A 57,671-nucleotide genomic window follows, 5' to 3' on the forward strand; every position below is an offset into this window, starting at 1 on the left:
TCTTCCACGACTTGAAGCGTTTTCGCGCCGCCGCCACCCGTTACGACAAGACGGCGAGCAGCTACCTCGCCGTCCTGCATGTCGCCTCCATGCTTCTTTGGCTGCGCTAATCAGGGACAGCCCCTAGGCCTTGCCGTCCATCTCCGCCAGCTCCATGCGCCAGTGGCCGCGGTGCTCGTAGGCCTGCGCCAGCTGCTCATTGAGCGCGGTGAGCATCTTCACGTTCCCGTCCTGCTCGTAGCCCTTGAGGGACTCCGCGCAGGCGGGCACGCGTGAGAGGAACGTCTTCAGCGCGTCCAGGCTCAATTCCTTCACATACATCCCGTACCCCAGCCGCTCCAGATAGAGGGCGTTGAGCACCTGTTCGAACTGGCCTCCCACGGGGATGCTGAGCAGGGGTTTGTGCAGGTAGACGGCCTCGCTCATCAGCGTATAGCCGCCGCCCGCGACCACCGCGCGCGCGGTGCGCAGGTCGTCGATGAAGCCCGCCTCGCTGAAGGGCCGGTAGGTGAGGTTGCCCTCCACCACGTCCTCCTTCAGGTCGCGGCGCAGGCCATACACGCGGCACGGCACGCCGGACTGCTTGAGGATTTCGGGCAGGTGCGTGTTCGTCGTCGACGTCTGGTACACGAGCAGGTGCTCACCGGCCTCCGGCTTCGCCGCCAGGATTTCGGGCCGGAGGATGGACGGCGCCAGCGTGGTGCGGCGCTTGCGCACGGGCGGGTAGAAGAACGTCGTGGCCAGGTAGTGGAAGGCCCCGGGCAGCTTCGCCTTCACGATGGCGCGCGTGGCCTCGAAGCTCTCTTCATGGCCCGCGAGCAGCGCCGGGTCGTGCTGGCAGCGGTTGATGACCTGCATGTTGTCCACGCTGATGACGGGCAACCGGTGGTTCTTCGCGAACAGGTAGCTGAACGTCTCGAAGTCGCTCACCACCACGTCCGGCTTGAAGCCTTCCACCAGGTCGAAGTACTGGCGCACGTTCTGCGGCCAGCCCGTCACGGCGCCCTTCAGGTTCTGCAGCACCGTCTGCCACTTCTTCACCGAGTTGCCTTCGTAGGCGATGGTCAGCCCCCAGATGCCGTGCACGTTCTGGAAGCGCTGGGCCAGGTAGTTCTGCGCCCGCCCGGACACCACGATGTGGACCTCGTGTTCCTTCGTCAGCGCCTCCAGCAACACGCGCGAGCGCGTGGCGTGGCCCATCCCTTCGCCGACGACCCCATACAGGATTCGCATGGTCCGGAAGCATACGCCCGGGACACCCTCCCCTGTCCCTTCCGGCCCGGGACGGTGCTACGCCTCCCGGTCCATGACCTCCCTGCCCTCGCCCCGGGGTGCCTCCGTCCTGCGCGCCGCGGCGTTCGGCGGCATCGCCGGCCTCATGCTGGGCGGCGTGAGCCTGCTCGGGTTGGGCGTAAGGGCCGTCTTCGCCCCCGCCGACTGCGACAAGCTGTCCCCTCAGGAGTGCCAGCTCCTCCACGAGACGGACCGCGACCTGGGCCGAGTGCAGACGCTCTCCGGCGGGGCGCTCGTCGCCCTGGGCGCCGCCCTCTTCGCCCTCACCCGCCCGCGTCCGCCCGAGGACGGCCATGACTCCAACGTTTGAGAGCCCGAGGATTTCGCCGCGGCGCGCAAGCAGCCAGGCAGATTGTGCCTGTAGGTCATTTTCGCGCGCGGGGTAGGTCAACTAATTACTACTGGCCCGGCCATTAGGTTTGAGGGTAGGAGACGGCCCATGCAGCTCGAATCGTTGAAGATGTTCTGTGACGTGGTCGAGACGGGCTCGTTCTCGCGCGCGGCGCAGCTCAATCACGTGACCCAGTCGGCGGTGAGCCAGCAGATTCGCGCGCTGGAGAACCGCTACGAGCAGAAGCTGCTCTCGCGCAGCGCGCGGCAGGTGACGCCCACGCCCGCGGGCGAGCGCCTGTTCCGGGGCTGCAAGGAAATCCTGGCGCGCTTCGCGGAGGTAGAGCAGGAGATCCGCGAGCAGGCCACGGAGGTCCAGGGTGCGACCACCGTGTCCACCATCTACTCGGTGGGTCTGCACGAGCTGAACGTGGTGCAGAAGCAGCTCTTGAAGTCGCACCCCAAGGTCAACATGCGCCTGAACTACCGGCGCAATGATCAGGTCTACGACGATGTGATTCTTGGCGCCGCGGAGATTGGCATCGTGGCCTATCCGCAGCCGCGCGCGGGCGTGGACATCCTGCCGTTCCGCGACGACAAGCTGGCGGTGGTCTGCGCGCCCAACCACCCGTTCGCCAGCAAGACGAAGGTGAGCGTCACCGCGCTGTCGGGCGTGCCCTTCATCGCCTTCGACCGGGAAGCCCCCACGCGCAAGGCCCTGGACCGCCTGTTCCGCGAGAAGAACATCGACATCAATCCGGTGATGGAGATGGACAACGTGGAGACCATCAAGCGCGCGGTGGAGATGGGCCTGGGCGTGGCCATCCTCCCGCTCGCCACGGCCCACGCCGAAATCAAGAACAGCTCGCTGGTGGCGAAGCCCTTCGCGGAGGGGCCGGTGTCGCGCCCCATTGGCCTGCTCATCCGCAAGGGCAAGTACCTGGACCGCGCGTCCGCCGCGGTGCTGGAGGCCTTCAAGCAGGCCGCCCTGATTCCGCAGGACGACTGAAGCGTCCTCCCGCGGTCCGCGTGCCCGGCGCTCAGTAGAGCTTGCGCAGCCGGGCCGCGAAGAAGCCGTCGTAGCCCTCCGGCCCGGGCAGCGTGCGCAGCCAAGCCTGGGCGAGCGGCAGCTTGAGGCCGGGCAGCACGGGCGGCTCGGCCGTCCACTCCGGGTGGCTGCGCAGGAACATGTCCACCTGGTCCTGCCCCTCCTGCGGCTCCGGCGTGCAGACGGCGTAGACGAGCAGGCCGCCCGCCGGCACCGCTTCCTGGCAGTTCTCCAGGATGCGCCGCTGGAGCGTCGCCAGCCGGGCCACGTCCTCCTCCTTGCGGCGGTATCTCAGCTCCGGGTGCCGGCGCAGCGTGCCCAGTCCAGTGCAAGGCGCGTCCACCACCAGCGCGTGGAACTCGCCCCAGCTTTCGGGGAACGGCTCGGACGCGTCGTGCGCGTAGGCCTTCAGGCGGCTGGACAGCCCCAGGCGGTGGGCCTCCGCTTCAATCTTTCGCAGCTTGTTGGCGTGCAGGTCCACCGCGACGACGTCGTGCGTCTCCGCCTGATGGCAGGCCTTGCCGCCCGGCGCCGCGCAGGCGTCCAGCACACGCGCCGTCTCCGGGATGGCGCCATAGACGCCAACGAGCTGCGCGGCCTCGTCCTGCACCTGCCACAGCCCTTCCGAGTAGCCGTACACGTCCTCCACGCGGCCCACGGGCGGCAGGACGATGCCCACGGGCGAGGCCTCCGTGGCGCGCGCTTCCACGCCCACGTCCTTCAGCTGCGCGAGCAGCGCGTCGCGCGTCACCTTGGAGGTGTTGGCGCGGATGACGACGGCGGGCGGCTGGTTGTTGGCGACGAGCATCGCCTCCGCGCGCTCGCGGCCGAACTGGCGGATCCACCGCTCCACCAGCCAGCGCGGGTGGCTCTCGCGCACGGACAGGTACTCCACCGGGTCCTTCTGGGAGGGCAGCGGCGGCGAGGGCAGCTCGGACAGCTTGCGCAGGATGGCGTTGGTGAAGCCCGCCGCGCGCCCGAGCCCCACGTCCTTGAGGGCCTGGACCGTTTCGGCCACGGCGGCGCGCGCGGGCACGCGGGTGTGGAAGAGCTGGTAGGCGCCCACGCGCAGGGCGGCCAGGACCTTGTCCTCCAGCGCGTCCAGCTTGCGGTCCGCGAAGCGGGTGATGGCGTAGTCCAGCGCGAGCTGCCGGCGGGTGGCGCCGTAGGTCAATTCGGTGACGAGCGCCGCGTCGCGAGGGTCCTTCGGAGGCGACTCCGACAGGACCGTGTCCAGCACCACGTTGAGGTAGGCATCCGTGGCGCGCACGCGCGCGAGGATGTTGATGGCGAGGATACGGGCGCTCATCCTTCTTCCAGCCGGGTCATCAGGTCCACCAGTTGCGTGTCCGTCAGCCGCGTCGCGGGCAGATGGGACAGGGTGAGGCTCTGGAGGCTGTCCTCCAGGAGCTCGCGGTGGCCGCTCTCCGCCGGCTCACCACGTTGGACCTGCTGATACTTCGCGCGGGCCCAGGTGGCCAGCTCCGCTTCACTGAGCCGTCCGGCCAGCCGGTCCGCGATCTTCTGGCGCACGAGCGCCCGGGTGAGCAGGTCCGACGCGGGCGTGGAGCCGCCCTTCGCCGCGCGGCCCAGCGTCTTGCCCGGCTTGCCGTCCGTCTTCACCACCGTGGGCACGGACTTGCGGCCCAGCGTCTTCAGCGGCCCCCCGGCCTCCGCCGTGCGCCGCAGCGACCGCGCGGGCGTGGCCAGCGGAGTGGGCTCCGGCGCGTCGTCCTTCTTGAGCGGGTGCACGCGGCCCACCAGCTTGGGCTTCGGACGCGAGTCTTCGTCCTCGGGCCCGGCGGCCTTCTTGCGGCGGCCCAGCGACTTCAGCGGCCCGGGGATGGCGGGGTGGAAGATGCCGCTCGCGAAGGTCTCCAGGGCCTGGATGTACGGGTCGAAGCCGTGCAGCCCCAGCACCTGCATGGCGCACGCTTCGGCCACCACGGACTCGCGGGCGGGCGGCTTGAGCAGCACCTCGATGGCGGGCAGCCCCACCGCCTCCAGCGCCTCCTTCAGCGCGTAGGACGTGAAGCAGCCCGCCGGGTTGATGAGGATGCCCTCCACGTTCTTGCGCTCGGCGTGGATCGTGTCGATGAGGACGCCCTCGTGGTTGGACTGGACGATGGTCAGCGTCAGTCCCAGCTCCTTCGCCTTCGCGCGCAGGGCCGCGTCGAGGTCCGTCAGGCGGCCCCCCGCGACGTCCTCGCGCTCACCGAGGAGGTTGAGGTTCGGCCCGTGCAACACCAGCAGCTTCATGCCCATCCGTGCGACTCCATGACGCGAGAATTCCACATGGCGCTCGTCGGCGCGCTCAAGACGTGAACGGCTGACTGCCCGGCTGCAATCTGTTTCCAGAGAGGAAGTCCGCCGCGCGCATCACCCGCTTGCCCTCCGGCTGGACCTCCAGGAAGACGACCGAGCCCTCGCCACAAGCGACCTCGATGCCCTCCGGCCCCGCGGACAGCACCGTGCCGGGCGCGCCCTTCCCTTCCGCGGGCCGCATCCGGTGCACCTTGAAGACCTTGCCACCCAGCAGCGTGTACGCACCGGGCCACGGCGTGAAGGCGCGCAGGCGGCGGTCCAGCTCCACCGCGGGTTTCGCGAAGTCCAGCTTGCCGTTCTCCTTGTCGATGATGGGCGCCAGCACCATGCCCTCGGAGGGCTGGGGCTGAGGCGTCAGCTCGCCGCGGAGGTAGCGCGGCAGGGACTCGCGCAGGATGTCGCCGCCCAGCGCGGACAGCTTCGCGTGCAGCGTGGCGCTCGTCTCGTCCGGCGCGATGGGCAGCCGCTTCATCGCCAGCACGGGGCCGGTGTCCAGGCCTTCATCCATCACCATCAGCGACACGCCCGTCTCGCTGTCGCCATGCTCGATGGCCCACTGGATGGGCGCGGCGCCCCGGAAGCGCGGCAGCAGCGACGCGTGCACGTTCACGCAACCCTTCGCGGGCAGGGCCAGCAGGTCCTTGGGGAGGATCTTCCCGTACGCCGTCACCACGCAGACGTCGGGCGCGTACTGGCGCAGCTCCTCGGAGAACGGCGGCGTGCGCAGCTTCTGCGGCTGGAGCACGGGGATGCCCTTCTCCAGCGCGCGCTCCTTCACGGGCGGCGCGGTGACGGCGTTGCCCCGGCCCTTGGGCTTGTCCGGCTGGGTGACGACGGCCACGACCTCGCCCACGTCGAAGCAGGCCTCCAGCGAGGCCACGGCGAACTCGGGCGTACCCATGAAGACGATGCGGGGTCGGCTGCTCATGTGAGGGAAATCTCGTGTGGGGAAAGGAGTTGGGTCAGGCCACGGACTTGAAGGCGGCGGGCGGCGCGGAGGTGTCCACCGCCTGGCGCTTGCGCGCGCGCAGCGCTTCCAGCGTGGACAGGGCCTCGCGCGTTTCCGGGGTGGTGGCCACGTCCTTGAGCGCGTCCAGCGCCTTCTCCAGCGCCAGCGCTTCGTCCGCCTCGCGCTGGCGGATGCGGTCCACCGCTTCGCTGAAGCGCGCGAAGAAGGCGCGCAGCTCGTCCTTGCGCCGCAGGGGGCGCAGGCGCGGATAGCGGCCCGCCGCGAGCGCCGCGACGTAGAGGCTCATCACGTGGACGGGGCCCGCCACACGGTGCGTGAAAAGGAGCCCGAACAACCCGAGCGCGATGCCCAGGCCCACGGTGGCCACGCCGGTGAGCCACCAGAGCGTCTCCACGCTGGACAGGCCCCCTTCGGCGGACATGCGGTGCACCTGCTGGGCGAGCACGCCGAACAGCAACATGCTCCCGGCGCCCATGCCGGTGAGCAGCAGGATGTATTTGAGCTGGAACTCCCGGTCGAGCAGGTACGTCCGGCGGATGATGGTCGGACGCGACGCGTTACGACTGTCTTCGGCATGGGGCATGTCGTTGACCAGCGTACCCCAGGAGGTGGGGGAGGTTTGCGTCCTTCGTGTGGACAGGTCTACACCCGACGGAAGCCCAGACGTTCGGACGTAAAGGAGCCCCATGTCCCGCTCATTCGTCGCCCTGTCCCTGGCCGTGTCCTGCATTGCGCTGGGGGGTTGCAAGAAGGAGGACCCCAAGACGCCGGAGTACTGGCAGTCCAGTCTGGAGGGGGCGAAGCGCCCCGACGACAAGGTGCGAGTGATTGAGTCGCTGCGCACGTCGGGCAACGTCAACGAGCAGTTCCTGCCCTTCCTGCACGCGAGGCTGTCCTCGGAGCGCCGGCCGGAGGTGAAGGCGGCGGTGGCCCGGACGCTGGGGGATTTGCACCACCCGACGTCGCTGGAGCCGCTGACGGCGGCGCTGGACCCCGGGGCTTCGGACGTGCCGGCGCAGCAGGTGAACAAGGCGGTGGTGGGCGCGCTGGGGCGGATTGGGGATGAGCGCGCGGTGCCGTCGCTGGTGCCGCTCTTGCGCAGCAAGGACAACTACACGCGCATCGAGGCCATCCAGGTGCTGGGCTCGCTGAAGGCGAAGCCGGCGGTGGAGCCGCTCATCCAGTTGGCGACGGACGAGTCCGCGGAGCCGTTCCTCAACAAGAAGGCCATCGAGGCGCTGGGGCAGATTGGGGATCCGCGCGCGGTGCCGGCGCTGATGCGCACGCTGACCAAGGAGCGCCGGGGCATGTCGTTCTATGTGGAGAGCAGCTTCGCGCTGTTCCAGCTGGGCGCGCCCGCGGCGGACGCGCTGCTGCCGGTGCTGGAGGGCAAGGACGCGGAGCTGCTCACGTGGGCGAAGGCGCAGGGGGTCAACCCCGCCAGCTACCCGATGAAGGCCGCGCAGGTGCTGGGCGACCTCCGGGAGAAGCGCGCGGTGCCCACGCTGTTGAAGCAGCTGTCGTTCACGCATTCGGATCCGCAGATCCAGGCGCTGGTGCGGATGCAGGCGGCGGACGCGCTCGGGAGGATGCGTGCGCAGGAGGCGGTGAAGCCGCTCGCGGGGCTCGTGGGTGAGCCGGACCCGACGGTGCGGGATGCGTACGTGCGGGCGCTGACGCTGCTGGGCAACCGGGACGCGCTCCCCGCGCTGGAGAAGGCGGCGGGCACCGGCGACTGGTACTCGCGGGAGATCGCCGTGAAGGGCATCGCGCTGCTGGGGGATGCGCGGGAGCAGCCGGTGCTCGCGAAGCTGGCGGCGGCGGAGCCCGCGCGCACGGCGGCGGACTGCCAGGAGACGGGCGAGGACGGGTGCCAGGACGCGGCGGCGCTGGGCAAGAAGCGCGCGGATCAGGTCCAGGGCTATGGGGCCGTGCTCGAAGCGGCGCAGGCGTGCAGCGGCAACGCGGGCTGCTGGTCGCAGCGGCTGCCCAAGGCGGACGCGGTGCTGTTGCAGCGCGCGGCGATGGAGCTGGGGCGCTCCGGGGCGGCGGACCAGGGCCCGACGCTGGCGAGCCGGCTCACCGAGCGCGACACCGAGGCGCGCGCCACGGTCATCCAGGCGGTGGACTGGCTGGCGGACGCGCCCGGCGCGGCGAAGAAGCTGCGCGAGGCGTCCCTGCCCGCGCTGAAGAAGCAGCTGGAGGACGAGAAGGGCAACTCCAACTTCGTGCGCGTGAACGAGGACCTGCGCCGGCTGATGGTCAAGCTGGAGCGGGCGTAGCGCGCATCCTGGAAGTCCGCGGAGGGCACGAGCATGTGCCCCCGCGCCGGTCGTGCCCGACAAGGATGCGCGGACAGCATCCATTGCATGCCACGCTTCACGCGGGAACGGGCGTTGCGCCATCCTCCGAGGCACGCAGCGCGGGCGGCATCCGCTCCACCGCATGGTGGAGCACGCCCAACTGACGCACCAGCCGCGACAGCTGCGTGCGCGCCAGCGCGTCCGTGCCCTCCAGGCCCGGCGCCTCGCGCTTGAGCGCTGACGGCACGCGGCGCGCCACCAGCGCCGCGGACAGCTCCTCCAGCGCGTCCGACGCGTAGCGCACCACCGGCCCCAGGTCCGAGTCCTGATGCCACGTGCGGCTCGCCGCCAGCGCCGTCACGGCCGCGGTGAAGCGGCGCGCGTACGTAATCAACGCCATCCCCGGCTCCAGCTCCTTCGCCGGTCCCTTCCACTCACTCAGCAAGCGCTGGAACGACGCCTCCGCGGACAACAGCGCCACGCCCACCTTGCGCCGGGCCTCTCGCAGCGCCGCCTCCGTGGACACGGGCGTGCGCGACACCTCGCGCAGGTAGTGCTGGTCCGCCTTCAGCACGCAGGCCACCTGCTCGGCGAAGCGCGCGTGCTCGGGGCTTGGCCAGAGCAGCCGGATGCCCACCAGCGCCAGCACGCCCCCCATCAGCGTGTTGAGGATGCGCACCCCCGCGAGCTGCCAGTCCCCTGTTTGAATCTCCGCGAGCAGCACCAGCGCCGGCGCCAGCAGCACCTGGTACACCGTGAAGTTCAGCGGCCGCACGCTCACCGACACGCAGACCAGCAGCACGATGGCCGCGAGCATCATCCACGGCGCCGGCAGCACGTGCACCAGCCCCATGGCCAGCACGCTGCCCACGAACGTGCCCGCCACACGCTGCAGCCCCTTCTCCGTGGTGAGCCCCGAGTACGGCTGCAACACGACAATCACCGTGATGGTCACCCAGTACCAGTGATTGAGCCCCAGCCCCTCCGCCAGCGCCGTCGCCACCGTCGCGGTGAGCCCCAGCCGCAGCGCGTGCCGGAAGACCACCGACTCCGGCGTCAGGTGGTCGCGAAGCACCTTCCACCACGAACGCCTGCGCCCCGGCTCCAACCCCAGCGGCTTCGTGTCCCGCTCCGGCAGCGGCTCGCTGCTCTCCAGCCGGGACGCCACGTCCAGCGCCACCGCGCTGTACTCCCGCAGCCGCCCCAAAAGCCCCGCCACGTGCGAGTACTGCGAGCGCGCCGGCTCCGGCAGGCCCCCGTCCGCCTGGAGCACCCGCGTCACCCGCTCCGCGTCCCACGACGACGGCACCGGCACCGTGCCGCGCACCAGCGAGCCGACCACGCCCCGCAGGTCCACCGCCAACGCGCCCAGCGCGTGCTGCGCCTCGATGCGGGCCGTGCGGCACGCACCCTGGCGCGGCGCTTCGTCCAGCGCCTCCGACATCGCCGTGAGCAGGAGCGACAGCGCGTCCGCGTCCTCCAGCAACACCAGCAGGTGCTCGCCCCGGCCGCTCTCCTCCTGCCGTCCCTGGCGCGTGGCCCCCAGCATCGCGCGCGCCGTCTCCAGCGACTGCCGCATGCGCGCGGCCCGCTGCACCGCCTCCCATGTCCCCACCCGAGAGGGCCCCTCCATGGGCCAGCCCGCGACCGCGTCCGCGACGTCCGCCAGCTCGTCGTAACAGGCCGCGATGGCCAGCCGCGCGGGGCGGTACGGCCGGAGCGGCCACAGCACCAGCGCCAGGAACATGGACCACAGGCCGCCCGCGACGAAGTACGCCGCCTGCATCAGCGCCGCTTCCGGTCCTCGCTGCGGCAGGGCCAGCGACACCACGAACAGGTTCGCCAGCAGCATGCCCACGATGCCCGGCGTGTCCCCGAAGCTGCGCGCGAAGCCGCACGCCGTCACCCAGAAGAGCGTCAGCGCCACGTCCACCCAGAAGGGACTCGGCAGCACGATGACGAGCCCCACCAACGCGCCCAGCACCGTCATCGCCCCCATGGCCCGAGCGCGCGTGCGGTACGGCCCGCCCTTGTCCACCAGCGCGACGAAGAGCCCGGCCATGCCCGCCCACGCAGCCGCCGGCTGCGACAGAAGCGCGGAGATCAGCAGCGGAACGCCCAGCGCCAGCCCCGTGCGCAACCCCGCCGCCACCGCGGGACGGCCCGGCTGGAAGCGGAAGAGGCCCGCGACGTGGCGAGGCAGGTGTCCCCGGGCCGCACGCCCTCGGGGTGCCACCCAGCCTTCCGCCACCGTCTCGCCTCCGTCCCCGCGCATCCCCGCTCCTTCCCCGGGTGAACGTCTCCGGAGGAAGAAGATGGGGTGCGCGAGCGCCGGATTCCGCCCCTGCCCGCCCGCATGCACGGCGGACGGGCCAGAACGCCTGGCGTCCAGACACGGGGTGTGGGTGGACGGGCGTGCACAGGCAGGATGAAAATGAACGGAAATACACCCCCTCGCACCTGCCTACCTACCGGTCGGAATGTGTTTCCGGGGTCGATGTAGGCTGAAAACTTCACCTGTGAATTCATGAGCTTGGACCCACTCATGACTGTGTAAGCAGCCACCCACACGCAACAATGGGACGGCTGACACGAGAATCAATTTGTCCGGCTCACCTGTCCCCCGAAAGCACTCCCCCATGGCCCTGCGCACCGACCTCTCCAAGCCCGTTGTCGCCACCCAGAACCGCACCGACACGAAGCCGGTGAACACCGTGAAGCCGCAGGGCCCGGTGGGCATGAGCTCGCAGTCCAGCTTCAGCGCGGGCGCGCCCTCCAAGGCGAAGGCCACGGTGGCGCTGAACGGCGTGGGCCAGAAGCTGACGCCGGGCCCGGTGGACCTCACCAGCCCCCAGGCGCAGCAGGCCGTGCAGCAGACGGTGTCGTACGTGAACCAGAAGAACCCGCAGCTGACCGGCATCACGGGCGGCACGTCGTTCTCGCCGCGCACGGTGGAGCGCGACCAGCTGGGCATGACGCACGTGCGCATGGACCGCATGCACGAGGGCCTGAAGGTCGCCGGTGAGCAGATCATCGGCCACCTGGACGCGAAGGGTCAGTTCGACAGCCTGACGGGCGACGTGTCCAACGTCCCGGTGGGCATTGGCAAGGCGCCCACGAAGCTGACCGCGAAGGACGCGCTGGCCGTGGCGCAGAAGGACTTCAACGGCGAGACGTCCAAGGCGCCCACCGCGGAGAAGGTCATCGTCAAGGGCAAGGACGGCCAGTACCACGCCGCCTACCACGTGACGCTCACCGACACGAAGGTGTCCAGCGGCAAGGACCCGCGCTCGATGAACTACTTCATCGACGCGAACACCGGCGAGTCGCTCAAGCAGTACAACACGCTGAGCCACCTGGACCGCACGACCAACGCCAAGCGCGCTGGCGGCACCTCCGGCACGCCCGCGCAGACGCCCACCCCGCCGACGACGCCCACCCCGCCGGGCAGCGCGGGCCGCGTGGCGGACGACCAGACGATGTACAGCGGCAAGGTCGACATCCAGACCACGAAGAACAAGGACGGCACGTTCTCCCTGGATGACAAGACGCGCGGCAAGGGCATCGTGACGTACGACGCGAAGAACAAGGCCGAGGCGTCCGGCACCACGGGCTTCACGGACAACAACGACGTCTGGGGCGAGAAGACCGACCCGTCGCGCGCCGCCACCGCGGTGGACGCGCACTACGGCGCGGAGATGACCTACGACTTCTACAAGGAGATCCTCGGCCGCGACTCCATCGACGGCAAGGGTGAGAAGCTGGTCTCCTACGTGCACACCGACGTGAACCTGGTGAACGCGTTCTGGGACGGCGAGAAGATGCAGTACGGCGACGGCGACGGGAAGGACTCCGGCCCGCTCACCACGCTGGACATCGCCGGCCACGAAATCACCCACGGCCTCACGGAGCGCACCGCGGGCCTGGAGTACGAGGGTGAGTCCGGCGGCCTCAACGAGTCCTTCAGCGACATCATGGGCACCGGCGTGGAGTGGTTCGCCAGCCAGAAGAACAGCGCGGTGAAGTTCGACTGGGCGGTGGGCGAGGACGCGTGGACGCCCAAGAACGGCGACAACACGGACGCCCTCCGCTACATGAACGACCCGACGGCGGACGGCTACTCCATCGACAACTACAAGAACTTCCCGAAGATGACGGAGGTTCACGGCTCCAGCGGCATCGCGAACAACGCCTTCTTCCTGCTCACCGAGGGCGGCAAGAACAAGACGTCCGGCATCGAGGTGAAGGACGGCATCGGCATGGAGAAGAGCCTGAAGGTCTTCGGCCGCGCGCTCACCACGTACATGACGCCGCAGACGAACTTCTCCCAGGCCCGCGCCGCCACCATCAAGGCCGCCACGGACCTGTACGGCAAGGACTCCACCGAGGCGAAGAAGGTCGCCGAGGCCTGGACCGCCGTTGGCGTGACCAAGTAGTCCTCTGAGCTTTCAGGCCCGGATGGGAGCCCTTTTGCTCCCGTCCGGGCCTTTTTCGTTTCACTGCTTCGACAGGGCTTCCTTCTGTTCGGCCTGCAGGTCACGGACATGCTCCCCGGCGACGTCCACGGTCACCTGATGGAGCGTGCCGGTGAACTCGAAGGGCGCGGCGTAGCGCTTGCTCACGGATGACTGCTCGTCCCGGCCGCAGGTGAGCCCCTCCCCCAGGCTGATGGCCACCGGCATGGTGTCGTCGATGGTGCTCTGCGCCACCAGGTCCCCGTTGATGTAGAGCCGGCCGCGTCCGGGGGTGCCCCTCCCCACGGCGGGCTCCGCCTTGCCGGTGGGCTCGAACTCGAACCTCAGCTCCGAGCGCCCCTCCGGCACGTCCACCGCCGACTCGATGTGGAACTCCTGCTCGCCGAGGTAGTTGTAGGCGTAGTGCAGCTTCCGGCCCTGGATGAAGAACGTGTAGCCGCCGGTGAGGCCGCCGTGGCTGAGCAGCACGCCCTCCGTGTTGGGCTTCACCTCCGCGTCGGCGGTGATGGTGTGCGGCCGGTTGAGCACGTGCACCGCGGCGTTCTCCGGCGCGGGGGACGTGTGCGGCCGGTACACGTAGCGCGTGCGGTCCTTCGTGAGCTGCGGGCGCTCCGTGGCGAACACGGCGAAGCTGGGCGACGCCATCGGGAACACCTGGTAGCGCCCCGCTTCCGCGTACCAGAGAGCGATCATCTCGATGAGCTTGCCCCGGTGCTCCTCCGCCACGTTCCGCGTCTCGGAGCAGTCTTGCGCCACGTGGTACAGCTCCCAGCCGTGCGTATCCAGCTCGCGCAGCCGGTCCTCGTCGAGCAGCGACTGGCCGAACGCCTCTCCGGCCTCCGTGAAGGACGGGCCGGGGAACGGGCACACCGCGCGCCAGCCGTCGTGGTAGATGGCGCGCGAGCTGAACATCTCGAAGTACTGCGTGCGGTGGCGGCTCGGCGCGTCCCCGTCGTTGAACGTGTGCTTGAGGCTGACGCCCTCGAGGGGTGACTGGGTGACGCCGCGGATCTCCGCCAGCGGCTCCAGGCCCAGGCAGTCCAGCACCGTGGGCACCATGTCGATGGCGTGCGCGTACTGCGTGCGCACCTCGCCCTTCGCCTGGATGCCCTGGGGCCAGTGGACGAGGAACGGGTCGGTGGTGCCGCCTCGGTACGTCTCCCGCTTCCAGCGGCGGAACGGCGTGTCCCCCGCCCAGGCCCAGCCCCACGGGTAGTGGTTGAAGTGCTTCGGGCCGCCCAGTTCATCCAGCGCCGCCAGGTTCTGCTCCAGGGACTCCGGCGCGTTGTTGAAGAACTTCAGCTCGTTCACGGAGCCGTGTGGCCCGCCCTCCGCGCTGGCCCCGTTGTCGGACAGCACCATGATGAGCGTGTTGTCCAACTCGCCGGTGTCCTCCAGGAACTTCAGCAGCCGGCCGATGTGGTGGTCCGTGTGCTCCAGGAAGCCCGCGAACACCTCCATCATCCGCGCGTAGAGGCGCTTCTCCTCCGGGGGCAGCGAGCCCCACTCCTGCACGTCCGGGTCATGCCGGGACAGCTGCGTGCCCCGGGGAACCACGCCCAGCTCCAGCTGCCGCTGGAACACCTTCTGGCGGTAGGCGTCCCAGCCGTCGTCGAACTTGCCCGCGTAGGCGTCCGCCCACTCGCGGGGGACGTGGTGGGGCGCGTGCATGGCGCCCGTGGCGAAGTAGAGGAAGAAGGGCTTGTCGGGCGCGACCTGCTTGGTGTCCGCGATGCAGTCGATGGCGCGGTCCACCAGGTCCGGCGTGAGGTGGTAGCCCTCCTCGGGAGTGCCGGACGGGCGGATGGCGTGGTTGTCGTGGATGAGGTCCGGGTAGTACTGGTGCGTGTCTCCGCCCAGGAAGCCGTAGAAGCGCTCGAAGCCACGGCCCAGCGGCCAGCGCGAGTACGGCCCGGCGGCGCTCGTCTGCTCCGCGGGGGTCAGGTGCCACTTGCCAATGGCATACGTGTTGTAGCCGGCCTCCATCAGCATCTCGGAGAGGAAGCCATTCTCGAAGGGGATGGTGCCGTTGTAGCCGGGGTAGCCCAGCGACGTTTCGGTGATGGTGCCCATCCCGTTGGAGTGGTGGTTGCGGCCGGTGAGGACACACGAGCGCGTGGGCGAGCACAGCGCGGTGGTGTGCATGTTGTTGTAGAGCAGCCCGCCTTGCGCCAGCCGGTCCAGGTTTGGCGTGCGGATGGGCGAGCCGTAGCAGCCCAGGTGTCCGAAGCCCATGTCATCCAGGATGATGAACAGGACGTTGGGCGCGCCGGGCTTCGAGCGAAGGGGCGCTGGCCACGCGGGAGACGACTGCTCCCAGGTGCGTCCGATGACGCCGGGGAAGGGACTGCCGGGTTTGTATTCCTTGAGGGACATGAGCGAGCGCGCCTCCACGCGAACCGGAACGTTCTCGTGGGTGAGGTGCATCGCCCCCGGAGGCAGCGAATCTGCCCCCGGGACGGAGGCGGCCGGCCCCAGGCCCTGGCCGGCTCCTGCTTCACGCCCCGCTCACGTCACGGGGAACGGGTTGCGTTCGTGGAACTGCCGCTGGTGGAAGTACGGGTACGGCCAGGGCGTGGTGCTGGCGGCGTCCAGCGTGGCCACCTGCGCGGGCGTGAGGTTCCAGCCGATGGCGCCCAGGTTCTGGCGCAGCTGCTCCTCCGTGCGCGCGCCGATGATGACGTTGGACACGGTGGGCCGCTGGAGCACCCAGTTGAGCGCCACCTGCGGCACCGTCTTGCCCGTCTCCTGGGCCACGGCGTCGAGCGCGTCCACGACCTTGAAGAGGTACTCCTCCGGCACCTGCGGGCCGCCGGCCGCGGTGGCGGGGTTGTTCAGGCGGCTTGTCTCCGGCTTCGGCGCGCCCCGGCGCAGCTTGCCGGTGAGCCGGCCCCAGCCCAGCGGGCTCCACACCACCGCGCCCACCTTCTGGTCCTGCGCGAGCGGCATCAGCTCCCACTCGTAGTCGCGGCCCACGAGCGAGTAGTAGGCCTGGTGGGCCACGTAGCGCGCCAGGTTGTAGCGCTCCGACACGGCCAGCGACTTCATCAGGTGCCAGCCGGAGAAGTTGGAGCAGCCGAGGTAGCGGATCTTCCCCGCGCGCACGAAGCCGTCCAGCGTGTTGAGGACCTCCTCCACGGGAGTCACCGCGTCGAAGGCGTGGAGCTGGAACAGGTCGATGTAGTCCGTCTTCAGCCGGCGCAGCGCGGCCTCCACGGCGCGCGTGAGGTGGAAGCGCGAGGAGCCCACGTCGTTGGGCCCCGTGCCCGCGCGGAAGGTGGCCTTGGTGGAGATGATGGCCTTGTCGCGCCGGCCCTCCAGCGCCTTGCCCAGAATCTCCTCCGCGAGCCCCGCGGAGTAGCCGTCCGCGGAGTCGAACATGTTCACGCCCGCGTCCAGCGCGATGTCCACGAGCCGCGTGGCCTCCTTCACGTCGCTGGAGCCGAAGCCCTTGAAGAACTCACCCGAGCCACCGAACGTGCCCGTGCCCAGACTGAGGACGGGGACCTTGAAACCAGAACCACCCAGCTGCCGGTATTCCATGACGTTCACCTCGTGACGAAGCGGGACGAAAGGCGGCCCACGTAACGGGCCGTGGCGCGGCGCGCAACCGTCGTTTCGCGACACGCGTGATGCTTGAAGCGGCGCGTGGGGGCGCCCATCATGCGCGCGCCTTCCCGGGCGGGGAGGCAGGGGTCCAGGTCTCACGTGAGCACGTCCGCGCAACCCGCATCCGGCCGTCCGCCCATCCTGCGGGCATTGGGATATCTGCGCCGCTACCGCCTGGAGGCGTTGGGGGCGCTGCTGTCGCTGCTGCTCGTCTCCGTGGCGAACCTGGGCGCGCCTCAGATGATCCGCATCGCCATCGACCACGGGCTCGCGCGTGGGGAGATACAGCCCGTGTGGCTGGCGGTGGGAGGCCTGGTCGCCATCGCGCTGGGGCGCGGCCTGTTCAACTTCCTGCAGGGCTACCTGGCGGAGCGCGCGTCGCAGGGCGTGGCGTTCGACCTGCGCGACGCGCTCTTCGCGCGCATCCAGCGGCTGTCCTTCAGCTACTACGACCAGGCACAGACGGGGCAGCTGCTCACGCGGCTGACGAGCGACGTGGAGGCGGTGCGCACCTTCGTGGGCAGCGGCGTGGTGCAGTTCGCCGCGGCGGCGGCGATGCTGGTGGGCTGCGCGGGGCTGCTGCTGTACCTGGATCCGGTGCTGGCGCTGGCGGCGCTGAGCACCGTGCCGCCCATCCTGTGGGTGCTGCGCCGGTTCATGCAGCGGATGCGTCCGCTGTTCGGACAGTTGCAGGCGCTGCTGGGCTCGCTCAACAGCACGCTGCAGGAGGACCTGCGCGGGCTGCGTGTGGTGCGCGCCTTCTCCGGCGAGGCGCGGGAGCTGGAGCGCTACGGGAAGACCAACGCGGAGTTGAAGGACAAGAACCTGCGGGTGGTGGACGCGCTGGCGGCCAACTTCCCCTTCGTCACCTTCTTCGCCAACCTGGGCACGCTGATGGTGGTGGGCGTGGGCGGCTGGCGCATCCTCCATCAGGAGCTGACGCTGGGAGAGCTGGTGGCCTTCACCAGCTACCTGGCCTTCCTGCTGATGCCCCTGATGACGCTGGGCTTCTTCGCGGCCAGCATGTCGCGAGCGAGCGCGTCCGCGCAGCGCGTCTTCGAGCTGCTCGACACGGCGGTGGAGGTGACGGACCGTCCGGGCGCACTTCCGTTGCCTCCGTTGCAGGGCCGCATCGAGCTGCGAGACGTGCGCTTCCGCTACGCGGGCAGCGAGCGCGAAATCCTGTGCGGCGTGAGCGTGACGCTGGAGCCCGGGCAGCTGGTGGCGGTGCTGGGCACCACCGGCTCCGGCAAGAGCACTCTCATCAACCTGCTGCCCCGCTTCTACGACGTCACCGGGGGCGCGGTGCTGCTGGACGGGCACGACGTGCGGGACGTGACGCTCGCGAGCCTGCGCTCGCAGATGGGCGTGGTGCTCCAGGACGCGCTGCTGTTCTCCGGAACGGTGCGGGAGAACATCGCCTACGGGCGCCCGGAGGCGACGCAGGCCCAGGTGGAGGCCGCGGCGGAGGCGGCCCAGGCGGCGGAGTTCATCCGCGAGCTGCCCCAGGGCTACGACACGGTGGTGGGCGAGCGCGGCGTGGGGCTGTCCGGCGGGCAGCGGCAGCGGTTGGCCATCGCGCGGGCGCTGCTCACGGATCCGAGACTGCTCATCCTGGACGACAGCACGTCCGCGGTGGACGCGCGCACGGAGACCGCCATCCAGGGAGCGCTGGACGCGCTGATGCGGGACAAGCGCAGGACGGCCATCGTCATCGCCCAGCGCATCAGCACCGTGCGGGACGCGGACCTCATCCTGGTGTTGGACGAGGGGCGCATCGCCGCGAAGGGACGTCACGAGGAGCTGAAGGCCACCAGCGAGCTGTACAACGACATCCTCGGGTCGCAGCTGCTGCCGCCGCGCCAGGAGGAGGTGGCATGAGGCGGCCTGGAAGCATCGAGGCGATGGCGGAGCTGGAGACGGGCCGGGCGCAGCACCGCGGGAAGGTGCTGCGCCGGCTGCTGGGCGAGCTGCGTCCGCACGCGGGCACGCTCACCGTGGCGATGGCCTTCATCCTGGTGGGCGCGGCGTGCCAGGCGCTGGGGCCGTACCTGATGAGCCGGGCCATCGACCACGACATCGGCTCGGGAGACGGCTGGGGGCTGTTGCGGACGCTGGGGGTGCTGTTCGTCGTCTACGTCGTGGGCGTGCTGACGCAGCAGGCGCAGACGCGGCGGGTGGGCCACACGGGGCAGCACGTCCTGTCGGATTTGCGCCAGCGCCTCTTCGCGCGGCTCCAGCAACTGCCGCTGTCGTGGTTCGACCGGCGGCCGCTGGGCGACCTGATGAGCCGGCTGCTCAGCGACGTGGACACGCTCAACCAGCTCTTCGCGCAGGGGCTGACTCAGCTGTTGGGGTCGCTGCTGGGACTGGTGGGCGTGCTCGTCGCGATGTTCGCGCTCAACTGGCGCCTGGCGCTGGCGTGCTTCTCCCTCATCCCCGCCATCGTGCTCACCACGTGGTTCTTCGCGTCGCGGGCGCGCAATGCCTACCGCAAGACGCGGCAGACGGTGGGCGACGTGACGGCGAACCTCCAGGAGGAGATTGGCGGCGTGCGGCAGGCGCAGGCGTTCAACCGCACGGAGAAGAACATCGAGCGCTTCCGCGACCGCAACGCGGCCAACCGCGACGCGAACGTGGCGGCGGTGGGCATCACGTCCGCGTTCTCGCCGGCCATCGACCTGCTCTCCACGCTGTCCACGGCGCTCGTGATTGGATACGGCGGCGCGCTGGCGCTGAGTGGGCAGCTCACGGTGGGCGGCGTGGCGGCGTTCCTCATCTACGTGCAGCAGTTCTTCCGGCCGGTGCAGTTGGCCGCGTCCGTGGCCGCGCTGATGCAGTCCGCGCTGGCGGGGGCGGAGCGCATCTTCTCCATCCTCGACGAGGCAACGGAGCCGCCAGACGTGGCGGGCGCGGTGGAGCTGGGGTCGCTCCAGGGCCAGGTGGTGTTCGAGGGCGTGTCCTTCGGGTACGACGCGTCGAGGCCGGTGCTGCGCGACGTGTCCTTCCACCTGGAGCCCGGCCAGACGCTGGCGCTGGTGGGGCGCACGGGCGCGGGCAAGACGACGGTGGCCAGCCTGGTGCCGCGCTTCTACGACGTGACGGGGGGCGCGGTGCGCGTGGACGGCGAGGACGTGCGCCAGGTGACGCGCGGCAGCCTGCGCCGGCAGATGGCCATGGTGCTGCAGGAGCCCTTCCTCTTCAGCGGGAAGGTGGTGGACAACATCGCCTATGGGAAGCCGGGCGCCACCCGCGAGGACGTGGAGGCGGCGGCGAAGGCGGTGCACGCGCACGACTTCATCACCCAGTTGCCGCAGGGCTACGACACCGTGCTGGGCGAAGGCGGCGCGACGCTCAGTCAGGGGCAGCGGCAGCTGCTCGCGTTCGCTCGCGCGGTCATCGCCAATCCGAGGGTGCTCATCCTGGACGAGGCGACGGCGAACATCGACACGCGCACGGAAGCGCTCATCCAGTTGGCGCTGGGGCAACTGTTGTCCGGCCGCACGAGCATCGTCATCGCGCACCGGCTCAACACCATCCGCCACGCGGACCTCATCCTGGTGCTGGAGCACGGCACCGTGGCCGAGCGGGGCAACCACGAGGAGCTGCTCGCGAAGGGCGGGCTCTACGCGGAGCTGTATCACCAGCAGTTCCGCGACACGCCGGAGCCGACGGTCAAGGCGCTGGGCTGAAGGCGCGCCACCGGCCGCGGCTCCCCAAAACCTGTCCGACTGTCGGACAGGTTCGTGCGGCCCCGGGCGGAGCGCTGGCCCCCTGGCCACGGCGCTTCAAAACCTGTCCGACTGTCGGACAGGTTTCTTCGGTGCGTCGCGGCGGGGACTTCGCCCCTGCTTCGGGCGGAAACGTGCACCCACGGTGATCGACCGTTGCGCGCTGGACCGCCTCCGTCATTTTGACGCCCTCTGGGCCTGCATCCCGCTTGCACGGTCGAACGCCCCTCGTTACCCAGCGGCCGAGGGTGCGGCCCATCGGCATGCGCTTCGCGCCGGCAGTCCCCATCTCCAGCATTCATTGCGTCGAAGTAGGACGCGCCCCCTTCACCCCTTCAGGGAGCAGGCATGGCAGGCAGTCGAGGGACAGCATTGGTGACGGGTACGTCCGCGGGTATCGGCGCGGTGTATGCCCGAAGGCTGGCGGCGCTTGGGTATGACCTGGTCCTCGTCGCTCGGCGGGAGGAGCGGCTGAAGGCGCTGGCGGCGGAGCTGACGGCGGCGCATGGCATCCGCGCGGAGGTGCTGCGGGCGGACCTCACGGTGCACGCGGACCTCCAGCGGGTGGCCGGGCGCGCGGCGGGTGACGACCTCACCCTGCTCATCAATAACGCGGGCGTGGGTGGCTATGGCCCCTTCGCGCAGGTGGAGCCCGCGGCGCTGGAGGGCCTGGCGAACCTGCACATGATGGCGCCGATGCTGGCCACGCGCGCGGCGCTGCCCGGCATGCTGGCGCGGGGCAAGGGCGCGGTCATCAACGTCGCCTCCCTGCTCGCCTTCTCCGGCGCGATGCCACCGGGTCCCCTGCCCCACCGGGCCACCTACGCGGGCGCGAAGGCGTTCCTCGTCCACTTCACCCGCACGCTCGCGGGAGAGCTGCGCGGCACGCCCGTGGTGGCGCAGGTCGTCTGCCCGGGCATGACCTTCACGGAGTTCAACGGCGGCTATCCCGGCACCATGTCGCCGGAGGACGTCGTCACGGCGTCGCTCGTCGCGCTGGAGCGCGGTGAGACGGTCTGCGTTCCGGGACTGGAGGCCGCGGAGGCCCTCACGGCCCTGGAGAAGGCGGAGGCCGGATTGCTGCGTGGTGCGACCCACGCATTGGCCGGGCGGTACCGGACGGCCTGAAACGCATTTGCTGCACATGCATCCATTTTGGCGTTCATCTGCACGGAGGAAGCACTCATGAGCGGAACCTCGACGCGACCCGCGGAGAAGAGCGGCACCTTCAAGCTGGGCGGCGACCTGCCCGTCCACCGGCTGGGCTACGGCGCCATGCAGCTCACGGGCCCTGGCATCTGGGGCCCGCCCAAGGACCGGGCGGAGGCGGTGCGCGTGTTGCGCCGCGCGCTGGAGCTGGGCGTGGACTTCATCGACACGGCGGACTCCTACGGCCCCTACGTCAGCGAGGAGATCATCGCGGAGGCCCTGCACCCCTACGCCAAGGGCGTGGTGGTGGCGACGAAGGCGGGCCTGGTGCGCACGGGGCCCAACGAGTGGCATCCGGTGGGCGCGCCGAAGTACCTGCGCCAGGAGCTGGAGCTGTCGCTGCGCCGGCTGAAGCTGGAGCGCATCGACCTGTACCAGTTGCACCGCATCGACCCGAAGGTCCCGGTGGAGGAGTCGCTGGGTGAGCTGAAGGCGCTGCAGCAGGAAGGGAAGATCCGCCACATCGGCCTGTCGGAGGTGTCGGTGGAGGAGATTGAGCGGGCGCGCAAGGTGGTGGACATCGTGTCGGTGCAGAACCGGTACAACCTGACCGACCGCGTGCACGAGAAGGTGCTGGATTACTGCGAGAAGGAGAACCTGGGTTTCATCCCGTGGTTCCCGCTGGCGACGGGCGGTCTGGCGAAGCCGGGGAGCACGCTCGACTCCGTGGCGAAGAAGCACAACGCGACGCCCGCGCAGATTGCCCTCTCCTGGCTGCTGGAGCGCTCGCCGGTGATGCTGCCCATCCCGGGCACGTCCTCCGTGAAGCACCTGGAGGAGAACGTCGCGGGCGCGGAGGTGAAGCTCAGCAAGGACGAACTGGCCGCCGTGGACGCGCAGGCGTCGGGGCGCTGAAGCCCGGCGCTCACTTCCGCTTCACGTAGCGCAGGAGGAGCGTCACCAGCTCCTCCTGGAGCAGCCCCTGGGACAGGGACTCGGGGCGCTCCACCACGGCTCGGTGGATGACCGCGTGGGACACCGTGTCGATGAGCCATAGGGCCAGCTCCGGGTCCGGCACGTCCGTGCGGAATTTGCTCAGGGCCTCCAGCATGGGCGCGTCGTCCGGGTCCCATTTCCTTGCCGGACGCGCTGGCAGTTCCTCCGTCAACGCGTGGTGCAGCTTCGGATTCACCGCGTGCGCCGCGAAGCCCAGCGCCACCAGCGTCCGGATGAGGTCCTCCAGCGTGTTGAACTTTCGCGTCGCCAGCACCTCTCGCGCGGCGGCGCGCTGCTCCTTCACGTGCCGGCGTAACACCTCCGCCACCAGCGCCTCCTTGCTGGGGAAGAACTGGTAAAGCGATGCGACGTTCACGCCCGCCCGCTCCGCGATGCGGTTCGTCGTCAGCTTCGCGTAGCCGTCGCGCACCAGAATGTCAGCAGTCGCCTGCACCAACGCATCCACCGTCGCTCGCGAGCGCTCCTGCGTGGGTGTCTTCCGAGGGGAAAGCTTCGCGCGCGGCATGCCGGACTCCTGGGGCGGGAACGCAAGCTGACAACATAAGCATTCCCTTACATTCTTGTCTCCGTCGCCGCTGACTCGCGACAGGAGACCTTCCATGTCCCATGACATCCTGCCGGTGCTCGTCATCGGCGCAGGGCCCACAGGCCTGACGCTCGCTTGCGACCTCGCTCGCCGGGGCGTTCGCGTGCGCATCGTGGATGCGGCGCCGCGTCCCTTCGTCGGCTCTCGCGGCAAGGGGCTTTCGCCTCGCACGCTGGAGGTGCTGGACGACCTGGGCGTGCTCGATGCCGTGCTCGCCGCGGGCAATGCCTATCCCCGCCTCCGCATCCATTGGCGGCGCTTCGTCGTGGGGCGCTGGACCATGATGGCCCGCCGCGCCGTGCCCCCGGACGTGCCCCACCCCAATCCCTGGCTCGTGCCCCAGGCCCGCACCGAGGGCATCCTGCGCGACCGGCTGGCGTCGCTGGGTGTCTCGGTGGAGTTCGGCACCGCGCTCACCGGCTTCACCCAGGACGACAGCGGCGTCACCGCCACCCTCACACGCGACGGCGCGGAGGAGACCGTCCGCGCGGAATACCTGGTGGGCGCGGACGGCGGACACAGTCGCGTGCGCAAGGAGCTGGGCCTGACCTTCCACGGCGTCACCCATGAGGAGGAGCGCATGGTCGTGGGCGACGTGCGCGTGGACGGATTGGACCGCACGCACTGGCATGTGTGGCCCTTCGCCACGGGCGGCATGGTGGCGCTGTGCCCGCTGCCCGGCCCGGACCGCTTCCAGCTCGCCCTCCAGGTGAAGCCTGGCGGCACCGTGCCGGAGCTCACCGAGGCCGCGACCCACCAGCGCATCCAGGAAGGTGCCCGCCCTGGTTCCAAGCTGCGGCTGCATGACGCGAGCTGGCTGTCCGTGTACCGCCCCAACGTGCGCATGGTGGACCGCTACCGCGTGGACCGCGTGTTCGTCGCGGGCGACGCCGCGCACGTGCACCCTCCCGCCGGCGGCCAGGGCCTCAACACCGGCGTGCAGGACGCCTACAACCTGGGTTGGAAGCTGGGCCACGTGCTCCAGGGCGCGGACCCTGCCCTGCTCGACACCTACGAGGCGGAGCGGCTGCCCATCGCCGCGCGGGTGCTCGGACTGTCCTCGAAGCTGTTCGACGGCATGCGGCAGGGACGCATGAAGGCACTGAACCGCGGCGACGAGCTGCTGCAGCTGGGCTTGAGCTATCGCGGCGGTCCGCTCGCTCCGGAGGTCCCCGGCGACACGGCCCGGGTGCAGGCCGGAGACCGTGCCCCGGACGCCCCCTGCGTGGATGCTCGCGGCGAGCCTGTCCGACTGTCGGACAGGTTTCGCGGCCCCCACTGGACGCTGCTCGCCTTTGGCCCCGCGCACGCGGGTGTCGAGGCATGGGCTCGCGAATGCCCAGGCGACTCCGTGCGCGTCGTCCACATTCTCGGAAAGGGCGCGGCCCCCAGCTCCGAGGCCCTGTTCGACAGGGACGTCCACGCCCACCGTGCCTACGACGTGGTCCCGGGACGGAATGCACTCATCCTGGTGCGCCCGGATGGCTACGTGGGACACGCGTCCCGGCCCGGCGACCTCGCTGCGCTGACCGCATTCCTCACGCCGCTCCTGCCCGCGCACGCGGAGGTCGCGCTGGACGTAACCGCTGGAACGCCCGCCGCGTAGAGGGAGCAACCTCGCGGGGCTTCGCATTCTGGCGAGGCCCATGGAGACTCTCCCCATGTCCATCCGCTCCTTCCGTGGAAGCGCCGCCCGCGCAGCGCTCGGCCTCCTGACGCTGTCCGCCTGCGGCTCTGGCGACGACACCGACCCGTCCTCCCGGCGTTTCCGCGTGCGCATCGAGAACGTGGCGCCCTTCCAGAACCTCAAGTCCGGCCGGTTCGACACGAAGGTGAGCGGCACGTCCCCAGGTCCGCTGGCCCCGGGTGACACCTACGAATTCAGCTTCACCGCGGGCCGCAACCACCGTCTGTCCTTCGCCACCATGTTCGGCGCGTCCAACGACTGGTTCTTCGGCACCGAGCCCCAGGGCATCCCGCTCTACTCTTCCGACGGACAGCCGCTGATCGGCAACATCACCTCGCAGGTGGTCCTCTGGGACGCCGGCACGGAGGTGAACGAGGAGCCCGCCGTGGGCGCGCACACCGCGCCGAAGCAGGCCACCTCCACGGACGGCCCGGGCATCAACGACTTCAACTCCAACAACGTGCGGCGCGCGGGCACGCAGCCCGTGCTCAGCAGCGGCCTGACGTTCAATCTGCCCCCGCTCGCATCGATGATCCGCGTGCAGTTGGCCCACGACGCGGCCACCCAGCGCTTCACCGTGCGCATCGAGAACGTCTCCGACGACCGCAACACCCTCAGCACCTCCGAGGGCATCAAGCCCGTGCGCATCTCCCCGGGAGTCTGGGTGGTGGGCGCAGGCAATGAGCCCCTCTTCACCGAGGGTCAGCCGGACCGGGGCCAGGGCCTGGAGACGCTCGCGGAAGGCGGCGACGCCACCGCCCTGGACACCTGGCTCAAGCCGCTGAACGGCGTGGCCACGCCCCTGTCACCGGGCGTCTTCGCCGTGCACAACGCCGCCTCGCCGCTGTTCACGGAAGGCGCGCTGGACCGGGGCCTGGGACTGGAGGCGCTCGCGGAGACGGGCGATGCCTCGCGGCTGGCCAGTGCCCTCTCTTCGACTCCGCCCACGGGCGTGAGCAAGTCAGGCACCTTCAACACGCCCGTGGACGCGTCCGCCCCCGGTCCCCTCCTGCCGGGCCGCGCCTACGAATTCACCTTCAACGCCAGCCCCGGCGACCGGCTGACCTTCGCGACCATGTTCGGCCAGTCCAATGACTGGTTCTTCGGCCCCGACGAGCAGGGCATCACGCTCTTCGACAAGGCCAATGCCCCCGTGACGGGCGACATCACGTCCAAGGTGTACCTGTGGGACGTGGGCACGGAGCTGGACGAGGAGCCCGCCGCCGGCCCGCACCAGGGTGCTCCCGAGTGGACCGTGGACACCGACAAGACCGTGCGCCGGGTTCCTCCGTCGCGCTACGGCACGCCCCTGTCCCAGCACCTGCGCGTCACGCTCACGGCGGAGTAGTTCACGCCGCGCTTCACGCGGGACTTCAGACGGCCTCGCGCTCCAGGGTGTCCTCGTCGTCGGAGTCCACCGCGGGCCCGTCCTGGAAGGCGCTGGGCAGCAGGCTGAAGGGCAGCACCTTCGCCAGCGCCGCCAACAGCAGGATGCCTCCCGGCGCGGCGAAGATGGCCAGCGCGGGGATGGCCTTCGCCACGTCGATGAGCTGCGCGCGCATGCGCTGGCGCTCGTCGGCAGTGAGCTTCTGGCGCCTCGCCGCCTTGGTGAGCAGCACCGCCAGGTCGCCTGTCTCGCGCGCCTCCTGCATGAGCCGGTGGAAGTTCTTCTCCAGCGTCTCCTGCATGCCGCCCATGAGCTCCTCGCCCATGGCGCCCGCCGCGTCCGACACGGTGAAGACATCCACCAGCGAGCGGTGCCGCGCGTAGAACTCCGCCATCTCCAATTCCAGACGGCGCAGCTCCGCGTGGGGCACATGCAGCGCGCCCGCCAGCGTGTCGATGAAGGCCCGCTCCCGCCGCGTCCGCCGGCCGTCCACCAGCGCCGCCAGCAGCGCCTGCTCCAGCAACAGGTGGCGCATGTCCACGCTGCGCACGCGGCGCACCACGTCCCGCACGTCGCGCTTGCGCTCGAAGGACTGGCGCACCGCGGCCTTCACTTCTCCCTCCAGCGCGTGCGGCAGCTTCAGCCCCTCCACCTGCCGGAGGATGGCGCGGCGCGCGGGCGCGCTGGGCTCGCGGTCCACGCACGCGAGCGCCGTGAGCACGTCCACGAGCAGCGCCTTCTGCCGCGCCGCGAAGTCCCGCCGCCGCTCCACCACCGCGCGAGACAGCCGCCCGCGCGAGAACAAATCAATGGCCTGCCGGCAGAACAGCTGCGCGTCCGCGTACTGCGCGCCGTTGTGCAGCACCAGGCCGTACACCGGGTCACCGGCCAGCGACGGCGCCCGCTTGTCGAGCGCGTCCTCCACCCGGCCCACCATCCGCCGGGGCACCGGCAGTCCCGCCGCGAGCCTCGCGTCCAGCGCCATCGCCAGGTCCAGCTCACCCGCCAGCACCGCGAAGAGCACCAGCAGCTGCTCCACCCGGGGGCCCTCGGGCGCGTCCATCACCCGCGCCAGGTCCAGCGCCATGCGCGCCAGCGTGCGCACCACGGCGTGGAACAGCTCGTCCTCTACCGCTCGCGCCGGGGCGTCGAAGGGCTCACCGCCATCCACCGGCGAGGGCAGCGGCACGGGCGTGCCGTAGACGAGCCCGGAAGCGCGCAGCGTGCGGCGCAGGAAGGCGCGTCCCCGGGCCCGGCCGGAGGCGGTTTCCGGAAACGGAGGTGCCGGGACGGACACGGGGGAGCGTGCATGCGCGGCGACCACATCCGTCAGGAGCGTGGCCAGCCAGGTCCCCCTTCCAAAAACCAGCACCGCCACCGGTACACCCCTCGAAAGCGCGCGGCCGGACCCCGCCGGAAGCGCACGAGGCGGGGAATAACCCAGTCGCTTCCGCGATGCCACCCGACCCCAAGCCCACGGCGGCGTCTGGCAACAGATGCTGATGCCGGGTGGAAAAACAGCGCGCCCGTCCACCCAGGGCGGACGAGCGCGCGATGAGGCCCTCGCGACAGGAAGGCCTACAGCGGGGTGGCCTTGCCCGGCTCCAGGGCGAGCACCTTGGTGGTGGCCCGGGTCTTCTTCAGCTCGGTGGTGAGCGCGTCCGGGGTGCCGGCCAGGGCGGGGAAGGTGCCGTAGTGCATGGGCACCACGGTCTTCACCTTCAGCAGCTTCGCGGCGACGGAGGCCTGCGCGGGGTCCATGGTGAAGTGGCCGCCAATGGGGAGCAGGGCCACGGTGGGCTTGAACTGCTCGGCGATGAGGGCCATGGAGCTGAAGGCCCCGGTGTCACCCGCGTGGTACAGCGTGGGGCCGTTGGCGATTTCGATGACGAAGCCCAGGGGCGCGCCGGCGTACTGCGACGCGGCCTTGGGGTCGGCCTGGTAGCTGCTGGAGTGGACCGCCTCCACCAGGTGGATGGTGGCGTCCTTCACCGTGAACGTCCCGCCCGCGTTGGCGCCCACACCCTGCGCCTCCGGCAGACCCAGGAGGTTCACCAGTTCGAAGGAGCCGTAGACCTTGGCGCTCGTCTTCTGGGCCAGGGCCTTCGTCTCACCCACGTGGTCGAAGTGGCCGTGGGACACGAGGATGGCGTCCACCGCCTCCGGCCACGTGGCGCCCTGCGGCGCCTTGGGGTTGGTGAACCACGGGTCGATGGCGATGGTCGCGCCGCCCGGCGTCTTCACCACGAAGGCGGCGTGGCCCCACCACGTCACCTCCGTCTTGCCCGCCGTGGCCGCCGCCTTGCCCGCCGCCGCCTTGGCCGCCGCCTTCACGTCGGCCTTGCCCGCCGCCGGCGTCGTCGGCGTGCCCTGCGCGAAGGCCGCGCCCGCGACGCCCAGCACCGCGCCCACCACCACTGCCTTCAGCTTGTTGCCCATCGTTGTCCACTCCAGGAGGAAGGAAAGAGACGACATGTCGCCGTGCCGCCCGGGGGCGCCGCACGGCCGGGGCGCGACATACCACCCCGCCAGGGAGGCGGAAGGGGGCTGGCGCGTCCGGCTGCCTTGGGAAGGACACATGCCTTCATCCACCCACGGCGGGGGATTGTGGCCCCGGGGAGGATGCAGCGCGCTACGCTCGACGGTCGCGTGGACCATCGATTCCAAGTCAGCCTCCGCGGGGTCATCGACCTCCTGTCCCACCACCTGTACAGCTCGCCCGGGGTCTACGTGCGGGAGCTGCTCCAGAACGCCACGGACGCCATCCGCGCCCGCCAGCAACTGGAGCCCCAGGCCACCGGAGCCGTGGGGCTGGAGCTGCGGGAGAAGCAGGACGGCGGGCCGCCCACCCTGCTCTTCACGGATGAAGGTGTGGGGCTGACGGAGGAGGAGATCCACCGCTTCCTGGCCACCATCGGCGAGTCCTCCAAGCGCGAGCAGCTGGAAGCCCGCCGCAACGACTTCATCGGTCAGTTCGGTATTGGCCTCCTGTCGTGCTTCATGGTGTGCGACGAGCTGCTGGTGGTGACGCGCTCGGCGAAGGGGGACGGGCGGACGCTGGAGTGGCGGGGCCGGCACGACGGCACCTACGACGTGCGCGTCTCCGAGCACCCGCTGGACGCCCCCGGCACGCACGTCTACCTGGTGGCCCGCCCGGACATGGCGGAGTGGTTCACGCCGGAGCGGGTGCGCCAGCTGGCGAAGCACTATGGCGGCCTGTTGCCCTTCCCCGTGCGGCTCACGGTGGACGGGCAGACGGAGGCGCTCAACCCGGACGGTCCGCCCTGGCGCCGCTTCTACGAGACGCCAGCAGACCGGCGGCAGGCGCTGCTCGCGTACGGGCGCGAGGTGTTCGGCACGGACTTCCTGGATGTGATTCCGCTGCGCTCGGAGGCGGGGGACGTGGACGGCGTGGCGTATGTGCTGCCGGCGTCGCCGCACTTCAACGCGAAGCAGAAGCACCGCGTGTACCTGAAGCAGATGTTGCTGTCGGAGAGCGCGGAGAACCTGCTGCCGGAGTGGGCGTTCTTCGTGAAGTGCGTGGTGAACGCGAACGGCCTGAGGCCCACCGCGAGCCGCGAGTCCTTCTACGAGGACACGGTGCTGGCGAAGGCGCGCGAGGCGCTGGGCCAGTCCCTGCGCAAGTACCTGATGGACCTGGCGCACGAGGAGCCCCGGGCGTTGCAGCGGTTGATTGCGCTGCACGGGCTGTCGGTGAAGGGGCTGGCGCTGGACGATGACGACTTCTACCGGCTGGTCATCCACTGGCTGCCGTTCGAGACGTCGCTCGGGGTGATGACATTGGCGGACTACCGGAAGTCGTGGCCGGTGGTGCGCTACACGCCGACGCTGGACGGGTTCCGTCAGGTGGCGCGGGTGGCGGCGGCGCAGGGGCTGTGCGTGCTGAACGCGGCGTACACGCATGACACGGCGCTGCTGGAGAAGCTGCCGCACGTGGTGCCGGAGGCGCAGGTGGCGCCGTTCTCGTCGGCGGACCTGCCGCAGAGCTTCGAGGAGCTGACGCTGGACGAACGCGAGGCCGTCTACCCACTGCTGCGTCTGGCGGAACGGGTGCTGGCGCCATTCCGCTGCGGGGTGGAGGTGAAGAAGTTCTTCCCGGCGGAGGTGCCCACGCTCTACAGCTCGGACGCGGAAGGCGCGTTCAAGCGGGACGCGGAGCGGGCGCGGGAGGAGTCGGACGACCTGTACGCGGGCGTGCTGGACGGGGTGATGGCGGGCACGGGCGGACAGGAGCGCGCGCTGCTCTGCCTCAACCTTCACAACCCGGTGGTGCGCAGGCTGGCGGCGGTGGAGGGGCGGGAGCTGCTGAAGCTGTCGGTGGAGATGCTCTACGTGCAGGCGCTGCTGTTGGGTCAGCACCCGCTGAACGCGCAGGAGATGGCGCTGCTGAACCATGGACTGCTGGGGCTCATCTCGGCGCGGCTGGATGACAGTGGCGGAGGGGGCGGTTCGTCGGGTCCGGGCTCGCGGGGGATGCACTGATGGCGGACTGGCGCCAGCAGGTGGAGGCCCTGCGCGGGCAGGCGGAAGAGCTGCCGGAAGGCGACGCGAAGGTGCGCGCGCTGGAGGAGGCGGTGCGGCTGACGGACGCGCACGGCGATGTGCCGCTGGGGTACGAGCTGCGGGACTCGCTCATCGACGCGGCGACGTTCGGGGGGTATCCGGACAAGGCGCTGGTGGCGTTCGCATGGTGCCGGGGGCAGCAGAAGAAGGACCCGCAGCGGTTCGACCCGGAGGACATGCTCTGGAAGCAGAAGTGGGTGGTGGGCCGGCTGGACGAGTTCCCGCACATCAGCCGCAAGCAGATCTCCGACGCGCTGGATGACGTGGATCAGAGCTTCGCGAAGCTGGACGCGGGCAAGCGGGCGGCGCTGAAGCTGCGCTACCAGATGGCTCGGGACATGGGAGACACGGAGGAGGCGGAGCGCCTGTGGGAGGCGTGGCTCGTCACGCCCAGGGACCACCTGACGGACTGCCGTGTCTGCGAGCTGGACGATGAGCTGGACCACCACGTGGACAAGGGCGAGTGGGAGCAGGCCATCCAGAAGGCGAAGCCCATCCTGGACGGGCGCCAATCCTGCGCGGAGATTCCACACCTGACGCTGGGCACGCTGCTGTATCCGTTCTTCAAGCTGGAGCGGATGAAGGAAGCGCGGGACTGCCACATGCGCGGTTACGCGATGGTGGCGAAGAACCGCGAGTTCCTCTCCACGGTGGGAGAGCACCTGGAGTTCCTGGCGCTGACGGGCAACCTGTCGCGCGGACTCACGCTGCTGGAGAAGCACCTGGGCTGGGCTTTGGAGCACTCCAGCTACCGGGACCGGTTCAGCTTCTACACGGCGGCGTCGTTCCTGGTGGGACAGGTGGTGGCGGACGGCCGCGACGAAGTGAGCCTGCGATTGCCCCGCGCGTTCCCGATGCACGCGGTGGACGGGGGCTACGGGACGCGGGCGCTGAAGGACTGGCTGGAGTCACAGGCGCGCGACATCGCGGCACGGTTCGACGCGCGGAACGGGACGAAGCGGTTCACGGGATTGCTGGCGCGCAATGAGGTGCTGGCGAAGGAAGCGCGGCTGTTCCCTTTGGATTGAGCTGGACCGATGACCGTCCCTCCCAAATACAAAGTGCTCATCGCCCTGGCGGCAGGCATCGCGCTGGGGCGGTTTCTCCTGCCAATTCTTGAGGGCCGCGTCTACTACGGCATCCAAGTCCGCCAGGACAAGTCCAGGGGATGCGCCCTGTTTGTCTCCGACAACAAGGAGATCTTGGGGCGCCACGTTCAACAAGGAGAAGGGGCGGACTTCGTAGACTGCGGAAAGGCCAAGGAAGTAGCGCCTGGAGCCTGGATCGTGTGTGACTGCTCTGCATTTCCGGTCAACTGATCAAGGCAGTGCATGTCCTGAAGGGAAGACCATGGACCACAATGATGCCCAAGCCATGCTCGTCGCGATGAACTCCCTGGGCACGATTGCCCAGGCGCGGTCCGCCGATGAGCTTCTGACTCATTGGAACAGCTCCGCAGAGCTGTTCCAGGCTGCGAGACGTGCCCTCGCGGCTTGTGAGTCAATGTTCGCCAAGGCATCCCAGATGCGTGGCGCCACCGACCTCCCGGGTGCAAGAGAGGCATTGCTCGAACTCAGGAAGGCGATCGACGAGGAGTCTCCAGGGCACCTGAACTCCAGTGCCCGGAGATTCTTCACCTGTCTTGGAGCGTCGATTCCGAGCGCTTCAACTTCGAGAACGGATTGTTGAACGGCTCCGGCTTCTTCTGCGGCGGTGCTGCCCTTGGCACTGCAGCGTGTCTGCACACCGGGCAAGCAACCACTCGATATCCAAGACCGGGGCGCCTGGCCTTCCCAAAAGCCCTTGAAGAACTCCGTCCAGGTCGCGAACCCATGGGTCCTTCTCACGGCCCGCCATCTCGCCGCCTACCTGTGAATATCCTGGACCATCCACTCAAGCCCGCCGGCCTCTGCCCGGTTCTCCCAGACTGACGGCTCCTCCCAATGAACGCCCATCGGACATCCTCCGCGAGCCGCGCCCCCATCTTGCTGCTCGCAGGGGGCGCTCTGTTCCTCTCGTTCGTGATGTATGGCGTTTTCACGGCCCGCCACATCTTCAACAGCGAGGATGCGCTGATCCGGATCGCGGCCTGGCATCTCCCGGTCGCCGGGCTCGCCGCCGCGCTGAGCCTCCATGCCAGCGTGAAACACCGTTCCAACGCCGGCCTGGGACTGCTCGTCTGCTCCGTCCTCGCCGTTCTGTTCTTCCTCTTCTTCAGCACCTCCTGAAGAGGAGTCAGCGCTTCAACTTCGAGAACGGATTGTTGAACGGCTCCGGCTTCTTCTGCGGAGGAGCCTGCGTCGCGGGCTTCTGCGCGGGCCGCTGCTGCTGGGCCGGTGCATTCGCGGGCTTCGCCTGTGCCGGCCGTCCCGACGGCTGCGGCGCCCCACCCTCCAGCACCGCCCGCACGGACAAAGCCAGACGCTTGCGCGCCAGGTCCACCGTCAGGACCTTCACCGTCAGCCGGTCGCCCACCTTGGCGACCTCCGACGGGTCCTTGATGAAGCGCGCCGCCAACTGCGACACGTGCACCAGGCCGTCCTGATGCACGCCCACGTCCACGAACGCTCCAAACGCCGTCACGTTCGTCACCACGCCCTGCAACACCATCCCCTCCTTCACGTCCTCCAGCGTGCGCAGGTCATCCCGCGTCGCATGCGCCGTGAAGTCGCCGCGCGGGTCGCGGCTCGGCTTCTCCAGCTCCGACAGGATGTCCTTCAGCGTCAGCTCTCCCAGCTCCGGCCCCAGGTAGCGCTTCGCCTCAATCTGGCGCACCAGCGACGCGTTCCCCACCAGCGACGCCACGTCCACGCCCAGGTCCTTCGCCATGCGCTCCACGACCGTGTAGCGCTCCGGGTGCACCGCGCTCGAATCCAGCGGCTCCGGCCCTCGCACCCGCAGGAAGCCCGCCGCCTGCTCGAACGTCTTCGGCCCCAGGCCGCTCACCTTGAGCAGCTCCCGCCTCGTGGTGAAGCGCCCCTTCGCCGCCCGGTGCGCCACCAGCTTCTTCGCCAGCGACGGCCCCACGCCGGACACGTGCTCCAAGAGCTGCGGTGACGCCGTGTTCACGTCCACGCCCACCGCGTTCACGCACGAGTCCACCACCTCGCCCAGCTTCTTCTTCAGCAGGCCCTGGTCCACGTCGTGCTGGTACTGCCCCACGCCGATGCTCTTCGGGTCGATCTTCACCAGCTCCGCCAGCGGATCCTGCAAGCGCCGGCCAATGGACACCGCCCCGCGCAGCGACACGTCCAGCTCCGGGAACTCCTCCCGCGCCACCTCCGACGCCGAATAGATGGACGCACCCTGCTCGCTCACCGACACCACGGTGACCTGCACGCCCATCGCCTTCAGCGTGTCGCGCGTGAAGACCTCCGCCTCGCGGCTGCCCGTGCCGTTGCCCACGGCGATCAGCTCCGGCTTGTGCTTGCGCACCACCGCCTCCAGCAGCTTCGCCGCGCGCGCCCGCTCGTCCGCGCTCCGCTCCGAATAGAGCGTCGTCGTCTCCGCGACCGTCCCCGTCGCGTCCAGCATCACCAGCTTGATGCCCGTGCGCAGCCCCGGGTCCAACGCCAGCACCGCCCGAGCCCCGGCAGGCGCCGCCAGCAACAGATGCCGCAGGTTCTCTCCGAACACGCCGATGGCACCCTTGTCCGCGCGCTCCTTCAACTCCCCGCGCAGCTCCGACTCCAGCGACGGCCCCATCAGCCGGTCCCACCCGTCCTCCACCGCCGCGCGCAGCTCGCCCGCGAACAGCGACTGCGGCCGGGTCACCACGCGCCCGGTGAAGAGCCCCTTCACCTCATCGTCCGGCAGGCCCAGCTTCACCTTCAGCACGCCCTCCTCCTCACCACGCAAGAGCGCCAGCACGCGGTGGGACGGGGCCTGGGACAGCGGCTCCTCGTGGCCGTAGTAGTTCTCGAACTTGGTCGTCTCGCCCTTCTTCGCGGGCACCACGTCCGAGCGCAGCGAGCCCCGACGCGCGCAGATGTCGCGGGCCTCGCGGCGCAGCCTGGCGTCCTCCGCCACCCGCTCCGCGCAGATGTCCCGCGCGCCCGCCAGCGCCTGCGCCACGTCCGCCACGCCCTTGTCCGCGCTCACGTAGGGCTTCACCCGCGCGTCCAGGTTCTCCCCGCGCTGGCCCTCCTGCTTCCACACCAGGTCCGCCAGCGGCTCCAGACCCTTCTCCCGGGCGATGGCCGCGCGCGTGCGGCGCTTGGGCTTGTACGGCAGGTACAGGTCCTCCAGCTCCGCGCGCGTGCGCGCCGCCTGGAGCGCCTTCTTCAGCTCCGGCGTCAGCTTCCCCTGCTCCTCGATGCTGCGCAGGATGGTGTCGCGCCGCCCGTCCAGCTCCGCGCGCTCCGTGGCCTTGTCCAGGATGGACTGGATTTGAACCTCATCCAGCCCCCCCGTGGCCTCCTTGCGGTAGCGCGCGATGAAGGGGACCGTGCCTCCCTCTTCGTGCAGTGCGAGGGTCCGGTCCACCTGCTCCGGCTTGATGCCCAGCTCCTGGGCCAACGCGGCGGCATAGACGTGCATGGCGCCCGTCTATACCCCGGTCCGCCCGCGCCTCCCAGAGACGCGCCGCTCGCCTACTGCCGCACCAGACGGATGACGTCCAACGCCACGTTGTAGCCCGTGCTCGCCGCGTTCTTCCCAACAGTCGTGAACGTGAACGCCTGGGGCTCCAGGTCCGTGAACGTCACCGTCCCCAGCTCCACCTCCACGAACTGCGTGGTGGCGGAGTACTCGTCCCGCGTCCCGCCCACCGCCACCCCGTTCACGTCCAGCCGGTACTGCCCCCGCCCGTTGTTGCGCTTGGTCCGCACCCGCACCGCGAACGTGCCCACCGTGCGCGGATAGAGCGTGTACGTCACCTTCGCGCCCACCGCGTTCGTGTTGTGGTAGCGCACCCCGCCCAGCTCCGGCCCGGCCTCCACGCCGGTGGACGACGGGTCCGGGGTGCTCGTCGGCTTCAGGTTCTCCGCCTGGTACACCAGCACCCGCGCGTCGTGCTCCACCGCGCGCCCCAGGCGGCGCTGCACCTGGTCCACGTAGAGCGACTGCGGCACCAGCTCGTTCCCGGACTGCGCCACCTCCACCAGGTCCGCGGGGGCCGTCTTCGTCGTCACCACCGCGTTCACCTCCGTCGCGCTGCCGCGCATCCCGATCACGTACCCCTGCCCGTACTGCTGCGAGCGCACCACGCTGTTCCCCCCGTACGGCGGCGGCTTCGCCCCGTTGGTGTTCCAGAACACGCTCTCCGTCGTGGTGACGCCGTGGCTCGTGGTGCCGTAGGGCGAGCGGTCCGCCGCCTCGAAGCGCTCCTGGTACAGCGTGGTGTTGTCCACCAGGTTCGCCGCGCTCAGGTGCATGTGGAAGTCAGACACCTTCTCGCCGTTGGACACGCGGTTGTTGAACAGCACGTTGCCGGTGGTGTGCATGGAGCGGAAGTCGAAGTTGTGCCGCCCGCCGTACGACACGCTGTCCTTCACCAGGCTGTCGCTGCTCCTGATGGAATACAGGTACCCGTTTCCGCCACCGCCCTTGTACTGGGGCTTGTTGATTTCACACCCCTCCACCGTGACGTTGCGCGCGTAGTTCAGGTCGATGCCGTTGGACAGCACGTGCACGTCCTGCGTGTTGGACGGCGGCCGATAGGAACTGACGCCGCGCACCCAGCCGTCCACCACGTGGTTCATCAAGAGCGCCGTGGACTCGTGCACCTGGTACGCGCCCGTGCCCTGCACCGTGTAGTCCTCCTCGGCCAGGCCCGGCGTGGGGTTCTCCCGCATGCCGATGGCCAGGTGCTCCACGCCCACCTCCGACAGGTGCGCGGGCACGCGGTACACCCGCGCCGCGTCGCGCATCAGCAGCCCCTGTCGCAGCGGGATGTCCAGCGTCAGCATCCGCGTGGCCTCGTCCACCGCCACCACCTGCCGGTAGAAGGACGGGCCAGGCAGCGACGTCCACTCCGTGCCCATGTTCAGCTCCGCGCTGCGCGTCGCCGTCAGGTCCGCCCGCACCACCACCCAGGTGCCCACGGTGTAGCCGGACACGCTCGCCACCTGGATGCGCGTCGCCTGGTTGGGCGCGTCCTGCGTCAGCGCCACCGACGCCGTCGAAGCCGACGTCCAGGACACCGTCGTGTCGCGTGGGCCCACCTGCACCACACGCTTGCTGCGCATGTCCGTGGCGGAGTTGTAGAGGAACGTGGACGTCGCGCCCTGCCCGCGCAGCACCACGCTGCTGTACCGGATGAGCAGCGCGTACGGCTTGCCCGCGGGCGGCGCCACCCGGTACGTGCCCCGAGGCAGGTACACCACCCCACCGCCCGCCACCGCCCCCGCGTCATCGAGCGCCTGCTGCAACACCGCAGTCACGTCCGACGCCCCCGTGTTGTCCGCGAAGTACGGCGCCTGCGTCACGTCCAGCACCCGGTCCGTCCGCACCGGCGGCTCCACCTGCCGCATCCGGTAGCCCGCGTAGGAGAAGTCATGCAGGAACCGCGACGGGTTGCCCGGCTGCGAGTACCCGGGCGTCCACGTCGACGGATACAGCACGCTCCGCCACGGCGCCGCCTCCGCTACTCCCACCGCCACGATCAGCCCCGCTCCCAGCAGTCCCTGCCATCCCTTGCGCGCGCCCACGATGTGCTCCTTCCCGGTGTCGGGTCCGGCCTCCCCTCATGGGGAACCGCGCTCAAGGAAAACAGAATAAACAAGAAAAAACCAAAAGACCCGTCCCTGTCAGGATTGGGGGGTGGCTCTCCATGAGCGCCCGGGTCAGAATCCGCGCTCGTAGCTTTTCGTCCACGGCCCATCCCGCTGGCGGCAAAGACAGCCCTGCCCCGCCAACGCATCACCGCCTGTCATTGCTCTTCATGCGCCTCGCACGTTCCTCCTGGCTCTGCCTCCTTCTTGTCCTGACCGCGGCCTGCAACGGCTCCGGCGAATCCCCACTGCCGCCGCCCGACGCAGGACCGTCCGTGGGCCGGATCTCGGGGCAGGTCGCGCTCGACGACGCGGCCCCTCCGGAGGGAATCACGGTCACCGTGACGGACACCGAGCTCACGGCGACGACCGACACGGAGGGCCGGTTCACGCTGGAGGGCGTCTCGCCGGGCGCCCATACCCTGGTCGTAACGAAGCCCCGCTACCGTGAAGCAAGTGAAGCCGTGGAGGTGAAGGCGCGTCAGACCGCGTCCGCGACGCTCACACTCCAGCGCGAGCGAGGCGGCCTCACGGGCACCGTCCAGTTGGAAGGGGGCGCCAGCGCGGAGGGCATCACCGTCGCGCTGACGGGCACCTCGCACCAGACCCAGGCGGACGCGCAGGGCCACTTCGTCTTCACGGAGCTGCCCACGGGCTCGTACACCGTGCAGGTGCTGAAGGAGACGTATGCGCCGGCCCAGGAGACGGTGGAGGTGGCAGTGGACGCCCAGGCCTCCGTCACCCTGTCCCTCCAGCGCGAGCGTGGGACGGTGGCCGGGACCCTGCAGTTGGAGGGCGGAGCCAGCGCCGGGGACATCGCGGTGCAACTCGTCGGAACGGAGCACTCCACGGTCACGGACGCGGAGGGCCGCTTCACGTTCACCGGAGTCCTCACGGGCATGTACACCCTGCGCGTGCGTCGCGATGGTTATGATCCGTATCAGCAGACGCTGGAGGTGCGCGCGAACGAGCAGACGTCCATCTCCCAGACGCTGACCCGCGAGCGCGGCACCGTGGTCGGACTGCTCCAGCTGGAAGGCGGAGGGAGCGCCGCGGACATCGCGGTGCAACTCGTCGGCACGAGCCACGCCACGGTCACGGACGCGGAGGGCCGCTTCACGATCACCGGGGTCCTCACGGGCACGTACACCCTGCGGGCCTCGCGCGAGGGTTACGCCCAGTACGAGCAACAGGTGGAGGTGCGCGCGAACGCGCAGTCCTCCGTCTCCCAGACGCTGACCCGCGAGCGCGGCACCGTGGCGGGGACCATCCTCCTGGAGGGCGGCGTCGGCGTCGCGAACATCGAAGTCGCGCTCGTGGACACGGACTTCATCACCCAGACGAACGACCAGGGCGCTTTCGCCCTCACGGGAATCCCCACGGGCACGTACACCCTGCGCGCGCGGCGCGACACCTATGTCCCGTACGAACAGCAGGTGGTGGTGCGCACGAACGCGCAGACGTCCGTCTCCGGGCTCCTCTACCGGGAGCGCGGTGGCATCACCGGACGTGTCGTGCTGGAGGACGGCGAGAGCGCCGAGGGCCTCACGGTCGTGGCCGACGGCCCGGAGCGGATGGGCACGACGACGGACGCGGAGGGCCGCTTCTCCATGCCCGAGCTGCTCGCCGGGGCCTATACGGTGTCCGCCTCCAAGGACCACTACGTCAGCCCGGAGGTCTCCGTGGAGGTCCGCGTGGACGAGCCGGCGACGGTCGAGCTCACCCTCACCCGGCAGGGGGCACCCACCGTCGTCGTGCCCAAGCTGGCGGTCCAGCGCGGCCACCTGGAGCTGACCGGCTCCGGCTTCGGAGCGCAGCGCGGCGAGTCCCACGTGTCGGTGGGCGGCGTCGAAGTGTCCGACTACTTCTTCTGGTCCGATACCCAGGTGGTGGTGCGCGTCCCCGCGAACGTCAGCCCGGGCCCGCGCGACGTCGTCCTGACGCCCGGCCCGGCCTGGCGGCCCGCCGCCACGGTGTCCCTGCACGTCGTGCGGCAGCAGACCCTGGCCGCCTCCATTGACGACTGGAATCTGGGCATCACGCCGGATGACACCGTCACCGGATGGGGCCCCAGGCTCCGCAGCCCCCCGGTGGGCCTGTCGGACGTGGTCAGCGTGGCCGTGGGCTCCGCCTTCGCCGTGGCCCTCAAGGCTGACGGCACGGTCGTGGAGTGGGGTGACCTGAGCGGCTCCCGCGCGCCGGTCCCCGCGGACCTGTCGGACGTCGTCGCCATCTCGGCGGCCTCGAACATCGCGGCGGCGCTGCGGCGGGATGGAACGGTCGTCGCCTGGGGCGGCTTCGAATACGACCGGACGAAGGTCCCCCCGGGACTCCAGGACGTCATCTCCCTCTCCGTTTCCACGTACTTCTCGCTGGCGCTCAAGGCGGACGGCACCGTCGTCACCTGGGGACGCAATGACTCCGGACAAACGAGCCTTCCTCCGGCGGACCTGTCCGGCGTGACGGCCATCGGGGGCAACACCTTCGGCAGCGCCGCGATCCTGTCGGATGGCACCCTGCGGGGCTGGGACTTCGGCGCCAGCCACAACGGCTATGAGAACGTCACGGACCCGGTCGGCTTCATCGACGTGCGCGGCGGTTACGATGTCCTCGTGGCCCTCCGGCAGGACGGGACCCTCCGCGCCTGGGGACGCGATGACTACGGGCAGGCGAGCCCGCCCGCGACGCTGACGGGCGTCGCGGACGCGATGCCCATGGGGATCTTCGACGGCGTCGCCCTGCTACAGGACGGAACCCTCACGACCTGGGGCGCGTCGGTGCAGTTCCGGCTCCCTCCGGCGGGGCTCATCCTGCGGGTCGCCCCGCGCTGAAAGAGCCCACGGGCAACGCATGAAAAAGGGCCGCGCGGGGATTCCCCCCACGCGGCCCTTCGCTTCACCTCATGCGCGTCCCGCTCAGGCCGGCTGGATGTCGCTGTTCTTCACGCGGAAGGTCTTCGCGGTGAACTTCGCCTCCAGCTCGCTGTCCGCGCGCTTGGAGTAGTCCTTGGCCACCTCTCCGGCGGGGATGAGGTGGAAGGTGGCGAGCGTCTCATCCGCCTTCACCTCCACCAGCACGAAGCCGTGCGAGTCCGCGTCCGCGAAGCGCAGGCCCGGGTTGGACGCCTGGAGCGTCTTCTCCATCTCCACGACGGCGTGCTGGTACACCGGCGCCCCCGTGGCGTAGCCCGCGCCAATCAGCGCCAGGCTGGCCAGGCTCTTGATGGAGCCGGAGGTGATGGCCGGCGCCGTCAGCGTGGGCACGCCCTCCTCCACCGACGCGAACGACGCGTGGATGTCCCCGGAGATGAACAGCGTGTTCGTCACGCCCGCCTTGAGCGCCTTGAGCATCGCCTTCTTCTTCGTGGGGAAGCCGTCCCACTGGTCCACGCTGAAGTAGAAGCGCTGGCGCAGCGTCGGGTCGCTGATGTCCGCCTGCTGGCGGAAGTCCCAGATGAGCGCCGACAGCGACGTGGAGCTCACCACCATCTTCCAGGTGTTCTGCGCCGTGGCGAGGGTCTCCTGGAACCACGCCTCCTGGTCCGGGCCGAACACGTCCTCGCTCTGGCCGGCGGTCATCTTGTACTTCACCGCCGCGAACAGGTCGAAGGTGTCCTTCACCACCACGTAGCGCGAGCCCTGGATGTTGAAGAGCGCCGCCTTGCCCATGTGCGCGTACGCCAGGCCCCGGGGCTTGTCCGCGGGCGCAATCACCAGGTCCTTGTTCACCGCCGCCAGCACCTGGTTCACGTAGTAGAGCGCCACCGGACCGGCCACCCACTTGCCGGCCTTCTGCGCGGCCTCCGCGTCCGTCAGGCCCGCCGCCTTCGCCTGGTTCAGGTACACGCCCTGGAGCACCTGCTTCTGGGCCGCGTACGCCGCGTCGTCGATGTTCACGTACGCGAACGTGTCCGCCTGGAACATCTGCTTCACCGCGTCCGGCTGGTCCTGGAGCGCCGCGCCCAGCAGCGTCGCGTCCAACGCCACGGTGCCCGGGTAGCCGTCCTCCGGGATGAGGTGGTCCGGCCGGTAGCTGCGGTAGTCCGTCACCAGCAGCTTCAGGTGCTTGCCGTACTCGAAGTCACGGTAGATGCGCGAGTTGGGGAAGCGCGGCTCGCTGCCCACGTCGATGGCGCCCGCGGCCGACTGCGCCGTGTCCAGCGGGATGTACTCCAGGAAGGCCTGCTCCGCGTTGAGCTTGCGGGTGAGCTGCGTCTCGTCCCGCTTGCCATCCTCGTACGTGGCCACGTCCTGCCAGCAGTCGTCAGAGAACTCGTGGTCGTCCCAGACGATGATGAACGGGTAGCGCTCGTGCACCGCCTGCAGCTGCTTGTCCGTGCGGGTCGTCTTGTAGAGGTCGCGGTAGTTGGACAGCGAGTTCGCCGCGAGGAACGAGGTGAGGCCCGCGCCCTGCGGGAGCGCCTCGTCCGGTGCGCTGAAGCGCATGGCCCGGCCGCCGCCGCCAGACTGGAAGGACGTGTCGCCCGTCGTCTCGTAGACGTAGTCGCCCAGGAACACGACGAAGTCCAGGTCCGCGTCCAGCTGCAACAGCCGCTGCCAGGCGTTGTAGTAGCGGCCAATGAAGTCCTGGCAGCTGGCGAAGACGAACTTCACCGGCACGTCATCCCCCGCCGCGGGCGCGGTGCGCGTGCGCCCGGTGCGAGTGGTGTGCTTCTGGCCGTCCTTCTCGTAGGAGAAGCGGTAGTAGTACGTCGTGCGCGCGGACAGACCGGTGACCTTCACCTTCACCGCGTGGTCATGCTCCGCCAGCGCCGACAGGTCCGTCTTGTCCAGCACCAGCGCCTTGAAGTCCTCCGTCGTGGAGACCTCCAGCCGCAGCGGCAGGTCCGACCCGGCGCGGTCCGTGTCCTCCACGCGCACCCACAGCACCACGCTGTCCGGGCGCGGATCCCCCGACGCCAGCGACTGCGGGAAGTAGGGCGAGCCATCCGACGCGTCCGTCGAGTCGTCGGAGCATCCAAAGGTCGTCGTCGCCGCGACAGCAACCACGGCTTGCAGGAACGTGCGGCGTTTGAAGGGGTTGAACAAGGCGATGGACTCCAGCGGGAAGCAGGGGTGAAGGGGCTCCCGGACCGCGAAGTCTAGAGTCGCTCCTCCCTCCACACGAAACATCCCGGCGACAGGCCGGTGATGACCGTGCGCGTCACGCCCCCAATCCCTCTCACGGTGAACAAAAGGGGCCGGCCCCATCACTGGAGACCGGCCCCTTTTCTGCTTCACCCGCCGCGCCGCTCCCCCCGGAGGTGCGCGGCGGTTCATTTTCGCGAAGTGCTTCGCGATTACTTCACGGCCTTCACGCGCGGGCGCTTCTCACCTTCCGGCGGCTCGCTGGGGGCGTCCGCGGCGGGCGCAGCACCCGCGGGCTTGCCGATGCCGTACTTCTCCAGCACCAGCGCTTCGACCTCCTTGTAGGTGTCCGGGTGCTCGCGCAGGTACTCCTTCGCGTTCTCCCGGCCCTGGCCGATGCGCTCTCCCTTGAAGGAGAACCAGCTGCCGCTCTTCTCGATGATGTTGTCGTTGGAGGCGAGGTCGATGAGGTCGCCCTCCTTCGAGATGCCCGCGCCGTACATGATGTCGAACTCCACCTCCTTGAACGGAGGCGCCACCTTGTTCTTCACGACCTTCACGCGGGTGCGGCTGCCCACCACGTTCTCGCCGTTCTTGATGGCGCCCACGCGGCGGATGTCCATGCGCTGCGACGCGTAGAACTTCAGCGCGTTGCCGCCCGTCGTCGTCTCCGGGTTGCCGAACATCACGCCAATCTTCATGCGGATCTGGTTGATGAAGATGACGCACGTCTGGCTCTTGGAGATGGTGCCCGTGAGCTTGCGCAGCGCCTGGCTCATGAGGCGCGCCTGCACGCCCATGTGCGCGTCGCCCATCTCGCCTTCCAGTTCCGCCTTCGGCACGAGCGCGGCCACCGAGTCCACCACCAGCACGTCGATGGCGCCGGAGCGAACGAGCATCTCCGCGATTTCGAGGCCCTGCTCACCGGTGTCCGGCTGGGACAGGAGCAGGTCGTCGGTGCGCACGCCCAGCTTGCGCGCGTAGCCCACGTCCATCGCGTGCTCGGCGTCGATGTAGCCGCACACGCCGCCCTTCTTCTGCGCCTCCGCGACGATGTGGAGGCACAGCGTCGTCTTGCCGGAGGACTCCGGCCCGAAGATCTCGATGATGCGCCCGCGCGGCACGCCGCCCACGCCCAGGGCGATGTCGAGCGAAGTGGACCCCGTCGAAATGGCCTGGACGTCCTTCATCATGGGCTCGTCGTTGCCGAGCCGCATGATGGAACCCTTGCCGAACTGACGCTCCACCGCCGCCAGCGCCAGCTCGATCGCCTTTTCCTTCTCCTGATTCACGGCCATTTCTCGTCGCTCCTTGGAAGAGTGGACCACCCCGGTCCACCTGAACGCGCTTTTAGTACGCGATGGGTAGACCCTAGTCCACCCCTCTGACATCCGTTTTGGGTCCTGGCGGTCAGCTCTTGCGCAGGGCAGCCAGGAAGGCGGCCACCAGCCCGCCCAGTCCGGCCGCCCAACCCGCCGGAACCTCTGGCACCAGCACCATCCCCAACCCGACCCCGGACACCACCGTCAGCAGCGCCAGGGCTCCGCGATACAGGGGAGAGCCCACGGAGGCAATCGTCAGCACGGTCAGGGACAGCAGGGTCAAAAGCCCCTGCAGGATGAGCAGCCCGCCGGGCACGACGACGCCTGTGAGTCCCAGCACCACCTGGAGCGCCAGCGCCCCCAACCCCACCGCCAGGGCCGGGAAGGGCCCCCCCCTGGGAGGCGTCAGCCGCGTGCCCGGGACGGGGGCGTTCGTGAGGTGCTCCAGGTCCTCCGGGCGCACCTCCAGCGCGTAGGGGAAGCCCAGCGACAGCAGGGACTCCACCGCCGTGGCCCGGCAGGAGCGCCCGTCCGAGTCCACCAGCCCGTCCAGGTTGCCCCCCTCCAGCAGCCGGTGGAAGGCGTCCGCCTCCGTCCGGCCCCCGCCCTGAGCCCCCAGCTCCTCCAGGAGCTGGTTGAGGTTCCAGGCCAGGCGCTTCTGTTCGTCCCCTCCCGCGCGCCGGGCCTGCTGCGCCAGCAGGTACATGGGCAGCGGCGAGTCCGTGGGCGGGGTGGGCGTGCCGCCCTGCGCCAGAGGCTCCGACGCAGCCTCCCAGGCCGCCAGGTCCGACGGTGGCTCCGCCTCCTCTCCCAGGTGGGGAGCCGGTGTGCGCGAACGTGGGCGGAAAGCATCGGACACGGTGGCGAAACTGTAACCGGGGCGCCCCGTGGGGTTCAAAGTGGGTGGGCCCGCAACTTCCAGCGGGCAACGGGGTTTCTGGCCTCACGGATGGATTGGGACCCGGACACGCAGGCGATGCTGAAGGTGGCGGCGGGCGACAAGCAGGCCTTCGCCTGGCTCTTCGACCGGCACCACGCGAGCGTGGCGCGCTTCGCGTTCCGCTTCGTGGGGGACGCGGCGCGGGCGGAGGAGCTCACGCAGGACATCTTCGTGAAGCTCTACCGCCACGCGCGCTCCTACAAGCCCACGGCGAAGTTCAAGACGTTCCTCTTCCGGGTGGCGACGAACCACTGCCTCAATGAGATGCGGCGCGGCGAGTACCGCGTGGCGCGCCTCACGGCGGAGGCCCCGGCGGAGGAAGACGTGGGGGCGATGCGGATGCCAGGGCCCGACGGAGACAGGCCTGACCAGGCGTTGAGCGGCCGGGAGCTGGAGGCGGCGGTGGGCCTGGCCCTGACGGATTTGAGCGACCGCGAACGGGCCGCGTTCACCATGTGCCGCTTCGAAGGCATGGCGTACCGGGACATCGCCGAGGCGCTGGAGGCGAGCGAGGCCGCCGTGAAGAGCCTCATCCACCGGGCCACCCTGGCGGTGGCGCGCAGGATTGAAGCGTTGCAGGCGGGCACCGTGCCCGCGAGGAGTCGGGCATGAGCTGTGCGTTCGAAGAAGACCTGACGGCCTGGGTGGACGGGGAGTTGCCGCCCCCGCACCGCGCACGCGTGGAGGCCCACCTGGGCACCTGCGCGGAGTGCCAGGGCACGGAGAGACTGCTGCGCCTCACGGTGGCGCGGATGGCGGAGCTGCCCGCCTTCACGCCCTCCCCGTCCGCCCGGCGCGAGCTGCTGGCGCGGGTGGACGCGCTGCCGCCCACCTGGCGTGAACGGTTCGCGCACCTCTTGAGGCCCGGCGTGCTCGTGCCCTCCGCGGGCCTGGCCGCCGCGGTGGTGCTGACGCTGCTCGTGGCCGGGCGCACGCGCGTGGAGGCGCCCGCGCTGGAGGAGTGGGACCCGGGCGCGCTGGAGGTGGCGGCGAACCTGGAGCTGGTCGAGGACTACGAAGTGCTGGGGCTCAACAGCTCCGAAGACCTGGAGGTCGTCGAGAACCTCCACGAACTGGGGGTGCCGTGATGCTGGGAAGGATGACCGCCGGAGTGCTGGCCCTGGCGCTGCTCATCGGCGTTCCGGCCCGAGCTGCCAACGCCCCCGCGCCCACCGCCGCGGAGCGCTTCGAGAAGCTCCCACCGGAGCAGAAGGAGGCCCTGCGCGCGAAGCTGCGTGAGTTCAAGGCGATGCCCCCGGAAGAGCAGGCCCGCGTGCGCGCGAACCTCCAGCGCTGGCGGCAGCTGCCTCCGGAGGAGCGCGAGCGGCTGAGGAACAACCTGCGCGACTTCCAGAGGCTGTCGCCCCAGGAGCGGCAGGCGGTGCGTGAGCAGGTGCGCGAATTGCGCGGCCTCACCCTGGAGCGCCGCGCGGAGCTGCGCGAACGGGTGCGCGCCTATCTCAAGGAACACCCGGAGCGCCGCGAGCAGATGCTGGAGAACATGCGCCGCTGGCGGCAGATGTCCCAGGAGCAGCGACAGGAGGCACGCGAGCGGCTGCGCGAAAGGCGGCGCAACAAGTGAGGCCCGCACCCTGTTGGCTGCTGCTGTTCGCGCTCGCGGCGGGTGTGCCCGCGTCCGCCCAGCAGTCCCCGCCGCCCCCGCCGACCGACGAGGTCCCCGCGACCGCGAAGGCCGTGCACCCGGAGGCCCCTCCCCCGCCCACCGACACCCGCCGGCCCCAGCCCCAGCTCACCGACGAGGACCGCGAGGTGGTGGAGAACCTGGAGCTGTTGGAGTCGCTGGACGCCGCCGCGGACCTGGAGGTGCTCCTGGAGCTGGCGGACGAGAAGTAGCGCCGGCAAACAAAGAAGCCCGGGCCCCCTGTGAAGGGAGTCCGGGCTCTTTCGCATTCAGGCGTGGAAGCCGTGAAGCGCTACTCGACGGTCACGCTCTTGGCCAGGTTGCGCGGCTGGTCCACGTCGTTCCCGCGCATCTCCGCCACGTGGTACGCGAGCAGCTGCAGCGGGATGGTGGCCACCACCGGCGCGAGCAGCGCGCAGGCGGAGGGGATGCGGATGACGTGGTCGGCCAGGGTGTCCGCCTGGTTGTCGTCCTCGTCCAGGATGGCGATGACCTTGCCGCCGCGCGCGCGGACCTCCTCGATGTTGCCGATGATCTTCTCGTACGCGACGTGCGGCTGCTTCGGCGCGATGACCACGACGGGCATCTTCTCGTCGATGAGCGCGATGGGGCCGTGCTTCATCTCACCGCCCGCGTAGCCCTCCGCGTGGATGTACGAGATCTCCTTCAGCTTGAGCGCGCCCTCCAGCGCCACCGGGTGCATGGGGCCACGGCCGAGGAAGAGGAAGTCCTGCGCGTTCATGAACTCGCGCGCGACGCGCTTCACCTGCGGCTCGCACTTGAGGACTTCTTCAATCATCTTCGGCACCTGGGTCAGGTGCGTCAGGTGCTCCTGCGCGGCCTCCACGGACAGCGTGCCGCGCATGCGGCCCAGCTTCACCGCCAGCAGGTACAGCGTCACGAGCTGCGTGGTGAACGCCTTGGTGGACGCGACGCCAATCTCAGGGCCCGCGTTGGTGAGGACGTGCAGGTTCGCCTCACGCGTCATCGCGCTGCCGATGACGTTGCAGATGGCCATGGTGTGCGCGCCCAGCCGCTTCGCTTCCTTGAAGGCCGCGAGCGTGTCCGCCGTCTCACCGGACTGGCTGATGGCGATGACCAGGTGGCTCTTCTCCACGATGGGGTCGCGGTAGCGGAACTCGCTGGCGAGCTCCACCTCCACCGGCAGCCGCGCCAGCGATTCAATCATGTGCCGGCCGGCCACGCCCGAGTGCCAGGACGTGCCGCAGGCCAGGATGGTGACCTTGGTGAAGGACTGGACCTGCTCCTGCGTGAGGTTCCAGGTCTCGAAGTGGACGTCGCCTTCGGTGAGGAGCATCCGGCCGCGCAGCGTGTCCGCGATGGCGCGGGGCTGCTCGTGGATCTCCTTGTGCATGAAGTGCTTGTAGCCGCCCTTCTCCGCCATCATCGGCGTCCAGTCGATGCGGCGCGTGGGGCGGTTCACCAGCTTGCCCTCGCGGTTGAAGATGTCGACCTTCGCCGCGGTGATGACCGCCAGGTCGCCCTCCTCCATGTAGACGAAGTCACGCGTGTGCTCGAGCAGCGCAGGCACGTCGCTGGCCACGAAGTTCTGGCCCTCGCCCAGGCCCAGAACCATGGGCGACGCGTCCTTCGTGCACACGATGCGGCCCGGGTCGTTGGAGCACACCACCACCAGGCCGTAGGTGCCCTTCACCTGCTTGATGGCCGCACGCACCGCGTCCGGCAGGTCCACGCCGCGCTCCACCTCCTCGGAGATGAGGTGCGCGAACACTTCGGAGTCCGTCTCCGACGCGAACACGTGGCCGCGCGCGCGCAGCTCCGCCTTGAGCACCAGGTGGTTCTCGATGATGCCGTTGTGCACCACCGCGACGTTCTTGTACGTGTGCGGGTGGGCGTTCTCGTCGGAGGGACGGCCGTGCGTGGCCCAACGCGTGTGGCCGATGCCGGTGGTGCCCTTGGGCAGGTCCTGCACCACGCGGTTCTCCAGGTTGCGCAGCTTGCCCGTGGCGCGAACCACGTTGAGTTGGTTGCCGCCCACCACCGCGACGCCCGCGGAGTCGTAGCCCCGGTACTCGAGCTTCTTCAGGCCCGACACCAGGATGGGAGCAGATTCCTTGTCACCGACGTAGCCAACAATCCCGCACATGTTCTTCCTGCCTCTTTCTCGTCCCGCGGCGCCGGAGCAAACCACGGGCAACCCGTTCACGCCCAACACGCCCAACCCCGCCCCGCCGACCGAGCAGCAGGCGAGCACTCTTCCTAACCAGCCTTCACCTTCACCTGCCGCGCCTTCTTGGCCGCCACCCAACCCTCCTTCACCACCTGTGGCGCGCGGGACACAGCGAGGCTCCCAGGAGGCACATTTTTCGTCACCGTGGTGCCCGCGCCGACATACCCGCCGTCCCCCACCTTCACCGGCGCCACCAGCTGGCTGTCCGAGCCGATGAAGACGCCATCGCCCAGCTCGGTCAGGTGCTTGTTCACCCCGTCATAGTTACAGGTGATGGTGCCCGCGCCGATGTTGCAGCCCGCGCCGATGTTCGCGTCGCCCAGGTAAGTCAGGTGGTTGGCCTTGCTGCCCTTGCCGATGCGGGCCTTCTTCGTCTCCACGAAGTTCCCCAGATGCACTTCCTCTGCCAACTCCGTGGCGGGGCGCAGCCGGGAGAACGGGCCGATGATGCAGCGCTCGCCCACACGCGCCTCCTCCAGCACGGAGTAGGGCTTGATGTGGGTGCCATCCGCCACGACAGAAGCCGTGAGCACGCTGCCCTGGCCAATGGTGACGTTCTTCCCGATGACGGTGCCGGCCATCAGCGAGACGCTGGGGCCAATTTCCGTGTCGGTGCCAATGGTGATGCCCTCTTCGATGTACGCGGTGGCCGGGTCCTGGATGGACACGCCCGCGCGCATGTGGGCTTCGTTGATGCGCTGCTGGAGGACGCGGGCGCGCGCCGCCAGCTCCACCTTGTCGTTCACGCCCGCGGTCTCCGTGGCGTCCGCGTCCACCGCGCCCACGGGGCCCAGCTTCGCGGCCATCTCCACCAGGTCGGTGAGGTAGTACTCGCCCTGCGCGTTGACGGGTTTGATCTCCGCCAGCGCCTTCCAGAGGAAGGCCGCGTCCACGGAGTAGATGCCCGCGTTGCACTCCTTCACCGCGCGCTGCTCCGGGGTGCAGTCCTTGTGCTCCACGATGCGCGCGACCTTGCCGGCCTCGCGGATGACGCGGCCGTAGCCGGTGGGGTCCTCCAGCGTGGTGGACACCAGCGCCAGCACTCCGCCCGCGGCGTCATGCGCGGCGAGCAGCGCCTGGAGCGTCTCCTTACGCAAGAGCGGCACGTCTCCGTAGAGGATGAGCACGCGGCCTTCGTGGCCCTTCAGCGCGTCTTCTGCCGCCTTCACCGCGTCCGCGGTGCCCTTCTGCTCCTTCTGGAGCGCGAAGCGCAGGGGCGCGTCCGGGAAGTGGGAGCGGATGGACTTCTCCACCTCCGAAGCCTGGTGGCCCACCACCGGCACCACGTGCGTGGCGCCCAGTTCCAGGGCCCGCTTCAAGGGATAGGCGCAGAGGGGACGGCCGAGGATGGGGTGAAGGACCTTCGCCTTCTCCGACTTCATCCGCGTGCCCTTGCCCGCGCACAGCACAACCGCCGCCAGAGCTGTCATATGCGGCGGAGAATTAGGGACCGCCGATCAACTCGTCAACCGCGCCCGGACGGCAAAGCGGATCGCGGGACGTCCGGGGGGGGCCGTGCGCTGACTGCCACACACAACGTGTTGCATTGGACCGTGATGCCGAAGCGCGGCTTCAGGAACGTCGTCAGCCGTGCCGTGGTGGAGGCCGGAGTCGGAACCGACGCCGGGTTTTCCACGGGGTTCGGAGGACTCATGAGCACCGCCAGTTGCTGCGCATGAGAGGAGCCTGCCCCGCCTCCACTCACAATCCAAGGAAAAAAATGTTGTCTCGTTGAAACCCTGGTCCGGGCGCGGCGCATGGTGCATTAGGGAACGGCCGGAAATCACAAGGAAAGGCGTCCACAGGTGGGGAAAGCACACATGGGAGCCGCGGGACGGAGCCTGTTCCGCGCACTGGGACTCGCGGTGTTGCTGGTGGCGACGCAGGCGGGTGCGGCACGTCCCTACCGGGGAGGTGCGGTGGCCACGGCGTATCCGCCCGCGAGCGAGGCCGCGCTCCAGATGCTGGACAAGGGCGGCAACGCGGTGGACGCGGCGGTGGCGGCGGCGTTCGCGGCGGCGGTGGTGGGTCCCTACCACTCCGGCGTGGGCGGCGGCGGGTTCGCGCTGGTGCACGACGCGAAGTCGGCAGTCACGCAGGTGCTGGACTTCCGGGAGGTGGCTCCGAAGGGCGCCTCGCGCGACATGTACCTGAAGGACGGCGAGCTGGTGCCGGGGCTGTCCACGGACGGCGCCCTGAGCGTGGCGGTGCCGGGCGCGGTGGCGGGCTACCTGGAGCTGTTGTCCAAGCACGGCAAGCTCAAGCCCGCGGTGGTGCTGGCCCCGGCCATCCGGCTGGCGAAGCAGGGCTTCTGGGTGACACCCAAGTACCAGCAGATGGCCACCGGCCGAGCGGAGTGTCTGCGCCAGGATCCGGAGGCCGCGCGCATCTTCCTTGTCCCCAACGCGCAGGGCACGCCGGACGTGCCGCCGGTGGGACATCTGATCAAGCAGCCGGACCTGGCGCGCACGCTGGAGCGGATTTCCAAGGGCGGCGCGAAGGCCTTCTACGCGGGCCCGGTGGCGCAGGCGATGGTGAAGACGGTGCAGGACGCGGGCGGGCTGCTCACGCAGGAGGACCTGACGAACTACCGCACGCGCGCGGCCACGCCGCTGGAGACCACCTACCGAGGGCACCGCATCCTCACCATGCCGCCGCCCAGCGCGGGCGGGCTGGCGGTGGTGCAGGTGCTGGGCATGCTCCAGCAGCTGCGTCCGCAGGGCGTGCCGTACCGCGACCCTGAGTCGCTGCACCTCTACGTGGAGGCCGTGCGGCGCGCGTACGTGGACCGCGCGAAGTACCTGGGCGACCCGGCCTTCGTGCAGGTGCCGCTGGAGCGGCTGACGTCGCCCGGCCACATCGCGGACCTGGCGGGCGGCATCGACCCGAAGAAGGCCACGCCCAGCGCGTCGCTGCTGGCGCCGCTGAAGGGCGGGCCCGCCTCCACGCTGCGCAAGGACGCGGGGCCGCTCACGCCGGAGCCGGAGAAGAAGAACACCACGCACATCTCCGTCATCGACAAGGACGGCAACGCGGTGGCCATGACGACCACGGTCAACTACAGCTTCGGCTCGTGCCTGGTGGCCAAGGGCACCGGCGTGCTCCTCAATGACGAGATGGACGACTTCGCCGCTCAGCCGGGCGTGCCCAACGCGTACGGGCTCGTCACGGGGGAGCCCAACGCCATCCAGCCCGGCAAGGTGCCCCTGTCCTCCATGTCGCCCACGCTGGTGTTCACGAAGGAGGCCCCCAAGCGGGTGATGCTGGCGGTGGGCAGCCCTGGCGGCTCCACCATCCCCACCACCGTCATCCAGGCCATCAGCAACGTGGTGGACCACGGCATGGACGTGACGCGCGCGGTGGGCGCGGGCCGCCTGCACCACCAATACCTCCCGGACGAGCTGTGGGTGGACAAATGGGGCCTGGAGCCGGCGACGCTGTCCACGCTGGAGGCGAAGGGCCACAAGCTTCGCCGGGTGGACGCCTGGGGCGACGCGGAGGCCGTCTACAGCGACCCGCGCACCAACCTGCGCTATTCCTCCAGTGACCCGCGCAACGAGGGCGCCGCGACGGGCCAGGACTGAAACCCAAGGAGAACGACTGCCCGTGGCCGAGCCGCTTCCGCTCTTCGATGCGCACCTCCACCCGGAGGCCCTGACGGACCAGGACCTGGAGTCCATGCGCTTCTTCGGCGTGGAGCGGGCCCTGGTGGTGGCGCACCACTTCCCGGAGCCCACGGCCAAGGGGCTGCGCCAGCACTTCGACCAGCTGGTGGAGAAGCAGCTGCCGCGCCTGGAGCGGCTGGGCATCCGCGCCTGGGCCGCCCTGGGCGTGCACCCGCGCTGCATCCCGCGCCGGGGGCTGTCCGAAGTCCTGAGCCACCTGCCGGACTACTTCGAGGGCGGCCGGGTGGTGGCCCTGGGTGAGACGGGGCTGCACGTGGGCGGCGAGGAGGAGGAAGAGGCCTTCCTGGAGCAGCTGGCCCTGGCCCGCCAGCTCAAGCTGCGCGTGGTGGTGCACACGCCGCTCAAGGACAAGGAGCGCCACACGCGGCGCATCCTCACGCTCCTGCGCCAGTCGGGCCTGCTGCCCTCACGCGCGCTGGTGGACCACGCCAACGCGCGCACCGTTCGGACCATCCTGGAGGTGGGCCACTGGGCTGGCCTCACCCTGCACCCGGAGGCCCTCCAGGCGGACCGGGCGGTGGCCCTGGTGCGGCGGCTGGGCAGCGAGCGCCTGGTGCTGGACTCCGACGCGGGCGACGGCGCGGGGGACATCCTGGGGCTCGCGCGCACGGCGAACCTCCTGGGCAAGGCGAAGCTGTCCGAGCGCATCGTCCGGCGGGTCACCCGGGACAACGCCGCCCGCTTCTTCCAGATCCACGACTGAGCGCGGCATTCGCGCGCCGTGCGGGTGGCGCGCGGCGCGTTGAAAAGTGGACGGCCACCCGGCGCTGTAAATGCGACGGGCCCCACGCAGTGAAGCGCGGAGCCCGTGGCTTTACAACCTGTGTCCCCGGCAGGGGGCCTAGTTCACCGAGACGGAGGCCTGGGCCTCCGGGTGCAGGGTGAGCCCCTGCGCGTCCGGCGCCAGCCGCACCTGCACGGGCACGCCCTGGGAGCGGTACTCCGCGAGGGAATCCGCCGCCTCGTCGAGCAGCTGCTGATAGCGCTCCTCCAGCTCCACCGCGATCAGGAGCATGGTCTCGCCGGCGTCCGTCACGCCCGGCCGGTACACCTGGCACCGCTGGAACCGCGCCCAGCGACCGTTCTGCATCTTCACAAGCTCGCCGTCGTAAGCCATGCGCAGCACCCTCTTGAGTGAAATCCGACGAACGCAATGTAGAGGCGAATCCCCGCGCTGTCATCCCCCTGCTTGAAAATTCGTAAACCCTTCGGAATTCCGAGAGGTTGCCAACACTCAAGGGCATGCGCAGGGGCCCCTCGGGGACCGGACCGGCGCAAAATGTAAAGTGGAACACTGTCAACGCCGTTAACCCGGCCCGGGGGGCAATGCCGCGTCGCGCTGTCAACACTCCGTGAACCCGCCAGCTCGGGAGGGGCGGCCAGGGGACGGGGCGGGACTGACGCGTGGCACCTGACGGGGGCATCCCTTAGATTCCAGCGGATGAAGTTGCCCCTGCCGTTCCGTCGCGACCGTCCCATCATTCCGTCCGCCAACGCGCAGGATCACGCGGAGCGGTTGATCGCCGAGTCCCTGCGCATGCTCGGCCAGGTGTGTTCGAAGGTCGCGGACGCCATCGAGTCGCAGCGGCTGGAGCGCCAGGGCTACGCACACAACAGCTACCTGCGACGCCTGGACGAGGAGGACGCGAAGAAGCCCTCCGGCCCGGGCACGGGCGGATGACGGCCCCCCGGGAGCCTCCTTCAGAGCACGATCACAGCGAGCACGAGGACGCCGACGCGCCGGTGCCGTGCCTGGCGTCCTCGCCGGCCGCGACCTGGCGGGAGCAGGGCATCCAGATGCCCATGCCCGCGCTGGCGGACGAGGAAGGGCCGCGCGTGGACCCCGGCCTGCCGCCCGTCGTGGACGCGCACGTGCACCTGTTCCCTGATCGCGTCTTCGAGGCGGTGTGGCGCTGGTTCGACCGCTACGGCTGGCCCATCCGCTACAAACTGCACACGCCCCGCGTGCTGTCCTTCCTGTTGTCCCGGGGCGTCGAGCGCGTGGTCGCCCTGCACTACGCCCACAAGCCGGGCATGGCGCGCGCGCTCAACGCCTTCGTGGCGGAGGTGGCGAAGGCCGAGCCCCGCGTCATCGGCCTTGGCACCGTGTACCCGGGCGAGCCCGGCGCCGTCGCCATCCTGGAGGAGGCGTTCGCCCTGGGACTGAAGGGCGTGAAGCTGCACTGCCACGTGCAGGCCTTCTCCCCGGACGCGCCCCAGCTGCACGAGCTCTACGAAGCGTGCGCCCGGGCGGGCAAGCCGCTCGTGATGCACTCGGGGCGGGAGCCCTCCAGCGCCCGGTACCCGGTGGATCCGCACCAACTCTGCGCCGCGGAGCGGGTGGAGCGTGTGCTCGTGGATCATCCCACGCTCAAGCTGTGCGTGCCGCACCTGGGAGCGGACGAGTTCGACGCGTACGCGCGCCTCCTGGAGCGCCATGACACGCTCTGGCTGGACACGACCATGGCGGTGGGCGGCTACTTCCCCGTGCCCCTTCCCCGGAAGGCGCTGGAGGTCCGGCCCGAGCGCATCCTCTATGGGACGGACTTCCCCAACATCCCCTATGCATGGGACCGGGAGCTGCGGGCGCTCGCCGGGCTGGGGCTGGACGAGGCCGCGCTCGCGGGGGTGCTGGGCGGCAACACGCTGTCGCTCTATGGGGAATGTTGAAAAGAAACGCAGGCCCTTCCGCAATGGAAGGGGCATTCCCATCTTCGTCCCCATAGAATCGCGGTCCCCAAGCAGACGCCGCCACTCCAGAGGCTCAAGCCCATGTCGAACTTCATCCTGGTCGTCGACGACGACGCGAGTCACCGCACGCTCATCTGCGATGCCCTCCAGGAGATGGGCTATGCCACCATCGAGGCCAAGAACGGCCGCGAGGCACTGGACCTTCTGGAGGACGACATCCCGGGCGCCGTGCTGCTGGACCTGCGCATGCCCGTCATGAGCGGCTGGGGCCTGCTGGACGCGCTCAAGAAGATGCCCAGGGCGCGCAACCTGCCCATCATCATCATCTCCGGCTACGGCTTCGAGTGGGAGGCGGAGCTGGTGGGCGCCGCCGGCTACATCTCCAAGCCGGTGGACCTGGACAAGGTGCGCACCACCGTGCAGCAGATCGTCGGGCCGCCGGAGGTGGCCATGGTGCACTGAGTCGGGAAGCGCCCGGCGGGCCGCACCATCCGTCAACCCGAGGATTGTGGGCGACCCCACGGTGCATGGTGTGATGGCGTCCTTCATGACGCCCCCTCCTGTTGAACCCGCCGGCCAAGAGCTGGCCATCGACGCCCACGGCCTCGTCAAGCGCTTCGGCACCTTCGCCGCGCTGGACGGCCTGGAGCTTCAGATTCCACGGGGCGCCTTCTACGCGTTCCTCGGCCCCAACGGCGCCGGCAAGTCCACCTCCATCGCGTTGCTCACCGGCGTGTATGGGCCTGATCAGGGCACCATCCGAATGCTCGGCGTGGACGCCGTGGCCAGGCCCCTGGACGTGAAGCAGCGCGTGGGCGTGGTGCCGGAGGAGCTGAGCCTCTTCGAGCGCCTCACCGGCCGTCAGTACCTCACCTTCTGCGCGCGCATGTACGGACTGGACGGCGCGGAGGCCGCGTCGCGCGCGGTGGAGCTGCTGGAGCTGACGGAGCTCACGTACAAGGCGGGCGCGCTGGTGGCGGAGTACTCCAAGGGCATGCGCCGCAGGCTCGCCATCGCGGCGGCGCTCATCCACGCGCCGGAGCTGGTGCTGCTGGATGAGCCCTTCGAGGGCATCGACGTGCTCGCCGCGGGCGTCATCCGCGAGCTCTTGCGCGAGCTGTCCCGCCGGGGCGTGACGCTGCTGCTCACCACGCACGTGCTGGAGATCGCCGAGCGGCTGGCCACGCACGCAGGCGTCATCCGGGGCGGGCGCATGTTGGACCAGGGCCCGGTGGAGCAGCTTCGTCAGCGCCACGGCGTGTCCACGCTGGAGGCGGTGTTCGAGAAGCTGATCGCCGTGCCCGCAGCGCGCAACGCGAAGCTGTCGTTCTATGGCGAGCCCGCGGCGAACGTGGCGCCGCTGCGCCGGGAGTCCGCGTGAGCAGCCCGCGTCCGAAGGTCCCCGGCTTCTTCCAGCACCTGCTGCTGCTCTGGGGCCTGCGCCTGCACCTGGGCCTCAACCAGGGCCCGGGCAGGAGCCGCCTGCTCGCGGTGGCCGCGTTCGTGGGCTCCAGCGCGCCGGGCGTGCTGCTGGGCCTGAGCTTCTTCAAGCTGATGCGGATGCCGCTCATCGTGCACAGCAACGTGTGGCCGTACTTCATCCTCAACCTGCTGTGCTTCGTCACCGCCGCCACCTGGGTGACGTGGCCGCTGTTGTCCGCGGGCGTGGATGACCACTCCGAGCTGTCGCGCTACGCCGCGTTCCCCATCTCACCGTTCCGGCTGCTGATGGGCTCCACGGTGGCGAGCCTCTTCGAGCCGCGCGCGCTGGTGTTCTACGCGCCCCTCACCGGCGCGGCGGTGGGCTATGCGTCGCGCCACCGGCTGGCGTCACCGTGGCTGGCGGCGGTGCTCTACGTGCTGTTCGCGCTCTTCTGCGCGGCGTGGAGCCGCGTGGGCCTCTACACGGTCATCAACGTGCTGAGGGCGAAGCACAGCGCGCGCATCATGGGCGGCGGCATGGTGGCGTTCCTCGTCGCCGCGTCGTTCATCCCGCCCATCGACACGTCGTGGCTCACCAGCGTGGGCGAGGCGGGCGTGGGCGCGCTGGACATGAGCCTCATCATCAACGCGGCGGTGGCGCTCAGCCAGGTGCCGCCGGGCTTCTTCGGTGACGGGCTGGGACAGCTGGCGCACGGGCGCGTGGGCATCGCCATGCTGGAGGCCTTCGGGCTCCTGTTCTTCACCGGCATGGGCATGACGGTGGCGTACGCGCTCTTGATGCGCTTCCACCGGCAGGCGGGAGGCCGCTCCGGCGGTGACCGGGGGGATGGGAAGGACAGCGATCCATTCGCCACCACGGGCTCGCGCTTCGACACGCTCCTGCGCCGCGAGGTGCTGGACCTGTGGCGCAACCCGCGCGCGAGGCTGCTGGCAGCGGTGCCCTTCATCCTGGCCATCCTGCTGAAGCTGCTCTCCGGCAGGGACCTCTTCGTGTACCTGCTGGGCGGCAGCGCGGACGCGTGGGTGATGGGCGGCCTGAGCATCTACGGCGCGGTGGTCATCGCGTCCACCTTCTCGCAGAACACCTTCGCGTACGACGGGCACGGCTTCGCGGTGTTCCTGGCGGCGCCCATGAACCTGGCGGACGTGCTGCGCGCGAAGAACCGGGTGCAGGGCGTGGCGGCGCTGGGGATGGCGGTGCTGGTGGGCGCCTTCTACCGGGTGTACTTCGGCACGGGCACGCTCGTGGACTTCCTGTGCGCCATGGCCGCGGTGGCGGCGGTGGTGCCCATGCTGCTGGCCGCGGGCAACTTCCTGTCGCTGTACTTCCCGGTGAAGTTCCACGCGAGCCTCAAGCGGCGCGACCGCATTCCCCTCACCGCTTCCATGCTGGGCATCCTCGCGGCCAGCGTGGGCTGCATGCCGTTTGGCCATGCGCTGC

46 protein-coding genes (1 of these 46 running past the window's edge) are annotated in these 57,671 nt (G+C 69.8%); 27 read left to right on the forward strand and 19 right to left on the reverse strand.

Annotated features, from left to right (window positions below; translation table 11 throughout):
• Positions 1–123: 123 nt before the first annotated feature.
• On the reverse strand, positions 124–1,233 hold the full coding sequence (locus D7X30_RS05265) for an MJ1255/VC2487 family glycosyltransferase (protein WP_120561767.1): 1,110 nt from the start codon (positions 1,231–1,233) through the stop codon (positions 124–126).
• 73 nt (positions 1,234–1,306) lie between these two features.
• On the opposite strand from D7X30_RS05265, the gene D7X30_RS05270 reads away from it, so the two are divergent.
• Both D7X30_RS05270 and D7X30_RS05275 read left to right on the forward strand, forming a co-directional pair.
• Entirely contained in the window at positions 1,307–1,603 is a 297-nt protein-coding gene (locus D7X30_RS05270) for a hypothetical protein (protein ID WP_120561768.1), read from the forward strand.
• Positions 1,604–1,732: 129 nt separating this feature from the next.
• Positions 1,733–2,632, forward strand: coding sequence for a LysR family transcriptional regulator (locus D7X30_RS05275; RefSeq protein WP_120561769.1), 900 nt, complete (start codon positions 1,733–1,735; stop codon positions 2,630–2,632).
• 31 nt (positions 2,633–2,663) lie between these two features.
• On the opposite strand, the gene rsmB is transcribed toward D7X30_RS05275, so the two are convergent.
• From rsmB to D7X30_RS05295, 4 genes are read right to left on the reverse strand one after another with little or no spacing between them, the layout of a single operon-like run.
• The gene (rsmB, locus tag D7X30_RS05280; protein WP_120561770.1) at positions 2,664–3,980 is read right to left on the reverse strand and encodes a 16S rRNA (cytosine(967)-C(5))-methyltransferase RsmB; all 1,317 of its coding nucleotides are present in this window, start codon (positions 3,978–3,980) and stop codon (positions 2,664–2,666) included.
• Positions 3,977–4,936 carry a type II 3-dehydroquinate dehydratase gene (locus tag D7X30_RS05285; protein ID WP_199724179.1) on the reverse strand — a complete coding sequence of 320 codons (960 nt, stop codon included), beginning with the start codon at positions 4,934–4,936 and terminating at the stop codon, positions 3,977–3,979. Before D7X30_RS05285 ends, rsmB begins: the two co-directional genes overlap by 4 nt.
• 49 nt (positions 4,937–4,985) lie before the next feature.
• Positions 4,986–5,924: a methionyl-tRNA formyltransferase gene (fmt, locus tag D7X30_RS05290; protein WP_120561771.1), complete on the reverse strand. Its 939-nt coding sequence runs from the start codon at positions 5,922–5,924 to the stop codon at positions 4,986–4,988.
• A 34-nt stretch (positions 5,925–5,958) separates the two neighbouring features.
• The gene (locus D7X30_RS05295) at positions 5,959–6,549 is read right to left on the reverse strand and encodes a signal protein (protein WP_120561772.1); all 591 of its coding nucleotides are present in this window, start codon (positions 6,547–6,549) and stop codon (positions 5,959–5,961) included.
• Between the two features lie 103 nt (positions 6,550–6,652).
• Here D7X30_RS05295 and D7X30_RS05300 point away from each other — a divergent pair, with 103 nt between their 5' ends.
• Positions 6,653–8,248 carry a HEAT repeat domain-containing protein gene (locus D7X30_RS05300; protein WP_120561773.1) on the forward strand — a complete coding sequence of 532 codons (1,596 nt, stop codon included), beginning with the start codon at positions 6,653–6,655 and terminating at the stop codon, positions 8,246–8,248.
• Between the two features lie 97 nt (positions 8,249–8,345).
• On the opposite strand, the gene D7X30_RS43540 is transcribed toward D7X30_RS05300, so the two are convergent.
• Positions 8,346–10,544: an FUSC family protein gene (locus tag D7X30_RS43540; protein WP_120561774.1), complete on the reverse strand. Its 2,199-nt coding sequence runs from the start codon at positions 10,542–10,544 to the stop codon at positions 8,346–8,348.
• Between the two features lie 364 nt (positions 10,545–10,908).
• Between D7X30_RS43540 and D7X30_RS05310 the strand changes: the two genes are divergently transcribed.
• Entirely contained in the window at positions 10,909–12,705 is a 1,797-nt protein-coding gene (locus tag D7X30_RS05310) for a M4 family metallopeptidase (RefSeq protein WP_120561775.1), read from the forward strand.
• 60 nt (positions 12,706–12,765) lie between these two features.
• On the opposite strand, the gene D7X30_RS05315 is transcribed toward D7X30_RS05310, so the two are convergent.
• Together D7X30_RS05315 and D7X30_RS05320 are read right to left on the reverse strand one after the other, a co-directional pair.
• Positions 12,766–15,120, reverse strand: a complete 2,355-nt coding sequence (locus D7X30_RS05315) for an arylsulfatase (RefSeq protein WP_120562553.1) — start codon at positions 15,118–15,120, stop codon at positions 12,766–12,768.
• A gap of 132 nt (positions 15,121–15,252) precedes the next feature.
• A complete protein-coding gene (locus D7X30_RS05320) occupies positions 15,253–16,287 on the reverse strand; it encodes an aldo/keto reductase (RefSeq protein ID WP_120561776.1) in 1,035 nt (344 codons plus the stop codon).
• A 165-nt stretch (positions 16,288–16,452) separates the two neighbouring features.
• Here D7X30_RS05320 and D7X30_RS05325 point away from each other — a divergent pair, with 165 nt between their 5' ends.
• The 4 genes from D7X30_RS05325 to D7X30_RS05340 all read left to right on the forward strand — a co-directional run bounded on the left by D7X30_RS05325 (position 16,453) and on the right by D7X30_RS05340 (position 22,148).
• Complete coding sequence (locus tag D7X30_RS05325) at positions 16,453–18,234, forward strand: ABC transporter ATP-binding protein (RefSeq protein WP_120561777.1); 1,782 nt, start codon at positions 16,453–16,455, stop codon at positions 18,232–18,234.
• Complete coding sequence (locus D7X30_RS05330) at positions 18,231–20,045, forward strand: ABC transporter ATP-binding protein (RefSeq protein ID WP_120561778.1); 1,815 nt, start codon at positions 18,231–18,233, stop codon at positions 20,043–20,045. Before D7X30_RS05325 ends, D7X30_RS05330 begins: the two co-directional genes overlap by 4 nt.
• 387 nt (positions 20,046–20,432) lie before the next feature.
• Positions 20,433–21,212, forward strand: coding sequence for an SDR family oxidoreductase (locus tag D7X30_RS05335; RefSeq protein WP_120561779.1), 780 nt, complete (start codon positions 20,433–20,435; stop codon positions 21,210–21,212).
• 57 nt (positions 21,213–21,269) lie between these two features.
• Positions 21,270–22,148 (forward strand): aldo/keto reductase, encoded by an 879-nt coding sequence (locus D7X30_RS05340; protein WP_120562554.1) that lies wholly within the window; start codon positions 21,270–21,272, stop codon positions 22,146–22,148.
• Positions 22,149–22,158: 10 nt separating this feature from the next.
• Here D7X30_RS05340 and D7X30_RS05345 read toward each other — a convergent pair whose 3' ends face one another.
• Positions 22,159–22,755 (reverse strand): TetR/AcrR family transcriptional regulator, encoded by a 597-nt coding sequence (locus tag D7X30_RS05345; RefSeq protein ID WP_158619209.1) that lies wholly within the window; start codon positions 22,753–22,755, stop codon positions 22,159–22,161.
• A 94-nt stretch (positions 22,756–22,849) separates the two neighbouring features.
• On the opposite strand from D7X30_RS05345, the gene D7X30_RS05350 reads away from it, so the two are divergent.
• Together D7X30_RS05350 and D7X30_RS05355 are read left to right on the forward strand one after the other, a co-directional pair.
• Complete coding sequence (locus tag D7X30_RS05350) at positions 22,850–24,442, forward strand: FAD-dependent oxidoreductase (protein ID WP_120561780.1); 1,593 nt, start codon at positions 22,850–22,852, stop codon at positions 24,440–24,442.
• A gap of 55 nt (positions 24,443–24,497) precedes the next feature.
• Positions 24,498–25,871: a spondin domain-containing protein gene (locus tag D7X30_RS05355; protein ID WP_120561781.1), complete on the forward strand. Its 1,374-nt coding sequence runs from the start codon at positions 24,498–24,500 to the stop codon at positions 25,869–25,871.
• A gap of 25 nt (positions 25,872–25,896) precedes the next feature.
• Here the strand turns inward: D7X30_RS05355 and D7X30_RS05360 are convergent, their stop codons facing one another.
• A complete protein-coding gene (locus D7X30_RS05360; protein ID WP_233591410.1) occupies positions 25,897–27,288 on the reverse strand; it encodes a TerB family tellurite resistance protein in 1,392 nt (463 codons plus the stop codon).
• Between the two features lie 200 nt (positions 27,289–27,488).
• Positions 27,489–28,349: a metal-dependent hydrolase gene (locus D7X30_RS05365; protein WP_120561782.1), complete on the reverse strand. Its 861-nt coding sequence runs from the start codon at positions 28,347–28,349 to the stop codon at positions 27,489–27,491.
• A gap of 210 nt (positions 28,350–28,559) precedes the next feature.
• Here D7X30_RS05365 and D7X30_RS05370 point away from each other — a divergent pair, with 210 nt between their 5' ends.
• The 5 genes from D7X30_RS05370 (at position 28,560) to D7X30_RS05385 (ending at position 32,722) form a co-directional block, all read left to right on the forward strand.
• A complete protein-coding gene (locus tag D7X30_RS05370) occupies positions 28,560–30,413 on the forward strand; it encodes an HSP90 family protein (protein WP_120561783.1) in 1,854 nt (617 codons plus the stop codon).
• The gene (locus tag D7X30_RS05375) at positions 30,410–31,522 is read left to right on the forward strand and encodes a hypothetical protein (RefSeq protein ID WP_120561784.1); all 1,113 of its coding nucleotides are present in this window, start codon (positions 30,410–30,412) and stop codon (positions 31,520–31,522) included. Before D7X30_RS05370 ends, D7X30_RS05375 begins: the two co-directional genes overlap by 4 nt.
• 9 nt (positions 31,523–31,531) lie before the next feature.
• A complete protein-coding gene (locus D7X30_RS05380; protein ID WP_120561785.1) occupies positions 31,532–31,813 on the forward strand; it encodes a hypothetical protein in 282 nt (93 codons plus the stop codon).
• A 31-nt stretch (positions 31,814–31,844) separates the two neighbouring features.
• Positions 31,845–32,183: a hypothetical protein gene (locus D7X30_RS41580; RefSeq protein ID WP_147443119.1), complete on the forward strand. Its 339-nt coding sequence runs from the start codon at positions 31,845–31,847 to the stop codon at positions 32,181–32,183.
• A gap of 254 nt (positions 32,184–32,437) precedes the next feature.
• Entirely contained in the window at positions 32,438–32,722 is a 285-nt protein-coding gene (locus D7X30_RS05385) for a hypothetical protein (protein ID WP_120561786.1), read from the forward strand.
• Positions 32,723–32,729: 7 nt separating this feature from the next.
• Here D7X30_RS05385 and D7X30_RS05390 read toward each other — a convergent pair whose 3' ends face one another.
• Both D7X30_RS05390 and D7X30_RS05395 read right to left on the reverse strand, forming a co-directional pair.
• Entirely contained in the window at positions 32,730–35,033 is a 2,304-nt protein-coding gene (locus D7X30_RS05390; RefSeq protein ID WP_120561787.1) for a Tex family protein, read from the reverse strand.
• Between the two features lie 53 nt (positions 35,034–35,086).
• Positions 35,087–37,144, reverse strand: coding sequence for a right-handed parallel beta-helix repeat-containing protein (locus D7X30_RS05395; RefSeq protein ID WP_120561788.1), 2,058 nt, complete (start codon positions 37,142–37,144; stop codon positions 35,087–35,089).
• Positions 37,145–37,482: 338 nt separating this feature from the next.
• Between D7X30_RS05395 and D7X30_RS05400 the strand changes: the two genes are divergently transcribed.
• Entirely contained in the window at positions 37,483–40,038 is a 2,556-nt protein-coding gene (locus D7X30_RS05400; protein ID WP_158619210.1) for a carboxypeptidase regulatory-like domain-containing protein, read from the forward strand.
• 84 nt (positions 40,039–40,122) lie between these two features.
• Here the strand turns inward: D7X30_RS05400 and D7X30_RS05405 are convergent, their stop codons facing one another.
• The 3 genes from D7X30_RS05405 to D7X30_RS05415 all read right to left on the reverse strand — a co-directional run bounded on the left by D7X30_RS05405 (position 40,123) and on the right by D7X30_RS05415 (position 44,475).
• Complete coding sequence (locus tag D7X30_RS05405) at positions 40,123–42,339, reverse strand: alkaline phosphatase (RefSeq protein ID WP_120561790.1); 2,217 nt, start codon at positions 42,337–42,339, stop codon at positions 40,123–40,125.
• 167 nt (positions 42,340–42,506) lie between these two features.
• Positions 42,507–43,592, reverse strand: a complete 1,086-nt coding sequence (recA, locus tag D7X30_RS05410; RefSeq protein WP_120561791.1) for a recombinase RecA — start codon at positions 43,590–43,592, stop codon at positions 42,507–42,509.
• Between the two features lie 112 nt (positions 43,593–43,704).
• Positions 43,705–44,475, reverse strand: a complete 771-nt coding sequence (locus D7X30_RS05415; RefSeq protein WP_147443120.1) for a hypothetical protein — start codon at positions 44,473–44,475, stop codon at positions 43,705–43,707.
• 90 nt (positions 44,476–44,565) lie between these two features.
• On the opposite strand from D7X30_RS05415, the gene D7X30_RS05420 reads away from it, so the two are divergent.
• From D7X30_RS05420 to D7X30_RS05435, 4 genes are read left to right on the forward strand one after another with little or no spacing between them, the layout of a single operon-like run.
• Entirely contained in the window at positions 44,566–45,168 is a 603-nt protein-coding gene (locus D7X30_RS05420; protein WP_120561793.1) for an RNA polymerase sigma factor, read from the forward strand.
• Positions 45,165–45,644 (forward strand): anti-sigma factor, encoded by a 480-nt coding sequence (locus D7X30_RS05425; protein ID WP_120561794.1) that lies wholly within the window; start codon positions 45,165–45,167, stop codon positions 45,642–45,644. The genes D7X30_RS05420 and D7X30_RS05425 overlap by 4 nt, the downstream gene beginning before the upstream one ends.
• 11 nt (positions 45,645–45,655) lie before the next feature.
• A complete protein-coding gene (locus D7X30_RS05430; protein WP_233591411.1) occupies positions 45,656–46,138 on the forward strand; it encodes a DUF3106 domain-containing protein in 483 nt (160 codons plus the stop codon).
• A complete protein-coding gene (locus tag D7X30_RS05435) occupies positions 46,135–46,410 on the forward strand; it encodes a hypothetical protein (RefSeq protein ID WP_233591412.1) in 276 nt (91 codons plus the stop codon). Before D7X30_RS05430 ends, D7X30_RS05435 begins: the two co-directional genes overlap by 4 nt.
• An 80-nt stretch (positions 46,411–46,490) precedes the next feature.
• On the opposite strand, the gene glmS is transcribed toward D7X30_RS05435, so the two are convergent.
• Both glmS and glmU read right to left on the reverse strand, forming a co-directional pair.
• Complete coding sequence (gene glmS, locus D7X30_RS05440; RefSeq protein WP_120561796.1) at positions 46,491–48,326, reverse strand: glutamine--fructose-6-phosphate transaminase (isomerizing); 1,836 nt, start codon at positions 48,324–48,326, stop codon at positions 46,491–46,493.
• Between the two features lie 113 nt (positions 48,327–48,439).
• Positions 48,440–49,840: a bifunctional UDP-N-acetylglucosamine diphosphorylase/glucosamine-1-phosphate N-acetyltransferase GlmU gene (gene glmU / locus D7X30_RS05445; RefSeq protein ID WP_120561797.1), complete on the reverse strand. Its 1,401-nt coding sequence runs from the start codon at positions 49,838–49,840 to the stop codon at positions 48,440–48,442.
• A 390-nt stretch (positions 49,841–50,230) separates the two neighbouring features.
• On the opposite strand from glmU, the gene ggt reads away from it, so the two are divergent.
• Together ggt and D7X30_RS05460 are read left to right on the forward strand one after the other, a co-directional pair.
• Entirely contained in the window at positions 50,231–51,994 is a 1,764-nt protein-coding gene (ggt, locus tag D7X30_RS05455) for a gamma-glutamyltransferase (protein WP_120561798.1), read from the forward strand.
• A gap of 22 nt (positions 51,995–52,016) precedes the next feature.
• Positions 52,017–52,799: a TatD family hydrolase gene (locus tag D7X30_RS05460; protein ID WP_120561799.1), complete on the forward strand. Its 783-nt coding sequence runs from the start codon at positions 52,017–52,019 to the stop codon at positions 52,797–52,799.
• 138 nt (positions 52,800–52,937) lie between these two features.
• On the opposite strand, the gene D7X30_RS05465 is transcribed toward D7X30_RS05460, so the two are convergent.
• The gene (locus D7X30_RS05465; RefSeq protein ID WP_120561800.1) at positions 52,938–53,213 is read right to left on the reverse strand and encodes a hypothetical protein; all 276 of its coding nucleotides are present in this window, start codon (positions 53,211–53,213) and stop codon (positions 52,938–52,940) included.
• A gap of 324 nt (positions 53,214–53,537) precedes the next feature.
• Here D7X30_RS05465 and D7X30_RS05470 point away from each other — a divergent pair, with 324 nt between their 5' ends.
• The 5 genes from D7X30_RS05470 to D7X30_RS05490 all read left to right on the forward strand — a co-directional run.
• Complete coding sequence (locus D7X30_RS05470; protein WP_120561801.1) at positions 53,538–53,777, forward strand: hypothetical protein; 240 nt, start codon at positions 53,538–53,540, stop codon at positions 53,775–53,777.
• Positions 53,774–54,766, forward strand: coding sequence for an amidohydrolase family protein (locus D7X30_RS05475; RefSeq protein WP_120561802.1), 993 nt, complete (start codon positions 53,774–53,776; stop codon positions 54,764–54,766). Before D7X30_RS05470 ends, D7X30_RS05475 begins: the two co-directional genes overlap by 4 nt.
• A gap of 102 nt (positions 54,767–54,868) precedes the next feature.
• Complete coding sequence (locus D7X30_RS05480) at positions 54,869–55,249, forward strand: response regulator (protein ID WP_014394116.1); 381 nt, start codon at positions 54,869–54,871, stop codon at positions 55,247–55,249.
• Positions 55,250–55,334: 85 nt separating this feature from the next.
• The gene (locus tag D7X30_RS05485) at positions 55,335–56,168 is read left to right on the forward strand and encodes an ABC transporter ATP-binding protein (protein ID WP_120562559.1); all 834 of its coding nucleotides are present in this window, start codon (positions 55,335–55,337) and stop codon (positions 56,166–56,168) included.
• Positions 56,165–57,671 carry the 5' portion of a hypothetical protein gene (locus D7X30_RS05490; RefSeq protein ID WP_120561803.1) on the forward strand. 158 nt of this gene lie beyond the right edge of the window, so 1,507 of the gene's 1,665 nt are visible here — the first part of the coding sequence; it begins with the start codon at positions 56,165–56,167; its stop codon lies beyond the right edge, outside the window. The genes D7X30_RS05485 and D7X30_RS05490 overlap by 4 nt, the downstream gene beginning before the upstream one ends.

Source organism: Corallococcus sp. AB011P (assembly GCF_003611605.1).
GTDB classification, from domain to species: domain Bacteria; phylum Myxococcota; class Myxococcia; order Myxococcales; family Myxococcaceae; genus Corallococcus; species Corallococcus coralloides.

Bases quoted from the DNA above. Each gene is read 5' to 3' on its own strand.
- D7X30_RS05265 (WP_120561767.1), bottom strand. From the start codon at position 1,233: ATGCGAATCCTGTATGGGGTCGTCGGCGAAGGGATGGGCCACGCCACG.
- D7X30_RS05270 (WP_120561768.1), top strand. From the start codon at position 1,307: ATGACCTCCCTGCCCTCGCCCCGGGGTGCCTCCGTCCTGCGCGCCGCG.
- D7X30_RS05275 (WP_120561769.1), top strand. From the start codon at position 1,733: ATGCAGCTCGAATCGTTGAAGATGTTCTGTGACGTGGTCGAGACGGGC.
- rsmB (WP_120561770.1), bottom strand. From the start codon at position 3,980: ATGAGCGCCCGTATCCTCGCCATCAACATCCTCGCGCGCGTGCGCGCC.
- D7X30_RS05285 (WP_199724179.1), bottom strand. From the start codon at position 4,936: ATGGGCATGAAGCTGCTGGTGTTGCACGGGCCGAACCTCAACCTCCTC.
- fmt (WP_120561771.1), bottom strand. From the start codon at position 5,924: ATGAGCAGCCGACCCCGCATCGTCTTCATGGGTACGCCCGAGTTCGCC.
- D7X30_RS05295 (WP_120561772.1), bottom strand. From the start codon at position 6,549: ATGCCCCATGCCGAAGACAGTCGTAACGCGTCGCGTCCGACCATCATC.
- D7X30_RS05300 (WP_120561773.1), top strand. From the start codon at position 6,653: ATGTCCCGCTCATTCGTCGCCCTGTCCCTGGCCGTGTCCTGCATTGCG.
- D7X30_RS43540 (WP_120561774.1), bottom strand. From the start codon at position 10,544: ATGCGCGGGGACGGAGGCGAGACGGTGGCGGAAGGCTGGGTGGCACCC.
- D7X30_RS05310 (WP_120561775.1), top strand. From the start codon at position 10,909: ATGGCCCTGCGCACCGACCTCTCCAAGCCCGTTGTCGCCACCCAGAAC.
- D7X30_RS05315 (WP_120562553.1), bottom strand. From the start codon at position 15,120: ATGTCCCTCAAGGAATACAAACCCGGCAGTCCCTTCCCCGGCGTCATC.
- D7X30_RS05320 (WP_120561776.1), bottom strand. From the start codon at position 16,287: ATGGAATACCGGCAGCTGGGTGGTTCTGGTTTCAAGGTCCCCGTCCTC.
- D7X30_RS05330 (WP_120561778.1), top strand. From the start codon at position 18,231: ATGAGGCGGCCTGGAAGCATCGAGGCGATGGCGGAGCTGGAGACGGGC.
- D7X30_RS05335 (WP_120561779.1), top strand. From the start codon at position 20,433: ATGGCAGGCAGTCGAGGGACAGCATTGGTGACGGGTACGTCCGCGGGT.
- D7X30_RS05340 (WP_120562554.1), top strand. From the start codon at position 21,270: ATGAGCGGAACCTCGACGCGACCCGCGGAGAAGAGCGGCACCTTCAAG.
- D7X30_RS05345 (WP_158619209.1), bottom strand. From the start codon at position 22,755: ATGCCGCGCGCGAAGCTTTCCCCTCGGAAGACACCCACGCAGGAGCGC.
- D7X30_RS05350 (WP_120561780.1), top strand. From the start codon at position 22,850: ATGTCCCATGACATCCTGCCGGTGCTCGTCATCGGCGCAGGGCCCACA.
- D7X30_RS05355 (WP_120561781.1), top strand. From the start codon at position 24,498: ATGTCCATCCGCTCCTTCCGTGGAAGCGCCGCCCGCGCAGCGCTCGGC.
- D7X30_RS05365 (WP_120561782.1), bottom strand. From the start codon at position 28,349: ATGGGCAACAAGCTGAAGGCAGTGGTGGTGGGCGCGGTGCTGGGCGTC.
- D7X30_RS05380 (WP_120561785.1), top strand. From the start codon at position 31,532: ATGACCGTCCCTCCCAAATACAAAGTGCTCATCGCCCTGGCGGCAGGC.
- D7X30_RS41580 (WP_147443119.1), top strand. From the start codon at position 31,845: ATGGACCACAATGATGCCCAAGCCATGCTCGTCGCGATGAACTCCCTG.
- D7X30_RS05385 (WP_120561786.1), top strand. From the start codon at position 32,438: ATGAACGCCCATCGGACATCCTCCGCGAGCCGCGCCCCCATCTTGCTG.
- D7X30_RS05390 (WP_120561787.1), bottom strand. From the start codon at position 35,033: ATGCACGTCTATGCCGCCGCGTTGGCCCAGGAGCTGGGCATCAAGCCG.
- D7X30_RS05405 (WP_120561790.1), bottom strand. From the start codon at position 42,339: ATGTTTCGTGTGGAGGGAGGAGCGACTCTAGACTTCGCGGTCCGGGAG.
- recA (WP_120561791.1), bottom strand. From the start codon at position 43,592: ATGGCCGTGAATCAGGAGAAGGAAAAGGCGATCGAGCTGGCGCTGGCG.
- D7X30_RS05420 (WP_120561793.1), top strand. From the start codon at position 44,566: ATGGATTGGGACCCGGACACGCAGGCGATGCTGAAGGTGGCGGCGGGC.
- D7X30_RS05425 (WP_120561794.1), top strand. From the start codon at position 45,165: ATGAGCTGTGCGTTCGAAGAAGACCTGACGGCCTGGGTGGACGGGGAG.
- D7X30_RS05430 (WP_233591411.1), top strand. From the start codon at position 45,656: ATGACCGCCGGAGTGCTGGCCCTGGCGCTGCTCATCGGCGTTCCGGCC.
- glmS (WP_120561796.1), bottom strand. From the start codon at position 48,326: ATGTGCGGGATTGTTGGCTACGTCGGTGACAAGGAATCTGCTCCCATC.
- glmU (WP_120561797.1), bottom strand. From the start codon at position 49,840: ATGACAGCTCTGGCGGCGGTTGTGCTGTGCGCGGGCAAGGGCACGCGG.
- ggt (WP_120561798.1), top strand. From the start codon at position 50,231: ATGGGAGCCGCGGGACGGAGCCTGTTCCGCGCACTGGGACTCGCGGTG.
- D7X30_RS05465 (WP_120561800.1), bottom strand. From the start codon at position 53,213: ATGGCTTACGACGGCGAGCTTGTGAAGATGCAGAACGGTCGCTGGGCG.
- D7X30_RS05470 (WP_120561801.1), top strand. From the start codon at position 53,538: ATGAAGTTGCCCCTGCCGTTCCGTCGCGACCGTCCCATCATTCCGTCC.
- D7X30_RS05475 (WP_120561802.1), top strand. From the start codon at position 53,774: ATGACGGCCCCCCGGGAGCCTCCTTCAGAGCACGATCACAGCGAGCAC.
- D7X30_RS05480 (WP_014394116.1), top strand. From the start codon at position 54,869: ATGTCGAACTTCATCCTGGTCGTCGACGACGACGCGAGTCACCGCACG.
- D7X30_RS05485 (WP_120562559.1), top strand. From the start codon at position 55,335: ATGACGCCCCCTCCTGTTGAACCCGCCGGCCAAGAGCTGGCCATCGAC.